A 57,671-nucleotide genomic window follows, 5' to 3' on the forward strand; every position below is an offset into this window, starting at 1 on the left:
AGGTAGGCGCAGGGGAATAGCAGGATGCCAGACCAGCCTACGAAGACGAAGCGATCGCGTTTGAGCCAGTCGTCGAGGACATCAAAGATGCCTCTTTCGGTCTGGGCGCGTCCGACTGCGATTGTCATTGCGGTAAAATCCTTTTGCTTGTTAAAAGACTAAGGTTTCTAATTAAAGTTAACATAACTATATATTAGAAGTTCAGAATTTTTCAACATAATTAGCAGCAGTTGATACACAATGCCGATCGGTCGATCGCGATCTCGTCAGCGAAGCGTGACGCTCGGTGGGCTAATTGAATTAAGATTTGGCTTTAAGGCTGTTTAATTTTATGACTGCAAAAACAATGACCTCGATCGATCCTGTCCTGCGCTACCCGGTTTTGGGCTCCCGCCGCTTCAGCAATTACTGGTGGGCGACGGTGGTCAGCATTGGAGGGACTGGTTTCCTGCTGTCGGGCATTTCCAGCTACTTGCACGTTAACCTGCTGCCTTTTGCTGACCCGACTCAGCTCATTTTCATCCCCCAAGGCATTGCGATGAGTTTCTACGGTGTCTGCGGCGTGCTGTTGGCGCTTTACCTGTGGCTGACTATTCTCTGGGATGTCGGTGGCGGTTACAACGAGTTCGATCGACAAACTGGTAACATTCGGATCTTTCGCTGGGGTTTTCCCGGCAAAAACCGCAAGCTTGATTTTACTTGCAAGACATCGGACGTGCAATCTGTGCGGGTGGACATTAAAGAAGGTCTCAGTCCCCGCCGCAGTATTTATCTTAAGCTCAAAGACCGCCGTCAGTTTCCCTTGACTAGAGTCGGACAGCCGATTGCTTTGTCGGAAGTGGAAAATCAAGCGGCCGAATTGGCTCGATTTTTGCAAGTTCCCCTAGAAGGACTATAGGGATTTTCGATTTGCGATTTTAGATTTTAGATTGGTAATGTCTCGTAGGGTGCGCCGGGTCGCGCACCTTACCTACCTGGTAAGTGAAAAATATCGCTCTGCGAGTAAGCCCGTTACCAATTTTTGAATCTATCAATTAACAATACTTCGGATAGTTTTTGATTTCCAACCGTACAATAAGAGTTTCAAGGCGATTAGGCAAGTTCGCTATCCAAGGAAAATCGCAGGTTTCAGACTACGAACTAAAAACAGTTCGGACTATTGAATTAAAATCTTTAGTTGCAAAGTCCGTAATTGACTCAAAGTGAAAATACAAATGCAAATGCAAATCAAAATTCAGCGGTGGTTGTTCTCACTTTTAATAATTGGTGCGTTGTTTGTCGGAGGATGCGGTAGTTCCCCTGTGGCCAACTCTACTCCGACACCGAATCCGGCGTCAGGTGAAAATATTTCTTTGTCTCCGTCTCCGTCTCCTGCTGTTGTAGCGGCGAGTTCGCAATTTAGCAATTTGCCACGCTTGCAAGGAAAAGCAACGGTGGTGATGACGGTTAAAGGTGCTCCAATTACGATCGAACTCGACGGCACAAATGCGCCAATTACTGCGGGCAATTTTGTCGATTTGGTTCAGAAAGGTGTCTACGACGGATTGGTTTTTCACCGAGTCGTCAGGGAACCTCAGCCTTTTGTAGTTCAGGGCGGCGACCCCCAGGGTAAAGACCCTAAATTCCCTACGGCGCGGCTGGGAACTGGCGGTTTTATTGACCCAAAAACTTCTGCAGAACGCAGGATTCCTCTAGAAATTAAAGCTAAAGGTGCTGCAAATCCGACTTATAGCAAAACGCTAGAAGAAGCTGGGGTTAAGGAGAAACCCGTGTTGATGCACAGTCGCGGGGCTGTGGCTATGGCTCGATCGCAGAATCCTGATTCGGCTTCTTCTCAGTTTTACTTTACTTTGACCGATGTACCGTTTTTGGACGGCAGCTATGCGGTTTTTGGCTACGTGAAGCAAGGGATGGATGTGATTGATAAGATTGAAGCGGGCGATCGCATTGATAAGGCTACTGTTACTCAGGGTTTGGAAAATTTTAAGCCTGTTCAGTAGTCAATAGTCAGTCGTAACTCGTCATATCAATTCCGGTTGCACGATCGAGATGATTGTTGACTGTTGACGGTTGACTCGATTTTATTATTCCGATGCAACCGGAAACGATATCAGTTGTTGCTCGTTGCTTAGTAGTTAATAATTAGTTCCAATCATAAATAACTAATAACTAATAACTAATGACTAAAAATTTGGGAAGCTGAGGGCATTTGTGGATGTTGTTGTTACGGGAATCGGGCTGGTTTCTGCTTTAGGCACTCTGGATTGTAGCTGGAAAAGATTGTTGTCTGGGGAATCAGGAATTAGGCAACATCAACCTTTTATAGAAATTGAAGGGCGACCTTTGGCTTTAATTAGCACAAAACCTATCGATTTAATAACTTTAATTCGGCAGGTTTTAGCAGATGCCTTGAAAGATGCTAATTTAACTTTGCCTTTGCCTGATTGCGGGATTGCGATCGGTTCTAGCCGAGGCTTCCAGGCAAATTTGGAACAGTTGGCAAGCGAAGGAAGTTCGGCAACGAGCAATGTACGGGATGTAACGGATGGAAGAAAGACGGAAGTTGGAAGAAGTCTGAGGGAATTCGGAAGAGGGAAGTCGCAAGAAGCAAGGGAATTCCCAATTACCCATTCCCACTTCCCAATTCCCAATTCCCAATTACCGATTACCAATTCTCAATTTGTGAATTTTTTGCCTCACATGGGGGCGATGGCAGCGGCGAGGGCAATTGGTTCGACGGGGCCGGTACTGGCACCGATGGCTGCTTGTGCGACGGGTATTTGGTCGATCGCCCGCGCTGTTGATTTAATCCGCACCGGTGAGTGTCAGCGGGCGATCGCAGGTGCTGTGGAAGCGCCTGTCACGCCGCTGACTCTGGCTGGATTTAGCAGGATGGGTGCTTTGGCAAACACTGGGTGCTATCCGTTTGACGAAAATCGGGAAGGGTTTGTGCTCGGTGAAGGCGGGGCTTTATTTGTATTAGAATCCGCCGAGTTGGCAAGGCGTCGCGGCGCTAAAATCTACGGTCTAATTTCCGGTTTTGGCTTGACAAATGATGCTTGCCATGCTACTGCCCCGGCTCTGGGGGGGAAAAGTGCGATCGCGGCGGTAAATCAATGTTTGAAACGCAGTAATTTAGCGGCGGTTGATATAGATTTTATTCACGCTCACGGTACTGCAACTGAGTTAAATGACCGACACGAAGCACTGTTAATTGAGAAGTTATTTCACCGAGGAGTTGCTGTTAGTTCGACTAAGGGAGCTACGGGTCATACTTTGGGAGCTTCGGGAGCTTTGGGCGCGGCTTTTTGTTTGATGAGTATTAAAGATCAGATGTTGCCGCCTTGCGTTGGAATGAAAAAACCGGGGTTTGAATTAGATTTTGTTCACTGTGCGCGATCGGCTATTGTCAGAAATGCGGTTTGTTTAAGTTTTGGCTTTGGCGGACAGAATGCTGCGATCGTTTTATCGGGTGAGTGTTAATTTTTGCAAACTCGGTCGATCGGCATTTAAATTACACGATCTCTCTACAGTTAAAATCTTCTGAGGCGGCCCGGAGAACCCGCCCGCACATCCAATATAAATCTAAAGAATAGTACAATATTTATGTATTTTAGTCAATTAACTGAGAATTTTGGTGAGATTACTGCTGCTCCTATGCTAGTCTGGCTCTGCATCCCGACCCAGATCCTTGCGTCCAAGCCTGGGATGTCAGAAAATAGAGGCAGATTAAAGCAGCATTGTATTTTATTAACGCACCGATCCCGATCGGCGAAAATAGAAGAAAGAAACTGTTTAAATTAAGTCTCAGGTATTTTAACATGGATCTGGCATTTCATCGATTTATGTCTTATTTTGAACCAGAGCAAGCTGCTCACCTTTGCCAAATAGCTGTTTTGGAGAGTTTTGCTGAGGAAACGCTGGTTTTTGAAGAAGGAGAAACTGCGGATTTTTTATATCTAGTTTTAGAAGGTAAAGTCCAGTTTAGCAAGCGCATTGAAAACAATAAATATCAAACTGTTGCTGTCGCTAAGCCCGACGATTATTTTGGCGAACTAGGAGTTTTAGACGGAGAACCTCGCAGTGCTAGAGCTGTGGCAGTTGCCGGCTCTACTTTGGCGAAAATAGGTCGTGAAGAACTCATAAAAACTCTCCAGTTTGCTAAAGGCAGTTCGGTACTGCAAATGTTTAGTTTCATTACTAAAAATTTACGGGATACCACGGATCAATATGTTAGCCAGTTGGTACACAAACAAAAAATGGTATTAGTAGGAGAAATGGTGAGCACAATTATTCACGATTTCAAAAGTCCTTTTACCGGAATTAAACTCTCCACAGAAATCCTCAAAGAAATGCACGAAGATGAGGAAACTCAGGAGTGGTGCGAACTTATTCAATTGCAGGTTCAGCGAATGTTGGGGATGGCTGAAGAAGTATTAGAATTTTCGCGCGGTAATTCTGTATTACATAAAAAACCAGTTAATCTAATTCAGACGTTGCAGCAGTTTGAAAAGTTGAACAGAGTTTATTGCGAAGCAGCAAAAGTAGATTTGGTAGTACGGGTGACAGAAGTCATAGTGGAAGCAGACGAAAATAAGATTTTGCGCGTTTTACAAAATTTAGTTGGGAATGCGGTTGAGGCTTTTGGCGGAAGAGGGGGTCGGGTGGAGATTGCGGTGACACAAAGTCAGGAGTGGGCAGAAATTAGCATTTACGATAACGGCCCGGGGATTCCGCCGACAATTAAAGAAAAGTTATTTGAACCGTTTGTGACTTATGGCAAGCGGACTGGTACTGGGTTGGGAACGGCGATTGTTAAGTCGATCGTTGAGGCTCACAAAGGGAAAATAACTTATGAGTCGGAGGACGAAAAAGGAACAACTTTTTACATCCGCTTGCCGAAAACCAGGGCTTGAGCAGAGCCACTTTAAGTAGGTAAGGAGATATATATTGAGGACTTTCTCACTAAGCCTTAGAGACTTGGTTGATGAGTAGATATCTTGTTATCAAACAATATTTTCTAATAAACCAGGTTTAAGAGTGTAAGTCCTAATACTGTGTAGCGACTTGCAGAATCAAGTAGAATTGAATTAATGAACTGCTAAAAATCTGATGCCAGTTACTATTCAAACCTTACCCACAGAAGTTATCAACTTAATTGCCGCCGGCGAAGTCATTGACTCGATCGCCGCAGCGGTACGAGAATTAGTTGAAAATTCTCTGGATGCTGGCGCAACTCGCATTGTTGTTTCTGTCTGGCCCGAACAGTGGCGGGTGCAAGTTGCAGATAATGGTACGGGAATGGATCTGGAAAATTTGCAGCAGGCGGCTTCGCCTCACAGTACGAGCAAAATTACCACTGAAGCAGACCTTTACAAAATTGCTACTTTGGGATTTCGCGGGGAAGCTTTGCACAGTTTGTCTCAGTTGGGCTGTTTGGAGGTTTTGAGCCGATCGAATGATTTGGGATTGGGGGAGTTTTCGGACAATCGAGAGTCGGCACAAACCCCCGCCAAATCATCCTTTAACAAGGGGGGAATTGAAAATGCTCGATCGGGCTGGCGGGTGGTTTACAACAACGCGGGCGTTGCTGTGGAGGTGGAAACAGCGGCGATCGCTCCGGGTACGGTGGTGACTGTTGATAATTTGTTTGGCAATTGGCCTGTGCGCCGCAGTTTTTTGTCACCGACACAGCAAATGCGATCGATTCAATTAACCCTTCAGCAAATTGCTATTTGTCACCCGCACGTTAATTGGCAGTTGCGTCAAGGAAATACGCCTTGTTTGCACGTAACTCCTGGTAGCACAGCGGAACACATTTTACCTCAATTTGTGCGCGGCGTGCGATCGAGCGATTTGCAGTATTTAAAGTTAGATTTGCCTGCCAGTCCTGCAAATAATAAAGCAGCAAATTTAGTGATAGAAACTCAACTTGTTGGAGCGACAGTTAAGCCTAATTACCAATTACCCGTTGCCAGTTCCCAATTCCAAATGCCTAATTCCCAGCGTTTGGAGTTAGTAATTGGTTTGCCCGATCGCTGTCACCGCAGGCGGCCGGATTGGGTGAAAGTTGGGGTAAATCGGCGAGTTGTGCGATCGCCCGAATTAGAGCAAACTATTCTCAGCGCCTTTGCCCGCACTTGTCCGCGCGATCGCTATCCAGTCTGTTTTGTTCACCTGCAAATCTCCCCCTCGGAAATCGATTGGAACCGCCACCCGGCTAAAGTAGAAATTTATCTGCACGATCCGAGTTTTTGGCAAGAACAAATTAGCGCGGCAATTGCTCGTGCTTTGCACCTGAATGATGAGGTTTTGCCTGCTGCCCCAATTCCCGAGCGAGTGGGACAATTGCTGAAGGCATCGGAACAAAAAAGTGCTTACAGTGTCGGGATTTCGGCTAGGCAGAATGATGGCGGCGGTGAAGAGGAAAAAGCTGATCAAATAGGATTGATGGAATTGAGGGCGATCGCTCAAGTTCACAATACTTACATTGTTGCGGAACATTCCAGCGGAATGTGGTTGATAGAACAGCACATCGCTCACGAGCGCGTTTTGTACGAGCAATTGTGCGCGGCTTGGCAGTTAAAATGTCTAGAAAAACCAGTGATTCTCAGTCAGTTATCGGCGCTGCAAATAGACAATTTATCCCGCTTGGGTTTGGAAGTAGAAACTTTTGGCGAACAGCTATGGGCCGCCCGCGAAGTTCCTGAATTGTTAGCAGATCGAGATGACTGTGCTGATGCGCTTTTTGAACTCAGTAAAGTCGCAGATTTGCAAGCGGCTCAAGTTGCGACTGCTTGCCGCACTGCTATGAAAAACGGTACTCCTTTAAATCTTTTGCAAATGCAGAATTTGTTGGATGAATGGCAGAAAACTCGCAATCCGCGCACTTGTCCTCACGGCCGCCCTATCTATTTTGCTTTGGAAGAATCGACTTTGGCTCGGATTTTTCGCCGCAGTTGGGTGATTGGCAAAAGTCACGGGATTTGAAAGTTATTTTGATATCGGATGACGTTCACTTCAGTCTGGCTCGATTCCAAAAAAATATATCGTGAAGCTTTATTAAAAATAGTAGCTGATTTAGGTAAAAAAACTTAGAATCTATTAAAATTTAAAGAATGCACTCTTTTAAATATCTTTTGGGCAACAGGCAAGATGCCTGTTCCACAAGAAAAAATAACTATTTTACCATAAAAAAGGTTAATTGTACTACAAAAAGCTGCAACAGGCAAGATGCCTGTTCCACAAGAAAAAATAACTGTTTTACCATAAAAAAGGTTAATTGTACTACAAAAAATGCCTGTTTACCCGAATAATCTTTGTTGTGGAACAGGCATCTTGCCTGTTCCTGATATTAGTCCAACAAGTAAATTAAAAATAAATCAATAATAAATATGGATTTTCCGATCGCCCGACAACTCTTTTATCGAGAAATAAATCAGCCTGATGGCTCGATCGACCTGGCGAAAGCTGCTCTTTATATGGCTTTGGAAGAATACCCAAATTTAGAGCCAGAGGAGTATCTCAACGCTCTCGACACGATCGCAGATGAAGTGCGCGATCGCCTGCCGGCACAGAATTATCCGCTGCGGATTATTCAAACTATTAACGGCTATTTATACGGGGAGTTGCAGTTTGCGGGCAATGATGTTGATTATTACGACCCCCGGAATAGCTTTTTGAATGAAGTGATCGATCGGCGTACTGGCATTCCGATATCTTTATCTTTGGTTTATTTGGAGGTTGCTAAGCGCATTGATTTTCCGATGGTGGGAATTGGGATGCCGGGACATTTTTTAATTAGACCGGATTTTGAAGATGCTGGTATTTTTGTTGATGCGTTTAACGGCGGCGAGATATTGTTTCCTGAAGATTGTCAAGCCAGACTTTCTCAAATTTACGGTCAACCGATGGAGTTGCAGCCGACTTTTCTAGCCCCGGTAAGTCGCCGGCATTTTTTGGGGCGAATGCTGGGAAATCTGAAGGCGATTTACTTGCAGCAGCGAGATGCTGTGAGGGTACTTTTGGCGATCGAACGGATTTTGCTGCTGTTTCCCGATGCGCTGGGGGAACGGCGCGATCGCGGAATTCTCTACTATCAAGTTGGCCGCTTGACCGAGGCGCGCCACGATTTGGAAATATACCTGAGAAAAGCTCCGAATGCTGCTGATGCTGCTACAATTCGCCAATTGCTCGATTGGCTCGATCGGGATCTTTGAACTTAAATTCCGTATATGTCGCACACTATAAGACGTGAAAGCGACACTCAATCAACTGCTGTCCGACGACCAAATCTCGCTTTTATAAGTTTTGCAAAGCTCTATCAAATTATCGCCCCTGTGCTACTAACATATAAGCGTTCGATTGACACCTATCTTTTGATAGGTTAAATTTGCTTGACATGACTGTAAAATCATAGGTCATTTACGGAAATCCCGACTCCACTTTCCCGACTGATACCCGCACAGACGATCGAAAAAGTATTTTGACGTAAAGAGGCACAAACTCATGAACTTTCAGTTTCAACAAGGTTATCTCAACGGAATGCAACCGCTGTCAGCCCATTTAGCCAAAAGAATGTCAAAGTCTTTATCATTAGGTTTGGCGCTTTTGCTGGGAACAAGTGCAGTATTCCTCAGCAGCGGCAAAGCCTTTGCATTAGACAATGTTACCGTAAAATACGGTGCTGTTGACGTAACTTTACCGATGAGCGACTTGCAAAGCTTTGCACAAACAGGCAAAGCATCATCTCAACTGCAAAGCGTACTGAGTCTTGCGAAACAAACTCCCGAGTCGGTGCGCGAAATATTAACCCGAGAAGTGCCTTTAGATTCCCAATTAGTAGGGCGGCTGGCAAGCACTTATTTTGGGGAAATTGTTTTCAAACAATTGGGCGAGGTTGCTTATACGCCGGCAACTCGGACTCAAAGCGCGCCGGCACTTCGCGATGCTTTAGTCGCAGCTTCCAAAGATGGCAAAATATCACTGATAGAAGTGATGCAAAATTACAGCCCTCCGGCCTTAGAAGTTGACGGGAATCAAGCTATGGCTATCTACGATCGAGTAATTAAAGACGTGCAAGATTTGCAAGCTTTGTATCAGAATTCCCCGGCTTTACAAAATACCGCAGGCCAAGCGGTGAATTCCGCCAGACAAATGATTTGTCAGCCCAGTCCCTCGGGAAGTGCGAAGTAAATAACTGAAGTTGCAGGGAATTGGGAATTGGGGATTGGAAATTGGGAACTGCTGCTTTTTTTCCCTATTAGCTCTCGTTTTCAGCTATTGCCAATTACCAATTACCAATTACCCATTACCCATTACCCATTACCCATTTTTTGAGATAATTGCTCGGCTACCCGTTTGAGCCGGCGGAGTTGGTCTTTCATATCTTTCTGCGTCCAAGGGGCTGCAAAGCGATTGAAACCAAATCTAATTAAAGGATTGGGAATTTGAAATTCAAAGCGGTTAATCAAGAGAGTTCCTTGAATTTGGGGCTGGCATTCCCAGCGATCGCATCCTTTGAAAAATCCGTCAAACCCCCAAACAATTAAACCGGGTTGTCGCTCCAACACAACACTCTCTAAAGTGGGTTGCAAAACCGGAATTTTTATGATAAATAAGCTCCGACTTCCTACAGCAGTATCCCATTCGCCCTGGGGCTGGCAGCGCAGCAGGGGATTGAGCCACTTGTGCATTAAAGTGCGATCGACTATACACTGCTCGACCAGAGTAGCAGCAGCGCGAATTTCAATGGATTGCTCGAAAACTTGACGAATTGACATGAGAACCTGCAACAAGGAGGGTATTACAAAACTTTGCTTACTTGATAGTCATTTATTTACTTGTACCGTCAATTTTTCCAGAAATTAAAAGATTGACACACTCATAAATACAGTGTATCATCTTGAATTAAAGTATATATACCAATTATGCAGCTAATCGAAAGGCACGTCATTAAACCAAATCATAGGTTTTATAGAGAAGCCGATCGACTGTCTTGGCTGTGCAAAAATCTTTACAACAGCGCTAACTACATCTACCGTCAAAACTTTTTCGCTACCCAACAAACAAACGCTCTGGCTGTCGATCGCGCGCTTAAAACAAATATTGATTACAAAGCACTGCACGCAAAGGTAGCACAAAGCACCCTCGGCTTAGTCCTCAAAGCATGGAGTAGGTATTATCTGGCGATGCGAAAGTATCAAGAAGACCCAACTACATTTAAAGCAGCACCGCAAATCCCTCATTATAAAGGTTCAAGAGAGCGAAAAATAGAGGACGGGCGCTATGTAGTTGTATTTAATTGTCAAGCTGTCAGCAAAAGAGCCTTAAAAAAAGGATATGTTCGCCCCTCTGGGACTAATATTTGGTTGCCCTCAAGAGTCACCTCGATTCGGGAAATCCGGATGGTTCCCAAAGTAGGTTGTTATGGGGTCGAGGTGCTCTATGAGAAGTTAGAACAGCCTTTACAAGTAAATCAGAGAGTAGCTGCCATAGATTTAGGATTAAACAATCTGGCAACATTAACCTACAATGTTCTTGGGTTAGTACCCACAATCTACGACGGACGGGGTGTTAAGTCAACCAATCAATACTGCAATCAAGTTTCAGCGGCATTGAAATCATTGCTGCCCGCAGTGCAAAACAACAGTAAAAAACTTGCCAAATGCTGGCACAAGCTTAACTGTAAAGTGGATTATTACTTCCACACGACGAGTTCCGCAATTATTAAAGAACTCGTCAATCATCAAATGGGCTTGCTGGTTATAGGCGGGAACCAGGATTTAAAAGAGGGGATTAATACTGGTTTGATTAAAAATCAAAATTTTGCCTGTATTCCCCAGCGCCGATTTCGCCAAATATTGCAGTACAAAGGACAACTTGCGGAAACTCAAGTTGGGTTAGTTGAGGAGAGTTACACATCCAAATGTTCGGGTTTGGATTTGGAACCAATTCAACAACATTCCGACTACATTGGCAGTAGGGTAAAAAGATGATTGTTCAGAACCAAAACTGGAGGATTCATAAATGCCGATGTGAAAGGTTCTTGGAATATTGGCCCAAAAGCAGTCGGAGATGGGTCGATCCCAAATTCGATAGAGGGTTTTGTAGTTAACCCAGTACGATTAAAAGTGTACAAACATTAAATTTAGGCGATGTCTAGATTTTTTGGAACTATTATTAAAGTTTCGTCTTCTCCTTGTCAAATCTGACGTTAACCTGAGAAAAAAATGAATGAAACTTGGCAAGAAATAACTCAACCGATATCGGGCCCCATAGCGGCTTTGTCCGATCGCATTTTGGCCCAGGCCCAGCCCGGGAATCCGCTGACAGATGCCGAACGCGGAATTAACAATTTCATTCAGGGCTCAAACATTGAAAATCTCATCTGGGCCGTCGGTATCCTGCTCATTGGCTTGATAGTATCAGCCCTCGTGTCTTCTGTAGTCGGGGGATTGCTCAAGAAGACTACGATCGACAACCGGCTGGCTGCTTGGATTACCGGTCGCCCGGAAGGAGCTGGAGCCCCCCAAGTGGAAAAATGGATTTCCGCAGCGGTGTTCTGGATCATTTTTGTCTTTTTCCTAATTGCCTTTTTCAACCGGCTGAATCTAACGGCTGTCTCGCAACCCCTCAATACTTTTCTGAATCAAATTACCGGTTTCTTGCCGAAGTTAGCCGGCGCGCTAATTTGGTTGGGGATTGCTTGGGTGTTGGCAACTGTAGCCAAAATGGCCGTATCGCGGGCGATGCGGAGTTTTAGCGTGGACGAGCGGTTGAATCAGGAGGTGGGCGCAGCGCCCACTGAGCGCCCTTTGCTGCTGAGCGATACTGTGGCGAATGCGCTGTACTGGTTCATTTTTCTGCTGTTTTTGCCGCTGATTCTCGACTCGCTGGAAATGCAGCAGGCTCTGCTGCCGGTTAATAATTTGCTCAACCAAATCCTGGCGGCTATTCCGAAAATTCTGGAAGCTGTGCTGATTGGGTTTGTGGGCTGGCTGCTGGCTATGGTGGTGCGGCGGATTGTCACAAATCTGTTGGCTGCTGCTGGGGCGGACAGTTTGGGCGCTCGATTTGGAATTTCGCGGACTTCAGGCGGACAATCGCTGTCTTGGATTGTCGGGACGATCGTCTATGTTTTGATTTTGATCCCAACGGCGATCGCAGCTCTCAACGCTTTGGACATTCAGGCGATTTCCCAGCCGGCAGTCGCGATGCTCAACGACATTTTGGGCGCGGTTCCTAAAATCTTCACGGCAGCGCTGATTCTGGCGGTTGCTTACATTTTGGGGCGCTGGGTAGCCGATTTGGTTACTAATATCCTGACGGGAATTGGCTTTAACAATGTCTTTTCTTGGTTGGGAGTGCAGCCACCGAAACAGCAACTGAGGCTACCGCGGAGTTCGATCGATCCGGAGGCAACAATACTTCAGGAACCCGAACTTCCAGCCCGCACGCCTTCTGAGTTTGTCGGCATTGTGGTGCAGGTGACGATCATTCTGTTTGCTGTGGTGGCGGCTACCGACGTGCTGCAGATTCCAGCGCTGACGGCGATTGTTAGCGGTATTGTGCTGGTTGCAGGCCGGGTGCTAGCCGGTTTGGTGGTATTTGCGATCGGCTTGTATTTGGCGAATCTGGCGTTTAGTTTGATTGCCAGTTCTGGAACTCGCCAAGCGCGGCTTTTGGGCCAAACGGCTCGGATCGCGATTATTGCTTTTGTTGCGGCCTTGGCGCTGCAACAAATGGGCATTGGCAGCGATATTGTGAATTTGGCTTTCGGGCTGCTGCTCGGGGCGATCGCAGTTGGCATTGCTCTAGCTTTTGGTTTGGGCGGGCGCGAGATTGCGGCCGACCAAATTCGCGAATGGTTAGCGTCGTTTAAACAAGATAAGACGCCGCGTTTGTAACTCTATAAAAAGGCGTTTGTACTTGACAAACGCCTTTTTTTTATGCTTAATTTCATTACCGTCAGGCATCTCATCCCCGAAGAAGTGTGATAGGGAGCGTAAGTCCTATGGAATAAATTTACAGCCTCGGATCGACAGGTTCGCTCTCCATCGCTAAAACTCCGAAAACGCACTCGTGAACTCGTCTCAGTGGAGCACCCGCAACAAATCTCTCCAATGCTTCTACACCGAGAGCAAACTCTCGCAACGCCAAAGAACGCTTGCCGGAAAGGCCGCGCGATCGCAATTTTTCTAAATGTTCCGGCAAAGAATATTCCAGACCGTAAATAATTCGCAAATACTCTTTACCGCGACATTTCACCGCAGGCTGTACGAGTCCTTTGCTATTTTTCACAATAAAATCCATTGGTTTAACAACCATTCCTTCGCCTCCCGCCGCCGTCAGTTTTTCCCACCATTGAATCCCTGCGAATCTGCTGTCAAAATCGCCAATTTCAACTATTTTGTATTCAGTAGCTAACAGAAATTCAGGGTCAGCTTTACAAATTTGTGAAATCTGTTCCATGTGCCAACAGTGATTTTTGTCAGTGTGAACAGTTCCCTCAGTTGCCAAGATGTGGAAAGGCGCTAATTTGAGGTCTAAGAGCGATTTCACTGGCCAGCAGTAGCGCTGATAAGCCTGAACATAGCGATCGGCTAGTTCGGCTCGCTCTTGATAGCTGGTTAGCAAAGAATTAATTTCAACTCCCCGCTGTTTTGCCTGTTCTAAGTTCTTAATCGCCTCCGCAAAGCCGTGACGAGATGCTGTTCCCACCGCGGCGTATTGCTCTTTCAATAAACCTTGAGCTTTGGCTGACCAAGGCATTAATTCGCAGTCCAAACACACCCAATCGGTTTGAAATTTCTCCCAAAAATTGCTCGCAGTGAGAGCGACATTTACCCGCGCTAAAAATTCTCTTTCTAAGGTAGAATTATCGAAAAAATGCCGTCCCGTGCGGGTGTAGCAAATGCCCACACTCTCGCTGAGAATGCCAAAGCGGCGTAAAGCTGCCGGTGCGTCGCGGCACACGATCGCAACTGCACGGGAACCCATGTGCTTTTCTTCGCACACAACTGTCGGTATGCCCTGCTGTTGGTAGTAGCTAAATGCTTCGGCTGGATGTTCTAAAAGTCCTGGTTCGTTGGAGGTAGCAGCGGGAGACATTGTGGGCGGCAAATAAATCAGCCATTTGGGATTGGCGGCAAACCGACTCATTACTTCTAGGGCGGCGATCGCATTTTCTTCTTTAATCGTAATGTTACTTTGCAGGCGAGTTGAAATAATGCGTTTTCCGAGTACGTCGCTAATGTCCAGTACGTCATCAAACTGCTGTTGGGCGGTGAGATTCACTGCCGCCAAACCGCTATTGATAACGGGTGAATTCAGGTCTCTACTGTTAAGTGGAGGTGGGCTGTCTTGAAATGCGATCGGTTTGGCAGGTTCGCAGTAAATTCTAGCAGCAGGAACGCTGACAAATTCTCTTTCGGGATACCGCAAAGCTGTGAGTTTGCCTCCGAAAACGCAGCCGGTGTCAATATCAACAGTATTGTTCAACCATTCTGTTTCTGGAACGGGGGTGTGTCCGTAAACAACCGCTGCCTGACCTCGATATTCGGCGGCCCAATTGTAGCGGACGGGCAAGGCGAATTCATCGATTTCGCCAGTTGTTTCTCCGTACAAGGCGAAATCTCGAATGCGGCGCGATGCGCGTCCCTGAAATTCAGCTTTCATCCCGGCGTGGGCGACGACTAATTTTCCGCCATCAAGCACGTAATGCCCGATCAAACTATCTAAAAATTGGCTAATTTCTCGTACTGCTGATTCGCGCAATTCATCGGGTAAAGCGGCAATTTCTGCTAAGGTTTGTTCGAGTCCGTGGTTGATTTTGACATTTTTGCCGTTGAGTTTTCGCAGCAGTTTGATGTCGTGATTTCCAGGCACACACAAAGCTGTTTCTGCGAGTACCATGTTTCGCACGAGTTTGAGGGTGTCGAGAATGCGCGGGCCCCGATCGACCAAATCGCCCAAAAACACGGCTTTACGGCCCTCCGGGTGCGCGTAGGTGGGAAAATTCCCCAAATCGGATTCGCTGGATTTTTCGATAATTTGATAGCCCAACTGTTGCAGCAATTGTTCCAATTCGTCGCAGCAGCCGTGAACGTCGCCGATGATGTCAAAAGGGCCGCTGTCACCTTTGCGATTGTTCCACAAAGGTTGTCTCTCGACTTCCACCGCGTCGATTTCCTCTGGGGAACGCAGGACGTAAATGTAGCGAAATCCTTCCCTATCTAGAGATTTGAGCGATCGCTTTAAATTCTGAACGTGGCGGCGGATTACATGATTTCCAAAATTCCGGTTTGCACGTTGTTGATTGCGATCGCCACACAATTTTTCTGGTAAATCTAGCACAATAGCAACCAAAAAGCAATGGTATTTTCGGGCTAATTCCACCAAAGATTTGCGGCTTTCCGGCTGAACGTTAGTGGCATCAATCACAGTTAGCTTACCTGCAGCCAGACGTTTAGCAGCGATTAAATGCAATACTTCAAAAGCATCAGCGGTGGCCGCTTGATTGTTTTCGTCGTCGGAAACCAGACCGCGGCAGTAATCCGAGGAAATGATTTCTGTAGGTAGGAAATGCTGCAGCGCAAAGGTGGATTTGCCGGAACCGGATGCACCAATTAGAACGACTAGAGATAGTTCGGGAAGCGTAATTTTCATTTAATATTATTATTCAGCAAACATCTCTACCAAAGTATCTAAAACTGCTTTTTGTTCGTCAGCGCTGATTTGACCGAGATATTCATCTAATCGATTTTTGTCAACAGTCCGAATTTGATCGAGGACGATTTGCCCATCTTTGCCTTGAAAATGACAATCTATGCGGCTGGGATATGGTCGCGGTTTCGTTGTCATTGGAGCAATGATGACAGTGGCAATGCGCTTGTTCATCTCATCTGGTGAAATCACCAAACAAGGTCTAGGTTTCTTAATTTCACTGCCAACAGTGGGATTAAGGTTAACTCGAAAAACATCAAAACGTTTGACTACCATTGCCACTCAAGCTCCTCCCACTCCGTAGTGGTGACATCATCAAGAAGGACATCATCATGTTGCTCTGCCATTTTTGCGAACGCTTCCTCCCAGCCGGCACGCGGTTTTGGGGCTCCAGAAATGACGAACCAGCCGGCACCCGGTTTCTGGGCTGCACGAATGACGATCCGATCGCCCTGAACTTCAATTTCTACTGCTCCGCTAATACCAATTTGCTCTAACCAAGATTGGGGAATGTGAATGCCCTGAGAATTGTCAATTTCAACGATCCGGGTTTGAATAGGTTTACTCATAGCTGAAGCCTGCATTTTTCCAAGTTTAACTATATTGTAAACACAAATAGACTGTCGGTATTATTTTCAATTGGCGAATATTGCCATTTGCGTAGGCGAACCTACTTCTAAATCTTCGGTTCCCACACAACGAAACTCTACCCCACAGCCAAACCGTTCGGCAACCCCTTTCGCCCAAGTTTGAAATTCGGCTCTTGTCCACTCAAAGCGGTGATCCCGGTGGCGAAATTTGCCCGCTGGCAAGTTTTCAAACCTAACGTTATATTCAATATTTGGAGTTGTGACGATCGCACTTTTGGGTCGGATAAATTCAAACAAAACCCGCTCAAAAGCAGCTAAGCGTTCTAAATCCAAATGTTCGATCACTTCAATTACCGCCGCCGCATCAAAACCAGTTAAGCGGCTGTCCCGATAAATTAGCGAACTTTGAATTAGTTGAATGCGAGATTGTTTTGCGGGAGACAATCGATCGATTTGCAAGCGTTCCCTGGCAATTTCCAATGCACGAAAGGACACATCGACGCCTGTAATTTGTTCGATCGAGCTTTCTTTCAAAAGCAATTTCAGCAGTTTTCCCTCACCGCAGCCCAAATCTACCACACGCTTAGCACCACTTTGCTTTAAAACCTCCGTCACAGCTTCCAAACGCTGTTGATTCAAGCTAATTCGCTGTTCTAAAACTTCCTCTTCTTGCTGATGAGAAACTTCGCTCTCCTCAGGGTCGATATTATCTTCTTCTGCTAACTGTGCCACAGCAATTCGCGTCAGACGGCGCTGGCGTTTCAGATAGCGGTTGGCAATTTGTTCGCGGGCGGGATGCGCGTTCAACCAACCTTCGCCGTGATGCAATAACTTCTCGATTTCATCATCGCCCACCCAATAATGTTTGTCGTCATCCAACACGGGAATTAGCACGTAAAGATGGCTTAACAAATCCGCCAAACGAACAGTATTTTGCAGTTCCACAGAAAAATAAGGACTCGCGCCCCACTCGGGAAATTGCTCGTCAAGAATCAGGGGTTTTGCTGCGACTTGATAGCCAAGCGGTTCAAACATTTGCCGCAGGAACTTCTCGCCACCGCGACAGGGCAAAACCGACAGATTAACTGTCAAAGGAATAGCTGTTTCTGCGAGTTCTGGGCGGTCTTTGCAGCGCCCGGATAGAGCTGTACTAAAGACTTTGGCGAGGGCGACAGACAGAAACGAAGAGGCAACGTAGGGGCGATCGTTCACGTATTGTTCGAGAGGGCGATCGCCCGATTTCGACTTGCCCCGCACCAAACCAACCGGATCGACATCTAACAGTAAAGCTGCCGTGCACCTTTCTGCATTTGCCTCTGGATAAAACACGCTGGCTTGCCCGAAAGTCATCGGAAAGGATTGATGGCGATCGGGATGTTTGTGCAGCAAATAACCTAAATCTGTAGCAGGTACGCGAGTTGTAGAAATGGTTAGTAACATAATATTAGGAATTTGGCATCGGGCATCGGGCATCGGGCATTGGTTATTGGTAGTTCCTCACACATAACAAATAACTACTCACGGTCGATAATTAATCCGTGTATCCGTGTCAAAATCCGTGTCGTGCCTTCCTTCTTCTCACTGAACTTTCTGTTTATCCACACTTCCCAAATCCAACTTAGCGCGCAACTCCTCCTTAATCCGATTTAAAATAGAATCCTCATCCAAAGAAGACAAAATCTTGCTCACCACAGCCTTTGGTCCATCATCTCCCCAAGAAGCACCATTAGCCAAATAAGCCTTAGTAACTTGACCGATTCCGTAGGAAGAAACCCCCGCGATCGCAGCTTGCGTCACCGCCACAGACAAATAAGGCCCTAAAGCCAAACCCCCCGTCGCCGGCGTCGCCAAACCCAACAATCCTTTCAACGAGCTCAAACCAAAATTAGCCAATAATTCACCCGCAGTAATTCCCCCCATACTAATCGCAATCTTTTGCAGCAATTCCACCGCGCCCGCTTCCGTCATCGCAATGCCGTAAACTTTAGATAAAGTTAATATCATCACCACATCAATTACCGCACCGCTAAGAATATCAACTACAGTAATTGGATTAAGTGCGATCGCCACAGCTTTCGTCATTACCCCGTTCCAGATAATGCGATTAGCCGCGTCATCTCGAATCTCCATTTTTCGCTGCACCAACTGCTCGTTAATATCCCCCGCACAGAGCATCGTATTCAGCGCGACCAAAGATTTGCCTTCCCGGTCTAAAATCTCCAAAATTTTTAATTTTAAATCTTGCACTTGTGGCAAACTGCGAGTCATTTGCACGCCCGTACTTCCGTCGGGACGGCGCACCGCCCTCGCCGTCAAAGGCGAAGCCGCCGCCATCACAATTTCATCGGGAGACAACAATTCTCTCACGCGATCGTCTCGAATTTTATGATAAATTGCCAGCCTGTCTGCATCCGGATACTGGTCAATTTTATTAAACACTAATAACATCGGTTTTCCGGCTTCGCGCAACTGCGAAAGTGCTGCGTATTCCACCTTTGTAATGTCGCCAGCAACTACAAACAAAATCAAATCTGCTTGTTGAGCAACGCGGCGGGCTAAAAGTTCGCGAGTTTCGCCGTCAACTTCATCTATTCCCGGAGTGTCGATTAATTCAACTTGCGACAAACGGTAAATCACTGGCGAAAGTCGTAGCGTAGCGGGGCGTAAGCCATCGGGCAAATTCTCATCAATTCCCTCTCCGACATCCCACTGGCCAATAGTCGTGGTGCGAGTCACCCCGTGAGTCGGGCCAGTTTCAAACACATTTTGACCTAGCAGCGCGTTCAAAACCGAAGATTTTCCCCTTCCCACCATTCCAAACACAGCTATTTGCACGCAAGCGCGCTCTAGCTTGTCGAGCATTTTCTCCAACCCGCCAATTTCCGGTTCTAGTCCAGTTCGCTCTTGAACTGTCAAGTCGAGATTTTCTACTATATCTCGCAGAGCATCTTTAGCGTGGCGCAGGTTGAGTTCTGCCTGAATGTCTGCGAAGCTTAAAATTGTGTCATCTAATTCGCGATCGACATTTGAAAAATCCGAGGCTTCAGTCATTGTTACCTGATGTTATAGCTTTGCTTCACTTAAAGTTTCAACCGATATGATGCCATTCTAGCTTTTTCCGTCTGCTTTGTACATTCTCTCGGATTTATCCAACTCTAACTCTCGGATTTACTCAAGCCTGACTCTCGGGTTTACCAAATTCTAACTCTCGGATTTACTCAAGCCTGACTCAGCCAAAAGTTCTCGCATTCACCCGCAAGCCCGCCGGGGATTTAAATCCCCGTCTTATAGCAAAAGTCGGTTAAAACCGACTGCCAACCTAAATTAGATTGTGATAAATTTCAGTCCTCTTTGAGAGGACTTTCGCTATGAGACAGGGTTTTTTAACCCCTGTCGGACTGTCCGACAGACCAATAAGCCGATTTACCCAATTTCAACTCATTTACAACAATGATTAACCCTCTCAAAATCGCCAGTTATCCATTTCTTTTACGTGTAATAATTTTCCTATTAATCTTGCTAGGAATTTGGCTGCCGCTAGCAGCACCAATTTATCTCTTAGTTAAAGATAGTAACCTAGCAACTATTCTGACAATGGGATTGTTGTTTACTGAGTTTCTGTTCCTAGTGCCGCGCTGGGGAAAACAGGTTTACGGACAAACCCAATTACTCAAAAGTTATGGTTTAATCAATACGCGAAAAAACGGTTTTGAGCTTTTAATTGGATTGGCGATCGGGCTTTTGCTCACTTTCAGCTTATTTGCGGTGCAAGGGCTGTTCGGCTTAGTCGCGTGGCAAAATTCTGATAATTTGCCGAGAATCATTGCAGAAGGGCTGTTAAGCGCCCTTGGAGTCGGTTTTGCCGAGGAGTTGGTATTCCGGGGTTGGTTGCTGGACGAGTTGCAGCGGGATTACAATAATAGAATATCTCTGTGGGTGAATAGCCTGGTGTTTGCCCTATCTCATTTTATCAAACCTGTCGCGGCAATGCTGGGGAGTTGGCCGCAGTTTCCGGGGTTGTTGTTGCTGGGTTTGATTCTGGTTTGGGGAAAAAGATCGCGCCAAAATCGCCTCGGTTTGTCGATCGGGCTTCATGCAGGTTTAATCTGGGGATATTACATCATTAACATCGGGCAGTTAGTGCGATATTCGGCATCGGTTCCCGACTGGGTGACAGGAGTTAACGGCAATCCGCTAGCTGGGGCGATCGGGCTGTTGTTTTTGAGTGTCTTTGCCTTGGGAATGCGAAAAATGTCTGAACATTCCAAAGGTTTGTAGTAAGGACGAAGAGTCCTTATTTCCCACAACTTTCAGGACTAAAGTCCTCACTACCACCCAACTTATTCAGAAATTTATAAACTTATGAAAATCAGCATCTTTGGCACTGCTATACTGTTAACTTCTACAGGTTTGCTAGCTCCGGCAAATGCACAAACTACCGCTCAACTCAAGCCAAATAATTCTTTAGTTCAAGTGCAGCCAGCGCGAGAACAAATTCTCAATGCTTGCGTGCAGAATCAGGTTGAAACCCTGCCAAATCCTTTTACCGATGTACCTTCCAATCACTGGGCTTACAAAGCTGTTTTGACAATGTATTATTGCGGGGCTTACCGAGAAGGGACGCCACCTGCTTTAATTAAAGAATCACTGGAATCGGGACCTCCTACTAGAGAAAGTTTGCCTTCCCGATTCCCTTTTCCCTTCCCATTCCTCAGATTTTAAAACTCAGCGGCAGGCAACGCCAGAACAAATTCTCCCTGCTTGCGTGGAGAATCAGCTTGAAACCCTGCCCACTGCTTTTATCGATGTACCTTCTGATCACTGGGCTTACAAAGCTGTTTTGACAATGTATCATTGCGGGGCTTACCGAGAAGCGACGCCACCTGATTTGCTCACAAACCGCCGATTTATAAAAGTGAATGCAAAGAAGGTGAATCATACAAAAAAGTGACTATTCCGATATCAGATGCTAACAACACTAATCCCTGCGGTTGCGGGCGATTCGAGCGTTTGCTTCACCACAATTTGCACATCGCACCCTAACGCATTTAAAAATCGAAACAACCTTTCTGTTGAAAAACCTGTCAGCTTTCCTCTCATCAACGCTGACACCTTTGGCTGGTCAATTCCTAATACTTCTGCTGCTTGAACTTGATTCAGTTTCCTTTGACTAACGATTTCAGTTATCTGGCGTACCAATTCAGCCTTCATCAGCATTTCATCAGAATTAGGCATACCCAAATCAGCAAATATATTGCCACTACTAACTTGAATATCGATCTCCTTACTCATGATTTCCCCCTTTTTTACTTGGTCTTAGTTATTTCTGAAAAAGTAGTGATAAGAAGCCGTCTATTTCCAGCTTATTTAGAAATATAAGCTACTCTTATCACTACTGATTCCAGTCTTACTTACTCTTGAACTCTTCGTAATGTTCTTGAGCTCGTTTTAGCCTCTCTTGGATTAACTTAATATCTTGTTGCGGTGTAGCAATTCCTTTTTTAGACTTTTTCTGGAAAGCGTGCAAAACATACACTGTATCTCCAAATTTTACCGTGTAAACAGCTCGATAGGTATCCCCATCATAGTCATCGGTAATTTCTAAAACTTTTGCACCTCCAAACCCTTTGAGAGGTTTAGCAGATTGGTGTTTTCCTCCTGTTTGTGCTAGATACAGAGCATAGCCCATCATGTCATGTACATCTTCAGGAAATTCTCTAAGATCGTTCAGAGAACTTCCAATCCATACAACAGGTTGGACAGATATTTGTGTCATTTTTATAGTATTTTATTAAGAATTTTATATAGTTTTGAGTGATATTTGTGTCAGTTTTACAGTATTTTATTCAGAATTTTCTCATGTTTCACGCTTCCTGTTGTTTATAGCTACACTTCTATTATGCTAGATTTAGCATAAAGTGTCAAGAGTTATTCCCAAATAAATATCGATTTTAAAATTCAGCCCGAACCGTAAACGAATAATCCCCACCAGGTTCAAGCTGATAATCCCATTTTTCCAGAAAGCGGTGCAGCGGTTCCTGAATCAATGCCCTACCCTGAGAAGGCTCAAGTATCAGTGTTTTTTCTGACGTGAAACGCCACTGAAACTGCCACTCAAAATTGCCGGCAGTCACTTCACCCTCAATCGTGCCTTTTTGCCAAGATTGGCCAGTAACCCGGACATATGCAGTTGTTTCAGGCAAACGTCTCGAACTCACCTTTTTGTTTCCGCGTTTGTTTCTGCAATTGTGCGACTATTGTAAAGGCTCATGGCTTTTTCTACTCCTTGGTGCAGACTTAGTTCCACAGCTTCTACAACCAGTTTAAGCACTTTCTCTACTAACTGACTTTCCTCTGAGGAAAATTTTCCTAACACGAAGGAAATCGTATCTTTCTCATTTTTAGCAGCATCGTTTTGAGGTTTGCCGATGCCAATCCGCAAGCGGGGAAATTTGTCTGTGCCCAAATGAGAAATTGTCGATTTCATGCCGTTGTGTCCGCCGGCCGAACCGGCAAGTCGCATTCTCAATTTCCCGATCGGCAAATCCATATCATCGTATACTATTAATACCGACTCCGCAGGTATTTTGTACCAATCCGTCGCCGCCCGAATCGCTTGACCCGACAGATTCATGTAAGTAAGCGGTTTCAGCAAGCGGATTTTCTGTCCCCGCGGCCGGTTTCCCTCGCCAAATATGCCTTGAAATTTGCGATTTTCCGACAAGGAAATCTGCCAAGATTTAGCCAAGGCATCGACAGCATTAAAGCCGATGTTGTGTCGGGTGCGATCGTATTTAGGTTCGGGATTGCCTAACCCAACTATTAGCTGGGGAATCACTAACTCCGCTGGTGTTTCCGACTTCTGAGTATTGTTCATTTAACTGTCTGTGCTATCTTCCTTGGGAGTAGCCGCCGCGAGTTTTTCAGTTTCCGGTTTGCTGCTAGTTGCTACTGCTTCTTCTAACTGCTTGGCTTCCCTCGTGAACTCCGATTCAAAATCCCGCGAAGCGTCTTGAAAGCCCCGAATTGCCTTCCCCATACTCCGGCCGATTTCAGGTAATTTTTTCGGGCCAAATACCAATAGGGCGATCGTAAAAATAACGGCCATTTCCGGCAAACCAATGCCAAAAATATTCATGGTTTTTCTCCTGCAATTTGTTTAGTTACTTCTTGTTTATTTATGGCAAAAGTAATCGGAAAGGGTAAGGAAAAACGGGAAAACTTAGCTTTTACCCTTTCTCCTCAACCCTCAGCTTTTACTTTTAGCCTTACTGTTTTGTGATCAATTTTTAGCGGCCTAGGCTCGACCAATCCATATCCACACTCTCCAGAATCAGCGAAGAGTTGTAGATTTGCAAAATAATCAACAAGAACACGAAAAACAGTCCAATGAAAACGCTCATCAACAGCGTGGTGCCCCAACCCGGAGCGACCTTGCCGTACTCTGAGTTAAGGGGTTTGAGTATATCTCCTAACCAAGTCCGTTGTGCCATAAGTCACCTACAATGAATCTCTACAGAAAAGTTTGACATATTTCTACCGCTAATTGCGATCGCAATTTCTCAGAAATGCGGCATGGGGGACTGGGAGAAGGGGGAGTGAGGGTTGGCTGCCATACCGTATTGCGCCTAAAATCACTAGACTTTCAGACGGATTGTTATTTTTTGTAATATTATAGAGTGGAGCACTCATAATCGATCAAAAATATGGAACCCGCAGCAGTTCTAGGCATTTCACTGGGCGTGTGTCTGGTGGCAATCACCGGATTCTCGATCTACACCGCTTTCGGTCCCCCTTCTAAGGAATTGAGAGATCCTTTTGAAGAACACGAAGACTAAAGAAGAAGGAAGTTCGGCAACCAGCAATGTACGGGATGTAACGGAGGTAAGGAAGAAGGAAGGTTTTTTCCCTCTCCCCATCTCCCTCTCCCCCTCTCCCTCGGACTCGGAGATATTTTTATAGCGGTAAAAAAGTGAGCCTGTGGGGCGATCGCCTGTCGCCTACTCGTCAATGGTATATTTTTCAGAAATACAGTAAATCTCTATTCCATTTAAGCTAAAAATTATTAAGTTTCAGGGCAAAGCATAATGGGCAATACCTTTGGGCATTTATTTCGGATCTCGACATTTGGGGAATCTCACGGCGGCGGTGTGGGAGTAGTAATTGACGGTTGCCCGCCCCTAGTGTCGATCGACGCATCGGAAATTCAAGCCGAACTCGATCGCCGCCGCCCCGGCCAAAGCAAAATTACCACGCCCCGCAAAGAAGCAGATACCTGCGAAATTCTGTCCGGGGTGTTTGAAGGCAAAACTTTGGGAACGCCGATCGCAATTTTAGTCCGCAATCAAGACACTCGCCCCCAAGATTACGGCGAAATGGCGACAACTTACCGCCCTTCTCACGCTGACGCTACCTACGATGCCAAGTACGGAATTCGTAACTGGCAAGGCGGAGGTCGATCGTCCGCGAGAGAGACAATAGGTAGAGTAGCAGCAGGGGCGATCGCTAAAAAAATTCTCAAACAAGCAGCAGGAGTCGAAATAGTCGGCTACGTCAAACGCATCAAAGACTTAGAATGTGTCGCCGACCCGGACACTGTTACCTTAGAACAAGTAGAAAGCAACATCGTCCGCTGTCCAGATGCCGAATGTGCCGAAAGAATGATTGAACTGATCGAAAAAGTTCGCGACAGTGGAGATTCGATCGGCGGTGTAGTCGAATGCGTCGCCCGCAATGTACCCAAAGGTCTGGGAATGCCGGTATTCGACAAACTCGAAGCCGATTTGGCCAAAGCCATCATGTCTTTGCCCGCCAGCAAAGGCTTTGAAATTGGTTCGGGCTTTGCCGGGACTCTGCTCAAGGGCAGCGAACACAATGATGAATACTATACTGATGACAAGGGTGTAATTCGTACAGTGACGAATCGCTCTGGCGGAATTCAGGGTGGCATTGCTAACGGTGAAAATATCATTTTGCGGGCGGCATTCAAGCCGACTGCGACAATTCGCCAGCAGCAGCGTACAGTGACCCGAGAGGGCGAAGAAACCCTGCTGGCTGCCAAAGGACGGCATGACCCTTGCGTTTTGCCAAGAGCTGTGCCAATGGTGGAAGCAATGGTAGCTTTAGTGTTGTGCGACCACCTGCTGCGCCATCACGGACAATGTGGAACCTTAAAGCCTGAATTTTAAAATGGAAATCAGCTTGTCCTCTGTAGCGGCAACTCCCGTTGATTGCCCTCAACCCTCCGAATCAATAAAAGATATAGATGATTTTGTCGTACAGTTTTGGGGCGTGCGGGGCAGTGTTCCGACACCTGGACAGGAAACTGTTCGCTACGGCGGCAACACTTCTTGTTTGGAAATGCGAGTCGCTGGCAAACGCTTGATTTTTGACGGCGGAACAGGCTTGCGGATGCTGGGAGACCAGTTGGTGCAAGAAATGCCCGTGCAAGCTTATATGTTTTTTACTCACTATCACTGGGATCACATTCAAGGGTTCCCGCTGTTCGCCCCAGCTTTCATCCGCGGCAATAGCTTTGATATTTACGGGGCGACTCCGCCGGATGGAGATTGCATGAAAAGGCACTTCGTCGAACGGGTGCTGCACTCGAATTCCCCGGTGCCGCTGATGGGTTTGCAGGCAGATTTGAATTTTTACGAACTCAATCACAACCAGACGATGATGCTGGACGATATTGAGATTAGGACGGGTTCTCTGAATCACCCGAATACTGCTATGGGCTATCGGGTGACTTGGCAGGGCCGATCTGTTGTTTACTGTTCGGATACCGAACATTTTCCCGATCGGCTAGATGAGAATGTCTACAATTTAGCCCTCGACGCTGACGTGCTGATTTACGACGCGATGTACACAGACGAGGAATATCACAACCCCAAGTCTCCGAAGGTGGGTTGGGGACACTCGACTTGGCAGGAAGCAGTGAGAATGGCTAAGGAGGCCCGGGTGAAACGAGTGGTGATTTTTCACCACGATCCGGCTCACACTGACGATTTTCTCGATCGCATCGCCGAAGACGTGCAAATCGCTTTTCCGAAGGCTGTCATGGCCCGCGAGGGTCTTATTTTGCCGATCGGCTTCTGAACATTCGCCTCTGAGGCTCGATCGAACCATCAACCGATCGAACCATAATTGTTATGTGAATATGTGGATCTGGGGGCGAGACCAGCTCCACAATTTTTTTTAATACGCAGCAAACTCTTAACTGCATGGTATAATTCTTGCTTGTTAAGTTTTTAGGTCGAGTATTTAAGGTTTTTTTTATTCTTCAACCGCGTCCGCAAGACGCCAAGACGTAAGATAATTGGAGAATTGCCAAGGGTGAAAAGGAGACTGTTTTGAATGTCAACAAACACGGGGAGGCGAGGCGATCGCACGCCTGAGTGCTAGTCTGATGCCAGTAGACTTCCAGAAGCCTTGTTACAGATTAATTATTAAGGACAAAAACTGAAGTTATAGCTCGGATCAAATAAAAGCGCAATCGGTTTTTTCGGATCGTGAATATTGACAACTCTCAAAAGCTAATAGCTTTTAGATAGAAACTGAGAAAATTTTCAGCAGTCAATTTGACTAACCAGAAAGAAACGGTGGTTCTTGGGTTTGGCAGGAGCTGCGGCAAGCGAATGTTATGACTTGACTATCAAAATGGGAAATTTACGTTTTAGATCTTCAGCACATCAATACAGATGGATTGCCTTAGGCAGTTTTGCTGTAATTATGGGTATTTCAGGCGCCCTGGCCTACCGCCTCGCCCCGCCCCCCGGATTCATGGCTCAAGGCACTCTCACTTCTAATAATCCGCCAGTCAAATTTTCGAGTACGGGCACGACAATTCTCAAGCAGGGAGAGCAACTCACCCCAGAGGTTCTGCTGGCAGATAATGTTGTCAAAGCAGTGGCAGATGCAGTTAAGCTTTCGCCCCAGCAAGTTCGACAAAATGCTAGTGTCAAGATTTCTAAGCCGGAACAACCCCTAGAGATTGTTGTTGGGTATCGCTCGCTCGATCAGGAGCAAGCAATCCAAACGGTGGATATGTTGATGAAGGGCATGGTGGAAAAAAGCCGCCTGATTAACAGATATCGTTGGCAATCAGTCAATCAGTCGCTCAACCAACGCTTGGCACAAGTTACTCAAGACCTAAAACAAGCTCAGCAAAAACTCGACCAATACGAAAGAGAACGCGCTCGGCTGTTGCAGCAAATGAAGCTTCAGCAAGACTTTTACAACAAAACTCAGCTTGCAATGGCGGATACGCAAGCTTCGGAAAAAGAAATGGTCAGCAGTTTGGCAGCCGCTACAGTGCCACAAATTGTGGCGACGCCCACGAGCGATCCGACAGTGCCTCTGATTTTGGGAATTGGCTTGCTGTTGGCGATTTTGGTCAGCCGCGGTTTGATTCCTTCGGTGGCCGATTGGAGGTACAAGGCAGCTTTTCAGCGAGAAGAGAGCGAAAGGCTCCAAAGTGCTTTGTACCGACTGATCAAAGAAGGCCGCGGCGAAATAACTCTGGTGCGGTTTGCAATGGAAACGCGGCTGTCGCCGGATGTCGCTCAGCGTTTTTTGAACGAACAAGCCGAAGTCTTTAATGCCAATTGCGAAATTAAAGACGACGGCAGCATCTTGTATCACTTCCACATTTAAAGGACTGCGGACGATCGCACTCCACAGAAGACTTTAGCCGATCGGGGCATCACTGCTCGATCGGCTTGTTTTTTTGTTAATAGGACTTATATCAAGTTCGGTCGATCGACCATCCCGGTCTAGGTCGGTGCGGGTTTACTGGCTCTGCAACTTATACTGGAGATTTTGGTGAAACCGCCGAGGCGAGATTAATTGCGGTGATTTTACCGGACATGAGATTACGCTCATCAACCTGATTTCTTAGCTTGTAGGGTGCGTAATCGCTCCAAATTCCTCGCTCGACAGAGGTGTTGACGACCCTAGAGCACCCGAAAATTCTGCCAGTTGCGTCCAAGACTGTCTAAAAAATATTTTATTTTTGTGTTGCCCTCGCTTAAATATATGTCTAATTATAAAGAATCAGTAAATTTACGGTTGTTTTTTACCTGCGTTACCGGATCGAGCGCTAATTTGTGGTTAAATATCTCTTAGGAGGTGTCTCACCTCCGTATAAATGCTTTAGTCTAGATCCATAACTTGTTGAGGGAAGTTATGTAGTTTCACATCAGAAACTTCAGGAGGCAAGAGCCTGAACTCAAACTCCCCTACAGAAAGCCTACGTTTTCATTTTGAACTTTTGTAATCACCTAGAGGCAAGACCATGACGTTTGGAATAATTTGTTCTTCTTTCGTAGCTTACTTTTTGCTAATGTCGATCGCTAATTACGGCGACACAGGAATGTAGATTAGGTAAGGCACTTATGCACCGAGACATAAGGCAGCAGCAAAAAAAAGCAGTTTGACAACTTAGATTAAGTCTCAGCCTGGGCTGTGTCTGTCGTGGCCGCTCTGGCAGGAAAATTAATGGATGAAGGAGTCGTTAAGTACCGCTGTGAGTGGGAAGAGGCAGACCCTGTAGCTGCCGGGAACATAGCAGATTTGATGGACTGGCGCGATCGCCTCCACTCTTTGGGATTAATTGGCGTCTACGAAAATGGCATCGGGTTTGGGAACGTCAGCGTCAGGCTCGGCAATTCTTGCCAATTCGTGATTTCTGGAACCCAGACTGCACACTTGAGATGTCTAGGCCCAGAATCATACTGTACTGTTACAGAATTTAACTTAGAACAAAATCTCCTCGGCTGCCGGGGCCCCGTACAAGCTTCGTCGGAGTCCCTGACTCACGCTGCCCTGTACCTTCACAGAGACGATGTGGGCGGGATAATTCACGTCCACAACCCTCAACTATGGCAGCAACTGCTGTTTAAGATTCCTACTACTAGAAAAGAAATACCTTACGGCACTCCCCAGATGGCCTTAGAAATGTTTAGACTTTTTGAGGAGGAGAATTTGGCAGAGCGCAAAATTCTGGCGATGGCCGGTCACGAGGACGGAATTATCTGTTTTGGCAGCACCTTGGACGAAGCTGGCAAAGTGCTTTCGGCTGTAATTGGTTAAACCTGAGATCTTGCCCTAATCTCAAAAAAGCGGAGAAATCTGGTTTATTGACAAAAAAACTCGGATTTTACCTGGGTTTGTGGCAAGACACTAAGTTGATGACGTGGGTGCTTGATGTGAGTTAGACTGGGCTTTACCGTTGATATCTAGCCGATCGAGCGATCGATCTAGCCTCACGGGTTTCCAACTTTTAAAGTGCCTCTTGCCTCTGCGGTAAGGGAAAGATATTTTAAAGAGAAACAAACTATATAGCAAAAGCTGAGAGTCATCGTGAATCAAACTAAACTTGTAAGCTCAAAAGAACTGCAATCAGAGGTATCTCGTCTCACCGAAGAGCTGCAAATGCGCGACCAATTGGTGCAGCAGTTGTCTCAAGAACTTTTCAGGCTGGTGAAGGGAAATTCGAGTTTTGTGCCGGCACCGGAAGTTTCCGATCGCCACCAAGCTCAAATGCAGGCGATGCGGGAACAACTGCAAGCTGTTGAAGAACAGGTGGGTTTTTATCAAGAACAAATTGCAGAGCGGGATGCTGAGGTTTACCAACTGCGACAGTCGGTGCAGGAATTGACGGATCGCTCTCGGATGCTGGAACAGGTGGTTCAGGAATTGCCGGGTGTTTACCGCCAGAAGTTTGCCGAGCGGATCGAGCCGATTAAGGAAAAGTTGGATCAACTGCAAAAGGAAAATCGCCAGTTGCACACTGAGTTGCAAAGCGTAACTTACCGTCTCGCTGTGCGGAGCCGCAAGGCTAAGGGCCTGGATCTGCCGAGCGTGGATGAAACGGACGATCGCGGCATTCAAATGCCCAGCTTTGGCAATGTCTAAGGTTTTGATTGTGGCGGGTGGTGAGCAAAGTCCGGCCGCAATTCTCAAGGCGGCGATCGCTCAATCTCATCCTTTAACTGAAGTCGATATCTGTGGGGTTTCTGAACTCAATTCGGGTGCGATCGCTCCGGGTGGGGCGATCGTTTGTCCTTTGACGCTGGATCTGCCGTCCCATCTGGTTTTTCCGGGTCGGGACGTGTATCGATTTTGCCGCAATATTTGGGCGGCGCGCGATCGAGTGGCCCAGGAGCTGCTTTTTCCCGTCGGCGAGGGCAATTTTTGGCTGCCTGTGGTGTTGACGGCAAAGGGGCCGCTGTATGCTGAGGCGATCGGTGCGGAATCTGGCAAGTTGTCTGGCGAGTTGAGTTACTGCTTGCCGGTGCATTTGTCGGATGTTTGGCGGCAGCAGTTGTACGAGTTGGCTTACCGCTTGCTGGATCTTTTAAATGCGCCGCCTGCGACTTATTTGATGCAGTTCGGGTTTGTAGGGGAAAGGATTTGTTTCGATCGACTTTGGCCTTTTCCGGCTGCACCTGCGATCGCTTCAGTCGGCGTTCAAGTGCCGGATTTATTTGTTTGTCATTGGCATTGCTTGACAAATCAACCTATTTATGATATAGAAATTAGCTCTGCGGTTGCTAGAAGTCTATGAGAAATTTGAGATTGGAGATTTAAACTCGGCAGATGATTTGAATCATGCAACTAGAGCGGGAGTTTCAGTGGAGATAACTTGCTCGAAACTGTCGAAGATTTCAAAGAGTTGGTCGAGTTGAGTAATTTCAAAAATTAGCTTGACTGTGGCTGAGAGGTTGCAGATGACGAGGCGGCATCCCCGGTGGCGGGCGGCGTTGAGTCCGCCGACTAAGGCACACAGCCCGGAACTGTCGATGAAATCTACGGCTGTCATGTCTATTACCCAGAGTTTATGGCGCTCGGGTACAATCTCGGCTAGCTGTTGCTGGAGGATGCTGCCTGCTTGGGAGTCGAGGCAGTTGTGAGGTTGAAGGACGATGTGTTGGTTGAAGTTGGCAAATTCCATAGCAGTTATCCTACGATCGTAAAGTATGAATAAGTGAGTTGATTTGCTGACTCTGTTGAAAGACTCAGGGGATTTCAGCGTATGTTTTAGGATTCGCGATCTGGCTAGGGAATCGGTGGCGATCGCCGTGGTGATAAATTTAGTAGTAAAACTGGCTAGCGATCGCGCGGAACGCAACCGCAAGAATTCTCTATTAGTCTAGTATGCCTAGAAGGCTACTTTTTAGGTGGACTAGCGATCGCGACAAGAGTGTGTTCCTCATCACAGCGAAAGATTGCACTATTGACTGAATCGAGCCAATATATAAATGTATTGAGCTTTGCAAAAGTTTACGAAGGCAGTATCGAATGTCTTTTGAGTTTTTATCGTTAGAGACTATTCAGCAGTTTGCGCGCGATTACGGCTACTGGGCAGTATTTCTGGGAATTTTGCTGGAAAATCTGGGAGTTCCTCTTCCAGGCGAGACAATTACGATTGCTGGCGGGTTTTTAGCTGGCAGTGGAGAACTGAATTACTGGTTTGTGCTCGGCAGTGCGATCGCTGGTGCTACATTGGGAGGAAATTTTGGATATGCGATCGGCAGGTACGGCGGCTGGCCGCTGCTGCTGAAGCTGGGACAATTTTTCCGCTTTCGAGAAGAACAACTGTTTGACTTAAAAGAACAGTTTAGCAAAAATGCAGCTAAAGCCGTATTTTTAGGTCGTTTCATCGCACTGCTGCGAATTTTTGCTAGCCCCCTAGCGGGTATTGCAGAAATGCCTTTTTGGAAATTTTCGCTGTTCAACATTTTGGGTGCTGCCAGTTGGGCATCTGTAATGGTAAGTTTATCCTACTTCTTGGGACAAGTTGTGTCTTTAGAGAAATTGGTAGCTTGGGCGACTCAATTTGCGGTATTTGCTTTGCTGTTAGCAGTTGCTTGGATTGCAATTCCTATTTGGTTGGAGTCGCGGAGTTTGGATAAGACTAAGTAAGATTGGTGGTTAGACTTTTTGCAAGACTTCTGGATTTTCTGTTTTTAACCGCAGATGAACGCAAATGAACGCAGATATTATCTATTTTTGCAAAAAGTCTAATGGCAGCCTATTAATAAGTCAGGACTTCAGTCCTCAAAATCATCAAGTTGGTAGCGCGAACTTCAGTCCTCAAAATCATCAAGTTGATAGTGAGAACTTCAGCCCTGAATAGGAAAAATATTAGTCAATAAAGACTAAAGTCCTTACTACCAAAAAATTTTATTTGTAATTAACATAACATCATATAAAGTGGAAGTATTATCTCCAACAACTGAGGCGTTTTACAGAGGAGATAAATTTGCAGATTATCGATCGCTCTCAAGTATACAAGAATATGTATTAATCGGTCAACAACGGATGAATGTAGATTGCTACCGTCGGGATGTGGAAGGACGTTGGGTGTTTTCTTCCTGCGGCGAGGAGGAATGTCTTGAGTTGGATAGTATCAATTTTCAGTGTCCAATCTCTGCTTTGTATGAGGATGTTCCTGGATTGAGTTAAATCGCACTTCACAAACCTGTTCACCCATTCGTAAAAGAGTGCTGTTAACAAATGAGAGGAGAGGAAGTGCGATCGTAATTATTTGGCGTGTTTGCTGAAAGGCGATTGCTTACTAAAACCCAAACACTTTAGTAATCAATGGCAGTAGATTATTACAGAATTCTAGGAATTGTGTGGCTTGTGGTACACTTTTCATAATGCGTCCGAGCATTCTATTTGCTGTTTTGGCTTTATTCTTCATTTCTGGATCATTAGGATTTTGAGCAGCATCAGCTAACTCTTTTACTTGTTCTAAAGCATCCTGTTTGTCATCATCAATCAAGTTTGGATCGGCTTCAATTGCTGCTTGGAGTTGGGTCAGTAACTCTTTGATTCCGGGTTTATCGGCTTCAGAGGATGAAGGTAACTCGTTGATAATGTTTGATACATTTCCCGTAGAATTTCCTCCTATGAAGTTGCCTCCAACACTGCCTCCAACATAATTTTTCGATTGTTCTTCCATGATTTTTTCCTAGTTTAATTGACGATCGATATTGAATGTAATTCAAATGTGGTTCAATAGAACAGCACCTTTATATCTTATTTATTACATCTCCCATAGCATTACGTCCTATGAAATTACCTCCCACACTTCCTTCTATTTTGATAGATCGATCGGTTGAATAGACTACATAGTGACCTTCTTCGTGGCTTTCCATGAAATTGTATAAAACTGAAACTACTCCTTTTAACCCTTGAATATCCCTGGTAATAAATATTGGTAACGGAGAACCAGAATTTAAGTATAATTTAAGACCATATTTTGGAGGCCAGAATTTATTAAAAGCCAATGAGACAATTCCGAATGCGAGGAACAACATTGCTCCGGTTTTCTCGTCACTATTCAGAGAAGAATTCATGGTTCCCCAAATTCCAAAGATAAACGAAAACCAAATCCATGATAATGGCACTCTTAGTGTCTGAACAGGGCATACGCCAAAGCCTGTGACGTTACGAAACTGATAGACATCAGAATCAAATTGAACTGTATTTTTGGTAATTTCTATTGTAGCCTTCCCGATCTGTCTGTCAATATTTTGTGATGTGTTATTTCCACCCATTATTTTTTGCAACAATTTAAGCATTAACCTGCTTCCTCCATAAATGAAATCCTTGGGACTACCACTTAATGCTATTGCCATTGACAATACTCCGGACAGTTTTCCAATATGATGAGATCGCCAGCCCGCTAGCTGAGTGCGCTCCTCTTCAGGGGCTGCCCTAACGACGTATTTACGTCATCCTAGCTGTATTGAGATCGGTAATCAATCTTGTTATTCCCGATCGCCCGCAACGAAATTTCGAGGTTTTGAGGTTCTTCTTCACCACCTTGACTTGGGCTAGAGGGCGATCGCATAAAATCCCACACAAGTGAAAAAAGTGAGTACGACCTGAATTCAAAATAAACAGAAAAATACGAAAAACTCCAGTGAATTTACAGCGAAATCTGACGATCGAAGTTAACCTCAGCGGTGCCAATCTCAGCGGAGCAAACTTAAGTGGAGCTAGATTATTCGCAAATTTAAATGAAGTTAATTATGGTCAAGCTGATTTGGATAAAACAATAAATGCTGATAGTGAAACTGAATTATCTGGCTCAGAAAACGAAATTAACTGGAATGGTTTTCGCCTTCACTCCGACGCACAATTTAAAATTGCCGAAATACTCGATCGCACTTCCACTCTCTTCATCCCCAACCCCCAACTCCGACTCACAACACTGGAAGGTAGACAGAATTTAGAAGCTGACTTTCTGATATTTCATCAAGGTAAATTAGGGATGCTGAAAATTGACAGCGAATCATCGGATCAAAACGCAACTGAAGATGAAGTGTGCGGACTTTCGGTAGATTCCGGCATTTGTCTTGTCAAGCATTATGACGTTACCCGATGCAGCGAACAACCCGATTTAGTTGTGCAGGAGTTTTTGGAAATACTGAGTCAGGCGTAGGCATTATACCAAATCCTGCCATAATATTGCTTCTCTTATTTAGTCCCCATCGGCGCTGCACAGTCCGCCGGGGGTTTAAACCCCCGCCTCACAGCTAAAGTCGTCTAAAGACGACTGAAAAATTTAGATCGGAGCGGGTTAATTAGAGAACTAATGAATTATTCAGTCCTCTTTTAGAGGACTTTAGCTATTAGCCAGGGGTTTAAACCCCTGGCGGACTTATGCACCCTACTAATTTCTAACCTCGATTCTTCTCCGACCAAATGCGAGTTGGCAGTCCCCAAACGTAGACAAATCCTTCGGCAGCTTTGTGGTCGAATTCATCTTCAGCGCCGTAGGTTGCTAAATCGAAACTGTACAGGGAATTTTCGGATTTGCGACCGACAATTGTGGCATTTCCTTTAAACAGTTTGAGCCGCACGGTTCCAGTTACTCGCTTTTGCGTGTCCTGAATAAATGCGTCTAAAGCTGTTTTTAAAGGGTTGTACCAAAGGCCGTTGTAAATCATTTGGCTGTAAGTTTCTTCGATGCCTCGCTTGTATCGCGTGACATCGGCTGTCAGGGTCAAACTTTCTAAGTCCCGGTGCGCGTGCATCAAAACTAAAATCGCTGGTGTTTCGTAAATTTCCCGCGATTTAATCCCGACGAGGCGGTTTTCAATCATGTCGATGCGCCCAACTCCGTGATTTCCAACTATTTCGTTGAGTTGGGAAATTAAGGCAACTGGTGATAAATCTTTGCCGTTCAAACTGACAGGATTTCCGAACTCGAAACCGATTTCAATATATTCGGGTGTGTCGGGAGTTTGTTCGATCGCCTTTGTCATCAAATAAACTTCTTCCGGCGGTTCCGCCCAAGGATCTTCGAGGATTCCGGCTTCAATTGCCATTCCCAACAAGTTGCGATCGATGCTGTAAGGAGAAGATTTTTTCACGGGCGACGGAATGCCGCATTTCTCGCCGTATGCGATCGTTTCCTCGCGGCTCATTTTCCACTCCCGCGCCGGTGCTAAGATTTTAATCTTGGGGTTGAGCGCGCCGATCGACACATCGAACCGCACCTGATCGTTTCCTTTACCCGTGCAACCGTGGGCGATCGCATCTGCACCGTATTTTTGGGCAGCTTCTACTAACAATTTAGCAATTAGCGGGCGAGCCAGCGCCGTAGAAAGAGGATACCGATTTTCGTAAAGTGCGTTAGCTTGAATCGCTGGAAACGCATAATTTTTGACAAATTCCTCCGTAGCATCAATAACTAAAGATTCCGAAGCACCGGATGCTAAAGCTTTTTTGCGGATCGGTTCTAATTCGTCTCCCTGTCCCAAATCCGCAGCCAGAGTAATTACCTCTTCCACACCCCACTCGTTTTTGAGGTAAGGAATGCAGACGGAGGTATCGACTCCGCCGGAATATGCTAGCACAACTTTTTTAGCGCGACTCATTGCTATTTACATCCTGAATTTAACTGACATCTTGCACTATTGTCACCAAGCTTTTTAGGGCGGGCAAGATGCCCACCCCACAATAAAATTTAATTTTTGTGGAACAGGCATCTTGCCTGTTCTGGAGAATGGTGTAAGATGCTCATCCACAAAAAAATGTCATTTGTGTGGAACAGGCATCTTGCCTGTTCTGGAGAATGGTGCAAGATGTGATATTTAACCAACTTTGTATTATGCACCTAATTGAGATCGATTCTTGTCAGAAATAGTACAGATTTATATATTCTTTTTTTGCTAAACTTTGCTATTTTGCGGGGCTGTTGTTGCGGAAAATCTGTTACCGTGGGATACGGTAACTGTGGCGATGGGGAAAAGTCGTGTTTTTTAGTGTTGTGATTCCGACGTACAATCGTAAACCGATTTTGGCAAAATGTCTACTGGCCTTGGAAAATCAGCAGTTCGGTGAGATTGTCAGAGAGTATGAAGTAATTGTAGTAGACGACGGCTCGACTGACGGGACGCTGGAGTGGTTGGCGGCAGATGCCGACTTGTTGCCTCATGTGCGTGCGATCGCCCAATGTCACCAAGGCCCCGCCGCTGCCAGGAATTTGGGCGTTGAAAATGCTAAGGGCGATACGATTATTTTTATTGACAGCGATTTGGTCGTTACGGAGCATTTTTTGCAAGCACACGCAGATGCTTTGCTACAGGGTTACAAAGATACTGAGGCGGTTTTTACTTACGGAAGCGTGATTAATACTTGTAATTTCGATAATCCTACTTCAGAACCTTACAAAATAACGGATTTTTCGGCTGCTTATTTTGCTACGGGAAATGTGGCGATCGCCCGCCATTGGCTGCTCGCTGCTGGACTGTTTGACACTCGCTTTCAACTCTACGGATGGGAAGATTTAGAATTAGGTGTCAGGTTAAAAAATTTAGGTTTGAAACTAATTAAATGTCCGGCTGCGGTCGGCTATCACTGGCATCCACCTTTTAGTTTAGACCAAATTCCGGGCATGATTGACCGAGAAATTCAGCGCGGGAGAATGGGAGTTTTGTTTTATAAAAAACACCCAAATTGGGAAGTGCGGATGATGATTCAAATGACTGTTCTGCACCAAATACTTTGGGGAGTTTTATCTTTCGGCGGGATACTGAACGAGCGGACGATGACACCTTTTTTGCAGTGGTTGATTGACAAAGGCAAGCCGCAATTAGCTTTAGAAATAGCTCGCATTTTTCTGAATTGGTATAATGTGAAAGCCGTGTATGCCGCTTGCGGTGAATTGCAGGCTGATACAAAAATGCCATAGATCAGCCCGCTCGCGCCAACAAAAGATCAGATATTGTAGGAGCTTGTCAGGGTGAGTTTATTTGCCGTTTAGAGTAAGTAGATCTACTGAAAAAACAGAACGCCGAGCAACCCGGTAAATGTAAGCCAAACCGGGTTCTAAACACTATAAAAGTTTTACGTTTAATGAAACTTGGCTGCTGAGTCGGTGATTTCAGGAATATCGGCTGTTTTCTGCATCGGATGCGACAATTTACTATGAAAAAAAACAACTACCAATTAAGAATTTCTGATACAGTTAATACACATATAATGGGTGCGCTATCTTGGCGATGAGAGGGTTACGCTGCCATAGCTTGAAAGGAGGCTGACTGTCTAATTTATCCTGCCATAGCTGATAAAAGTATCGCATACAGTCGCTCATGGAGCGCCTGGCATCAAAAACAGGATGCGGAGCTGATTGGAACTTGTATTGTTCACATCCCGGCAATAAATTAACCTCTACCTAATACTATTGCTGCGACAAGCTAATAGTTATACTACCAACGGTTGGGGTTTTAAGTAGTTTTGAGGATATTAAAAAATAATACTTAGAGGGGGGTATGTTGTGAATGAATCTGACAAAAAACACGCTAAAATACAAACACTGGTATCTGAAAGCGATGCTTTAAAACAAAATATTTTAATGGTGGACGACAGCCCAGAAAGCTTACGCCTTTTATCTCAGTTTTTGTCTAAGCGGGGATATAAAGTGCGGCCGACACGGGATGGCAAACTGACTTTCAACTTAGCTTTATCGAGTGCACCGGATTTAATTTTGCTGGACATCGTGATGCCCGGTATGGATGGATATCAAGTCTGCGAACAGCTAAAAGCTTGTCCCGAAACTAAAGATATTCCTGTGATTTTTATCAGCTCTTTAAATGAAGTATTTGATAAAGTTAAAGCTTTTTCGCTGGGGGCGGTAGACTACATTACTAAACCGTTTCAAATAGAAGAAGTGGTGGCTCGCGTCGAAAATCAACTGCTGCTCAGTCGGCTTTCTAAGCAAATTGTAGCACAAACGGCGCGGCTGGAAGCAGAAATAGAAGAACGCAAGCGGATCGAAGCAGAACTCCGAGACAGCCAACGCTGGCTGTCGGCAGTAATTCAAACAAATCCTAATCTTTTGTACGTTTACGATGTGATAGAACAGCGAAATCTCTATTTTAACCGCGAAATATATAGCGATATCGGCTACACCATTGAAGAAATACAGCAGATGGCAGGAGCATTTATTCCCAACTTAATACACGCTGACGATTTGCCGGCATTTTCAGAACATATCAGCAGAATGGAGACAGCAAAAGACGGTGAAAACTTTGAGTTGGAGTGCAGAATCCAGCACAAAAACGGTGAATATCGCTGGTTTTTGAGCAGGGATACCGTGTTTGCCCGAACAGCGGACGGCAAACCTTGGAAAATTCTGGGAACTGCTACTGAAATTAGCGATCGCAAACGAGCAGAACTCGAACTTAAAACAGCTTTAACTGCTTTAGAGCGCCAAATAAAGCAAAGATTTTTACTAGAAACAATTACTCTGGAAATACGCTACAGCTTAAATCAGGAACAAGTTTTTCAAACAGCGACTGCTCAAATTGGGAGAATTTTTAATGCTGATTGCTGCTTGATTCACACCTACACCGAACACCCGAATCCTCATATTTCTTGTGTCGGTCAGTATACAAAATCAGGATCGGAATCGCTTTTCGATGTAGAAATTCCTGTGGATGGCAATCCTCACGCTCAGTTTGTATTGTCGCAAGATAATGCTGTAGTTTCTGACGATGTTTTTGCCGAACCGCTGCTAAAAGATGTCAGAGATTTGTGCTGCCAAATAGGTTTGAAGTCGATGGTATCCGTTCGCACTTCCTACCAGGGAAAAGCCAACGGAATGATGTGTTTGCACCAGTACGATCGCCCCCGCCACTGGACGGAAGATGAGATCGGATTATTGAAAGCTGTGGCGGCACAAATGGGAATTGCGATCGCTCAAGCCAATCTTCTCGAACAAGATAAGCAGCAGCGACTTAAACTTCAACAGAGCGAAGCTAGTCTAGCAGCAGCCCAGAAAATTGCCCATATCGGCAGTTGGGAATTTGACGTAATCTTGAATAAATTTACCTGGTCATCAGAAGTTTTTCGCCTTTTTAATCTCGATCCAGCTATCCCTGAACCGACATACTTCCAACTTTTGGAAATGTATCATCCCGACGACAGAGAGCTTTTCGACCAAACTATAAAATTGGCTGTCTCAGAAGGAATTCCCTACAAAATTGAATTGCGGATTTTGCCTTGCAGCGGTCATATCCGATATGTGGAGATCAGGGGGGAAACTATTTATAGCGAAAGTGGAGAAGTAATCCAACTGTTGGGAACAGTAATGGATATTACTGAACGCAAACAAGCAGAAGCAGCTTTACGGATTAGCGAAGAACGTTTTTATCTGGCATTTGAAGGCTGTGCTATGGGATTGTGGGATTGGAACGTGCAGACTGGAGAAGTATATTTTAGTTCGCGGTGGAAGACGATGTTGGGGTATGAAGTGGAGGAGATAGAAGATAGTTTTCAATCCTGGGAAAGACTCTTGCATCCAGAGGATTTGCCACAGGCTCAAGCAGCTATCCAAGCTCACTTTCAAGGACAAACTTCAATCTACGAAGTGGAATTTCGGATGCTGACAAAATCCGGCGAGTGGAAGTGGATTTTGGCTCAAGCGAAGGTGATGGAGCGCGATGATTCGGGAAATCCTCTGCGGATGACCGGAACGCACATCGATATGAGCGATCGCAAACAAGCAGAAGCAGCTTTGCAATTTAGCGAACTAAGAGAACGGGAAAAAGCGCAACAGTTAGAACAAACTCTGGAATACTTAAAAAATGCTCAATCCCAGCTCATTCAAGCCGAAAAAATGTCAAGTATCGGGCAAATGGTAGCGGGAGTTGCCCACGAAATTAATAACCCCGTCAACTTTATCTACGGCAATATTATTCCCGCCGCACAGTACGCTAGCGATTTACTAAACTTGATCGAACTCTACCAGCAACACTATCCCGAACCAGTTCCCGAAATTGCCCAAGAATTGGCAGAAGTAGAGGTGGATTTTATCGCTGACGATTTTCCGAAAATCATGGCTTCAATGCAAGAAGGGGCTAACAGAATTAAGCAGATAGTGCTGTCTTTGAGAAATTTTTCGAGACTTGACGAAAAAGAGCGCAAAGTAATCGACATTCATGAAGGGATAGAGAGCACTTTGGTGATTTTGCAGCACCGATTGCAGTCACAGCCAAAACGTCCGGAAATTCAACTTATTAAAAATTACGGCAAACTGCCAAAAGTCGAGTGTTATCCGGCTCAATTAAACCAGGTATTTATGAATTTGCTGTTGAATGCGATCGACGCTGTGGAAGAGTCATCAGCAAACTGTACTTGCAAAGTTAACCAGATTCGCATTGTTACTGAAGTCAGCAGCAGAAATCAAGTCTGCGTCAGGATTGCTGACAGCGGGCCCGGTATCTGTCCCGAGGTTCAGTCAAGGATGTTTGACCCGTTTTTTACTACCAAACCGATCGGCCGCGGCACAGGTTTGGGATTGTCGATTAGTTACCAAATTGTTAAAGACACCCACGGCGGTAAGCTGGAGTGTCATTCAGAAGTTGGTCGGGGAACAGAATTTGCGATCGAACTGCCGATTTCGCAAAAGTTAAAACTTAAAAGTTAGGAGAAGCTGTCATATCATGTCCGGTAAATAAACCATAATTCTTGTGGGGGCGGGTTCACCAACAATCTATAATATCAGCCAGAGACGAGCGTAAACGCCCCTGCACCGTCAGATTAGGGACAATTCCACGGACATGATATTAATCGTCTACCAGAACCTATTGTAGGGTACGTCATAATCTGACATTTTCTGCTGTATTTCCTGCGAAAAATCTGTGATTTAGTTTAACCTTATCCTAACCGTGATATAATAACAAGTTACCCTTTTGAACCCCAGACGTTCCGCTGCTAAAATTAGTAGTGGATATTACAGTTGCTATTATACAAACTCTGTCAACATACGTCTGCTGTAGCGTCTACCACATTTTAACTGAATTATGACTGACTCAATTCGCTTCCTCATGTGTGCTCCCGACCACTACGATGTGGATTACGTAATTAATCCGTGGATGGAGGGAAATGTCCACAAATCATCGCGCGATCGCGCCGTCGAACAGTGGCAAAAACTCTACCACGTCCTCAAAGACAACGCCGTGGTAGACCTCGTACCGCCCCAGAAAGGCTGGCCGGATATGGTTTTCACCGCCAACGCAGGCTTGCTTTTAGGCAATACTTTCGTCCTCAGCCGTTTCTATCACAAAGAACGCCAAGGCGAAGAACCCTATTTCAAAGCATGGTTTGAAAGCAAAGGTTTCACCGTGCACGAACTGCCGAAAGACTTGCCGTTTGAGGGTGCAGGCGATGCTTTGCTCGATCGCGAAGGCCGCTGGTTGTGGGCGGGATACGGCTTTCGTTCCGAGCTCGACTCGCACCCGTTACTAGCAAAATGGCTCAATATAGAAGTGCTTTCGCTGCGTTTAGTTGACGAACGTTTCTATCACCTAGACACCTGTTTTTGTCCCCTGACAGGCGGCTATTTGCTCTACTATCCAGCAGCATTTGATTCCTACTCAAACCGCTTAATTGAAATGCGAGTTGCGCCGGAAAAACGGATTGCCATTGAAGAACCAGATGCTGCCAACTTTGCCTGCAATGCCGTCAATATTGACAAAATTGTGGTCATGAACAAGGTCAGCGAAAGCTTAAAAACGCGCATCACTAATGCTGGCTTCAAAGTAATTGAAACACCCTTGAGCGAATTTCTGAAAGCTGGCGGTGCGGCTAAGTGCTTGACCCTGCGGGTCACAGAACCGGTGCAAGAAGATCGATCGGCAAACGTGATGGTAGAAAGCCGCACAATTCGCATGGAAGGCCACCTGCTCGATGCCGGTTTAATCAGTCGCGCTTTAGACTTAATTATCGAAAACGGCGGCAGTTTCCAAGTGCTCAACTTCAATTTAGGAGAGCAGCGGCAAAGCACATCTTCTGCAGACGTTAAAGTTTCGGCTCCTTCCCACGATGTGATGGAAGAAATCATGGGACTGCTGATTGACTTGGGTGCAGTTCCCCCCCCGCAAGAGATTTGCGATGCTATTTTAGAGCCTGTAGTGCAAGATGGCGTTGCCCCGGACGACTTTTATGTGAGTACGATTTATCCCACGGAAGTGCGGGTAAACGGTCATTGGGTGAAAGCGCAAAATCAGCGGATGGACGGTGCTGTTGCTATTACTGAAACTGCTGATGGCCCAGTGGCTAAATGCAAATTATTGCGCGATTTAAAAGTAGGAGAAAAAGTAGTTGTTGATGTGGTCGGCATCCGCACCATCCGCAAAACAGAATCGCGGGAACAGCGCAATTCTCAGGAATTTAGCTTTATGTCCGGCAGCGTTTCTAGCGAGCGCCGCGTAGAATTGGTGGTGGAACAAGTAGCCTGGGAATTGCGCCAAATTCGCGATCGGGGAGGTAAAGTTGTAGTTACCGCAGGGCCTGTTGTTATCCACACGGGCGGCGGCGAACATTTAGCGCACTTAATTCGTGAAGGTTACGTACAAGCGTTGTTGGGCGGAAATGCGATCGCAGTTCACGACATGGAACAATCGAGCATGGGAACTTCTTTAGGAGTTGACATGAAACGCGGCGTAGCTGTGCGCGGCGGACACCGCCATCACTTGAAAATAATTAACAGCGTGCGCCGTTACGGGAGTATTGCAAAAGCTGTGGAAGCCGGGCTGGTTACTAACGGTGTCATGTACGAGTGCGTGAAGCATAATATCCCGTTTTCCCTAGCAGGTTCGATCCGCGATGACGGGCCGCTTCCCGACACGCAAATGGATTTAGTTAAAGCTCAAGAAGAATATACTGAGCTGTTACGAGGTGCGGATATGGTGTTAATGCTGTCGTCTATGCTGCACTCAATTGGTGTGGGAAATATGACGCCGGCGGGTGTGAAGATGGTCTGTGTGGACATTAATCCGGCGGTGGTGACTAAATTGAGCGATCGGGGTTCGATCGAATCTACAGGAGTTGTTACCGATGTGGGATTGTTCCTGAGTTTGTTGGTGAATCAATTGGATAAATTGACCAGCCGCCATCATGTAACTCAATCTGTTTAGATGTAGCGCGTAGGGTGTGTTTTCTTGACCCGGAAATCTCCCCTAGGGCGTGTTTTCTTGACCCGGAGATCCCCCCTAACCCCCCTTAATAAGGGGGGGACTGGAAGCACTCAAAGTCAACCCCTACTCCCCTTTTTAAGGGGGATTTAGGGGGATCGAGACTAGGCTACAACCCTGATTTAGAGTACGAAATTCCTATAAATGTTGAGGCAAACAACAATGGTACAGGAATTAATAGACCTGAGAAATTGTATTTTGGAAGGCAGAAATGAAGATGCTCTAGCAATTGTCGATGAATTAGAGGGCATCAGCAAACAAGCAACTCTGCGGAATATAGGATCTTTTTTATTAATTCTAGTCATCCACCTAATTAAAAACCAAGTTGAACAGCGTTTGACAAATTCTTGGGCTGCTGCTATTGCTAATTCTGTCCGAGGTATTAAAAAGCTCAATCTCAAAGATAATAAAACATCTTACTACATCAATGCTGCGGAGTGGGAGCCTTTTATAGAAGATGAACTAGAAGCCGCAATTCGTGAGGCTAGCAGGGAAGTGTTGGAAGGAAAGTTAAGCCGCGCTCAACTCAATCAAAGAGCGGACAGAGAGCAAATTATGGCGATCGCAACTGGGCTACTGTCCCTGACCTACACTTATTGTAGAGGTGAATTCGAGGATGCGATCGATGAATATTTGTCGCAGTTGCCGGGGGGTGCAGATTGGAATGTAGAGAGTTAAAAATAGAAAAAGGCATTGCTGTAGAATACTGAGGGTAATAAACCATTAAACGATGTGTGCGATCGCACCCTCTAGAAAACTATTCGTAAATCAGAGCGTGGCTGGGGCGAGTTTACTGGTTCTTTCGCGCTTTTTTACACATTTCCGTGAACCCGCCCCAACATCGGCTGCAACTTTGTGCAATAAAAAACCTCAGACCCGCAAGCCTGAGGACCGGAGTTCCTGAAAATCGTCACTTCTTACTATTGTCGCCAACCAACAGCACAACATACAAGAGGGGTACAACCCACCACGGCAGCTTTATGCCAGACAGACAGAGAAATTTTGAGTTGTGAATTTTGAGTTAAAGAGTTTTGAATTCAACACTTCACTTGGTAAAACAATTCCTCTCCCCCTTGACCAATCTGGGTTGATAATTATGCCTTAGGAGGGTGTCTGTCCTCGATCGCGATATAAGGAGCACCGTGAGTCCCCGTATATATTTGAGTCGGGCGGTAAATGCGGTTTGCCTCTAGCTGTTCCTTCCAGTGGGCCAGCCAACCGGCAACGCGGGCGATCGCAAAAACCGGCGTAAACAAGTCGATAGGAATTCCCATTTTTCGGTAAACCAGACCAGAATAGAAATCTACATTTGCATAAATTCCTTTGTGACCCAAGTTCTCCTCAACCACTTCTTCCAACTTGATAGCAATGTCGTAATAATCATCGTGGCCGAAGTTCTCAAACAACTGTTCCGCTAACCTCTGAAGAATAGTTGCTCTCGGATCTTTCACCTTGTAAACTCGGTGACCGAATCCCATAATTTTGTCCTTGTTGGCAACGCACTTCTCGACAAAAGGCCGCACGTTTTCTACCGAACCAATTTCCTGCAACATATCAATCACTTCTTCATTAGCTCCCCCGTGCAGCGGCCCCGCCAAAGTGCCAACTGCTGAAGCAATCACCCCGTAAGGGTCTGTCAGCGTCGAAGCTGTTACCATTGCCGAAAATGTAGAGGCATTAATTGTATGTTCGGCGTGGAGAGTCAGACAAGTGTCAAAAATGCTAGCTAACAGCGGATCGGGTTCTTGCTCGTTGAGCATATAAAGAAAGTTAGCCGAGTAGTTCAAGTCATCCCTCGGCCGCACCGGGTCATTTCCCCGTCGCATTTGCTGGAACGCGGCCACCATTGTCGGAATTTTGGCTAGCAGCCGCACTACAGCTTCTCGAATGTATGCCTGGTTGGGGAGAGCTCGGCGCGAGTAGAACAAGCCCAGGGCCGCCGCTGAAGCTTGCAGGGCGTCCATTGGATGTCCTCTTTCGGGAAAGCATTTCATCATGTCCCGGATGCGATATTTGATCCGGCGGTGATAGCGAATTTCATGCTCGAAAGCTGCTAGTTCTTCCTTTGTCGGAAGTACCCCCCAGATTAATAAATATGAAGTTTCAACAAAGGAACTTTTCAGTGCCAGTTCCTCGATGCTAATCCCGCGATATTCCAGCAACCCTTTTTGTCCATCGACGTAGCTAATGCTGGACAAGGTGGCGGGAACACCTTCTAAACCTGGTTTGAATTCGCCGACGACCATTGCGATACCGTTTTGTGTGAGTTCAATCTACTAAAAGTACATTACCAGAAACCAAGATAGTGTCACAGTATTGACAAATAATCATTTAATTGGGGTTCAGAAACCGGGTTTTTCAACTGAGATCCCGATCGCACCCATGAGTATTTTCGCCCCTCAAACCCAGTTTCTGCGTCCTTTGAATCCGGGTTTAAGAGTGCTGGCGCGTCCTGTTAATGTCGCGGTTCGCTGTTTCTAGGGAAGCAAAAACTTGGGTGGAGTCAGCCAGAACATTTGGCTGCGGCCTACCGGGGAGCCTGTTTCGGGGAGGATTAAGCCGATGATACCTGCTTTTTTGAGAATCAGGGCGTCTTGCGATCGACCCCAAAGCAAAGTTTCTGCCCAGTTCCCCAAGTCTGGTTGGTGGCCCACCAGGGCCAAGTTGCTGCTGCCTGTTTCCTGCCACTGCTTGTACCACTTCAGCCAGTTCCCGATGTCTCCTGAAGGTGCGAGGGCGCGGGATTCTTCTATTTTGGAACTCAAACCGACTGTTTGCAGGATTTGGGCGGTTTGCTGCGCCCGCAGTAGGGGACTGGTGAGAATCAGGTCAAACTGAATTTCGAGTTCGTACAGCCGCTGGGCGATTTTCCGGGTTTTGCTCGCACCCTCTTTAGTCAGCGGGCGTTCTGAGTCTGTATCGTATTCTTCGGGTGCGGCCGCGATACCGTGACGGATCAGATATAAGTGCAATGTCGCTGTCCTTTTGATAGCTGTGCGATGGCTGCGCCCCGGCTTACGCCTACGAACTTATGGGTGAAGTTTGGCGCGATCGACATCTTTTGCCTATTCTACAACTGTATTGAAATCTGCCGCCCTCATCTGGTTGGCGCTAGAGGCGTAGCGATCGCGCCCTTGTCGTTTCGCATCGTACAATGCTCGATCGGATGCGGCTATCAGTTCATCCGGCGATTGTCCCCTGCGGGGAACCATGCTAGCAATTCCCATGCTAACGGTCACGATCGAGCTCACATCAGATTGCTGATGAGGGATTGCCAAATCTCGGATTGCCTGTCGCATCGACTCAGCAACCGCGATCGCCCCTGCAGCATCCGTATTCGGCAGGATAGCAGCAAATTCTTCGCCCCCGTAGCGCACAAACAAATCGGCGGAACGTTTAACTGCGGCTGCTGCGGCTTTGGCGACTTTCACCAAACAAGTATCCCCAGCAAGATGTCCGTAGCAATCGTTATATCGCTTGAAATAATCTACATCCAACATAATCAACGAAAGCTGTTGTTTTGCCTGCATCAGTCGGTGCCATTCCGACTGCAATCGCTCATCAAAGCAGCGACGGTTTGCTACTTGTGTTAACCCATCTGTCGCTGCCATTAATCTGTCTCCCTGAGCCTGATTTCTGACTATCTCATCTGCCTGCTTCCGTTCTGTAATATCAGCAAAAGTCGTCACTACTGCATACGGGTGACACTCATTCCTCTGGAACAGCGGTTGCGAATTAATCGAAATCCAAGTCAGTGTTCCATCAGCCTTGTGAATGCCCATCACCACATTTGATAGCGGTTTTTCCGTTTTTAGGGTGATCATTGCCGGATGCTGTTCGCCGGGGAAGGGAGAGCCATCTTCCCGAACAGTTCGCCAGTCTAAATCTACGGATGTACGCCCCATCATTTGTTCGGGAGTCAGCCCGATAATCCTTTCGGCACTGGCATTACAGGCAATAATTTCTCCGTCTGCTAGCTGAAGTACGACGCCTTCTGTCATGGTCGCAATCACAGAACGATACCGTTCCTCACTTTCCCGTAATTGACTCAGGAGAATGTTTTTGGCATCAAACTCTGAAGCCAGATGCACGCTACCAGCCAAAAACCCAGCCATCAGTTGTAAAGTCTGGATGTCTGACTCTGTAAAGCTAGAGGGTGTCGCTGAAACAACTTTTAAGACACCAACCCGTTCTTGTTGATAAAACAACGGAACAGCCACCATTGACCGGATGCCAATGCGCTGACAGGCAGCCAGATCCACCCGTGGATCGGTTTCTGTATCGTCGCAAAGCAGGATGGAGCCGGTCGTAATACATTGTCCCGATAAACTTGTCGCTACTTTGACCCGCAATCCAACATAGGCGCTGGCGATACCGCTGGCAGCCCGATACACCAATTCATCCCCTTCAACCATTTCAATCACCGATCCGTCGGCGCGGGTCAAATCTTGAGTCCTGTCTGCAATCACCGCCATGACTGCATCAAGATTGGGATTGCGGATGGCGATTTCCTGTTGGGTAGCAATCACCATGCCCAGACGCTGGAACTCTTGCTGTAATGATGTTTCTGCTTGCTTGCGATCGCTGATATCCTTCATAAAGCAGTGATGTCCGATGAACTGCTGTCGATCGTCGTGAATTGAGATCATCACCACTTGTTTGTAAAAGCTAGAGCCGTCTCTGCGAATCCCTCTGGCTTCAACCTCTACTTTGCCGTCTTGCTGCATTTGTTGATAAGCCGCAATTAACTTTTCTAAATCATCGGGATGTACAGTTTTGTTCCAGAACATTCCGATCATTTCTTCTGGTTGATATCCAACTGTATTTGCATAGGATTGATTGACAAATATATATCGTCCTTGAGTATCCAGTTGAGAAATACCAGAAACTGCATTTTCTAAGGCAATCATCAATTCTCTTCGGTCAAACTCCGCCTGTTTTCGCTCACTAATATCGGTGTGAGAGCCTGACATCCGAATGACATTGCCTCCTTTATCCCAAAGGGCTTGACCGCGATCGAGAATCCACTTATAGCTGCCGTCTTTGCACAGAACCCGATGCTCTGAGGTGTAAAACGGTGTTTTCTTGGCAAAATGGTCAAGAATTAGTTGCGTTACCAAATCGAGGTCATCGGGGTGTAAGCGTTTTGACCATTCATCCAGATGGTTAGAAATTTCGTGTTCTTCAAATCCCAACATCTCTTTCCATCGACTGGAAAAGAAAACTTCGTTGGTTTTCACATTCCAGTCCCAGATGCCGTCGTTATTGCCTCGTAGTGCTAGTTGCCAGCGTTCTTCGCTCTCACGCTGTGCTTCAGTTTTTTCGATCAGCTTGCGAGCAGATAGACGCAGTTCCATCTCATCCATAACGATCGCGGCTAGATCGCGTAAGGTGGCTTTTTCTTCTGCTGAAAGGTGACGGGGATGCTTATCAATTATGCAAAGGGTTCCCAAGTTATACCCATCATGGGTTTTTAGCGGTGCTGCTGCATAGAATCTCAAACCAAATGCTCCCAACACTAGGGGATTTACGATCGTCCGCGGATCTTCAAGAGCATTCTTAATTTCGTACACATCATCTTGCCAAATCGCGGAGGCACAGAGTCCGGGTTCCCGATCTATTTGCTGGACATCAAACCCGTAACGAGATTTGAACCAAATCCGATCGCGATCCACCAAGGTGACAACGGCGATGGGCACTCGAAAAAAACGCGCCGCAATTGCCGTGATGCGATCGAAGGCTCCATCCGGTGGAGTATCCAAAATCTGGTAGCGCCGTAAACATTCTAATCGCTCAGATTCATTTGCTAGATGATTAATTTTAGAATATTGTTGTTGACTCTCTGGCAGACTGATGTCTAATGACTTTTTCTCTATAATATCCGTTTCTGTTGGTTGAAGTTCAACGGTTCCGGGTTTTAGCTTTATTTCTGATTTGTGAAGTTGTTGATGCCGTTCCCGTTCCTCGACGATCGCGCTGCCGAGTTGCAGTGCCATTTGTTGCAATAATTTCACTTCGGAGGATTGCCATTTCCGCGGGCTTCTACACTGATGGGCAATCAGCAATCCCCACAAATTATTCTGGCACAAGATTGGCACGATTAAATTTGCCCGAACCTGGAGGCGATCGAGAAATTCCACATAACAAGCTGGAACATCACCAGCGTGAATATCTGAAATGGCACTCGTTTCTCCTTGGCTGTAACGCTCTATCCAGGTTGCTTCAAACCAAGGATCGTCAATCACTTGTCCCTGGATTCGCGGCCACAGGGGATCGACGGCTTCAGCTAATACTACACCATTTCCCTGTGGTAGGAAGCCATAAATAATCACGCGATCGGTTTGCAGCAACACCCGGGTTTCTTCTACCGCACATTGCAAAAACATCTCCCAATTCGTGAAATTGTTGATTTGAAGTGCTATTTTGAAAAAAATTTCTGTAAATTTCTCTGACGAGCAAGAGAAAGCCTGTGGTTTAGACATCTCCATGTTCCTTATGTTCCTTTCGTTTTATCAACCCTTTTTGTACCAGTCTAACCTGCTTGGGATCGGTACAGTAATTTATTATTTGCAGCCACTGAATAGGAACATGACTTTGTGGCTTTTAGGTAGGGTGTTTTTGCTGTATTTAAGATTTTCATATAGTCTTGAGCCGTTAGCTGAGGTGTTCTGATTCGGTAAGTAAGACTACCTAAAAAAACAAAATACCTCGCTCCCCGACTTCTTTAAGCCTCCAAGGAGCTAACCTCACTTCATTAAAAGCTATATAACTCCTGTCAAATATTCAATTTATTTGCGAAGAATTAGTCAATCTAATTATGATAAACCGGATTGTCGGTCGGACTAATTAAATTCAGCAATTTTTGCTTAATTTGAGCATCAAATACTTCCCATTTCAGCCTTGCATAATCGCTATTCTCATTCCCGCCGGAAAGAAATCCCACGGGAATTTCAAAACCTCCCGCTTGACTTCTACCACCTCCAAAAAAGCGTCCTTGAGCATCTTGACCGAAAGCTTCTTTAATAAATTCGTCGGGGTCGAGAGTGAGTTTAGTAGTTCGCAGCGACCCAATTACTAATTCAATTTCCTCATCTTTGTCGTGAACAATTGCGTAAACAACGGCTGTATGTACGTTCTCCTCTGTTACTAAAAAATCCGCCGCTTGGGGAATAGAATCCCGATCGTCATAGCGGAGGTAGCCGATGCCGGCGATCGAAAAATTGTTCTGGACGGTGCGGTGTTTGAGCGATCGCTCGATCGCGTCCATCACCCACTTAGAACGAGACGACTGCAACACCGCATTCAGCAACTGCGGGTCGTAAAACCGGCTCAAATAAGCCGCAGCTAAAAAGTCCTCCTCCTGAGCTTGTCTGAGGGCGTTCGTATCCGATCGCAAACCGTGCATCAAAGCTGTAGCGCACTTGATGTGCAGGCTGACGCTGCCGTCGAGAGCTAGCAGTCCTGCCTGTAAATACTCGGCAAAAATCGTGGCTGTAGCGCGGATTTGGGGGCGCAAATCGGTAAATTCTGCGTTCATTTCCCCCTGCAAATTGTGGTGGTCGATGACGGCGGCGATCGGAACTCCGGCAGCTAAAATATACTCGGTTAAGTTACAAGTAGTCCCTTGGTTGTCGATGAAAGCGCAGCCCCGAAACACCGACAAATCCTTAGTTTTTACTGTTTCCAGCGTCCACCGCTGCAACGGCAACCCTGTCAATTTAACTAAGGCAATATTTTCTTGGTGGCTGAGGGCACCGGCGTAGATAATCTCGCATTGGATATCGTACTGTTCGGCAATTAATTTGTAAGTCCAAGCGCTTGAAAGTGCGTCGGGGTCTGGAAAATCTTGCAGTAATATTAACTGGCGAGTGCCTTTGTGGCGATCGAACATTTGGCGCAATTGTTCGACTTTGCGATCGTGCAATTCCTCGCGGAGACGGCCGCGATTCTCTTGGGAAGCAACTTCGGCTTTGCTGCGCCGTTTCCCCGGCGCACTCACTTCGGGTACAACCTCGCTGCTAGGCTCAAGTTCACCTTCGCGGTTGCCAGATGTTTCATCGGAATTAGCAGGGGAATGGTCTTTCATCGTTGAAAATTAACAATTTAACTCTTTCAGGATTTGCGCGACATTCGGTCTTAAACCCGGTTTCTTTGTAGATGCCTTGTTGTCAAAGCCCATACTTTTTACTAGAAACCTGATTTAAGAACGCAAATTATCTGTTTAATTTTTTAATTCATGCAGAGAGTGTGCGTTGTCAGGAACGAAGCAATCTCAGAACTCATAACTCCCGCAAAAAACCCCCGCGCTTGCGCTGACAGGGGTTTTAAAGACCTATTACATATTTTTGCCATTCTTTGTGCATACCGCTCTTAACGTGTTTAGTGACTTCAAAATAAAGACCGCTGTGAGGTTTCCTAGGCGGATAGCGCAGCGGCATTCCCGCTTCTTTCGGCGTGCGGCTGCCTTTATTGACATTGCAGCGCACGCAGGCGGTGACGAGGTTTTCCCAACTGTCTCCTCCTCCGCGCGATCGGGGAATTACATGATCGAGGGTTAAATCGTCCCCCGCATAACTACAGTATTGACAAGAGTGAGCGTCCCGGTGCAAGATGTTCCGGCGGGTCAGCGGAATATCCTTATAGGGAACTCGGACGTAATGCCGCAGTCGGATCACAGTTGGTAGCGGGAAGTTTGGCGCAATAAATTTCCCGTTGTGTTCTACCTGTTCTGCTTTTCCTTTCAGCAACAAAACTACCGCCCTTCGCCAATTGGTGATGTTAAGGGGTTCGTAGGAGGCGTTCAGCACCAGAACATTGCCCATTGTTGATTATTAAAGAGAATATTTTTACCGATGTTAACACAGGTTCTACTTTAGGTGGGACGGCCTCAGGAAGAGCGAGGCTCAGCAAAAAACGGTGAAAAACCGCACCTTTACCCTATTCCTTTGGGCCTGCGCCCCCTGTGGCTGCACCTATTTTCTGCCCTCCGTGTTGATCGGCGAGTATTTTTCCCTGAGTTTTGGCTTAGATGAGGCCAGTGTGTGCGATGGCAAAAATTTGCAGAATTAATTTTATTTTTTTCCCTAAATGCCTAATCTTCCCGGCAACAAACAGTCTAACTTTTTAAACTATTAGTAACCTTAAATGAACAAGCTTATTACTGCTCATGAAATTTCGGCTCTTAAAGTCAGCTTTTAGCGCGTCAATTATTGCCCTTGTTGCTCCGATTTTAGGAAACAGTCCCGCCTTTGCCCAAACGCCTTCATTCTTCTGCGGCGCTGCTGGCGGCCGCCCAGCTACAATTGCTGTCCAACAAGGCAAAAATATTCCCGTTATTCTGTGGCTAGCTGATAACTATTTCAATGAATCAGGAGAAGACGCGATTACTCGCTGCACCCGAGTCTCCGGAATTCTCAACAACTCGCAACCGCAAGGCAACTGGGAGAATATTATCACATCAGGTGCATCTCCCAGCGGTCAAGTAATTATTTGTGCAGCTAATTCTCAAGACGGTTCCTGTAGATTATTATATCAAGTACCCAAAGGGCAAAATCCCGAACAAGCCCGACAAGAACTCTTAAGAAAAGTCAAAAATCCTAATGTAAGTGTTTCGCCGGTTAAGGTAAATTGATAGTCATAAGTTATTAGCTAGGGGTAGGGACACGGCATTGCCGTGTCATACTTGCAGATTATTGAGAGGACACGGCATTGCCGTGTCCCTACTTGCAGAGAGTTGAAACTCTTCTAAAATACTTCGGTTGAGTGGTGAAAAAATTGCAGCTTTGCTTCAGCAATTCTTCTAACCCTTCAACCTGCCTCAGCCAGACAGTACCGTTGCTTCCAGCTACAGCAATTTGCTTTCCGTCTCGCCTCCAACTGACACTAACCACATTCTCCTCAAACTCAAATTGAGCAACCTGCCGCCCTGCTAAATTCCACAGCCGCACTGTCTTGTCAATTCCGACTGTAGCAAGCCGTTCTCCGTCGGGACTAAAACTAATTGATTTCGCATCTAAATGCAATGTTTGAAATTCATTAACTAATTCTTTCCGTGACAGATTCCACAGCCCGACTTTGCCATTCAATGTTACTGTAGCAAAGCGATGCTGGTGTTGATCCGGACTGAAACCGATCCCAATTGCCTGAAGGGGAAGGGTTTTTTTCAGTTGTCCCGACAAATTCCAAATTCGCACTGTAGAGTTGCCATCTAACGTTGTTATAAAATTGCCACTTGGGCTAAAAGTTACGGTTCTCACTAAGCCGTTGTGACCGGGGAGTTTCACGCTAGATGATATTGATTTGGACAGTTTTGACAAATTCAAAATTGCAGCATTGCTGTCTATTCCTGCGACCGCCAATAACTTTCCTTCGGGACTAAAACTAATGCTGGTAACTGAGCCTTGAATCTCTTTGAATGTAGAAATGTTTTTTCCTGATAAATTCCATAGTTTAACTGTGCTGTCTCTTCCTGCCGTCGCCAAAAAATTACCGTTGGGGCTAAAGTTTACCATATTAACTGACTGCTGCAAAGCTTTCCATTCAATAACTTTTTGGCCAACTAAGTTCCAAATCCGAACTCTATCGTCTATGCCTGCGGTGACTAAAATTTTTCTGTTTGGACTAAAATTGACGCTGGTAACTGCACCAGTATGAGCTTGCCAATTCATCTTTCTTTGTGAAAGTGATGAGTGGTTTATCGGCTGTTTTTCGCTAATTCGATCTAGAATTACTTGTAAGGCTAACAGCGGTATAGTTGCGGGATATTGTTCTAGGCGTGGTTTGTTTTTAACCAAAATTTTTAATTTTTCTCCAGAGGCGATCGCCCTCAGTAAAGCTTCTGATAAAGCTTCGGTGTTTGCGGTTTTTTGAGATACCGCTAACAATAAAGCATCGCTGCCATTTTGTTCGATTTCAATACTTGCTTGTGCTAGTTTAAACCGCTGGTAAGCAAGAGTTGAAAAGCCGATCGCCGCCAGTAACGATGCTGCCAGTACCGCAGAACCGATGCCGATCCACTGTTTGGCTTTTTGTTTGGCAGAGTCAGCTTCACTCAAAGCTTTTTCGGCATCGCACACAGCTTTTTTTGTTTCTAGTGTAGCTGAACGCAGCAGTTGATTTTGGTCGCTCAAAATAACTTTCTGGCTGGCAGTCAAAAATTGAAAATCTTCGTTTCTCAAACTTTTTCCTGCCGCCCAAACTAATGCTGACTGCAAATCAGCCCCTCGCAACAGTTGGGAATCATCTTCACAGCTAGAATTTAGCCAGACTTTGATCGCTTCGGAGTAAGGCGAGAGTTTTTCTAATTTTTCTTCAATTAACTCTTTGTTAAATACAGCTTGATAAATAGGATTAGAAATTGTTAATTTTTCCCGGCGCTTAACGATTAATCCGCCTAATCGCAATTCCATTTGTTCGGCACTACCATCGGGGACAATTTCAGCTTGTTCTAAAATTTGCTGATACAATCCGAGTCTCCTCACAATGCGGTGATTTTCTTTGAAAAGCCGATCGCGAATTGTGGACAAATGTTCTGGGACATCCTGAGATTCCCAATTCTCCACGATTTTCAAGCGCACTACTTTCTCCACCCACTCTTTAGAAGTGTTAATTTTATCTTTCTCCCCCCCTTGGCAAGGGGGGGCTGGGGGGGGTAAATTCGGGATTAATTGTGGATTTTCCAGCAGAAGTTTGCACAGCTTTTGAGTCAAAAAAGGCTGCCCGCCCGTCCAATACAAAACCTCTCTCAAAACTTCATGAGGGCTGTCTGTCAGCTCTGCCAATCCCGTTGCTAGCGGTTGAGCTTCTGTTTCGTCAAAACCAGTTAATTCGATCGCCTTGCCAATATTAAAAGGGGTATTGCTGCTGGCATTTTGCTCGCGGCACAAATCCGTCGGCGATGCTACGCCTAAAAGAGCCCAAGTTAGGCGATCGAACTCTGAATTGTTGGCGCGCTTGTTGTAGCACGATCGAATTAAGGCTAAAAAATCGTCGGCGGGAAAATCTAGGGCGAGAATACTGTCGATTTCGTCAATAAAAATGACAATATTGCTGGAAATGTTGGGTAACAGTACGGTTTCGATGAATTCGCTCAATCTTTGAACCGGGGTTAAAAAATTGCGATCGCGCCACCAAGTCCGCACGTTGACAATATCCGACAGGTTAAAGTTATTTTCGAGAATGCGTAGCAAACCAGCATACCACTGTTCAGGAGTGACGCCGCGGTTGCCAATTTCCGAAATGTCGATCGCAGCACAAGCAATTCCTTCATTTCTGAGCCGCTGAATTGTCCGCACCTGCAAGCTAGATTTGCCCATTTGGCGCGAATTCAAAACATAGCAAAATTCCCCGGCTTTCAATCCGTTATAAAGGTCGTCGTCGGCTTGCCGCTTCACATAATTGGGAGCGTTATTGGTGAGACTGCCGCCGACTTGATAGTAACTGGGCTTTGTGGTAAAATTCATATAAGTTATTCGGCGGTTGAAACCGCTACTACACAAACAAAATCCGCCTTCGCGGACTGAAGAAGTGAGGCGGTATTAAAGCATAATTCTGTATGATAAATTGTAACACAATACAGCATGAAAACTGATTGGACAGGATATAACGACGACAAAGACAAGTTAAGAGCTGAAATTTGGTCTTTGCTGAATCAGCAAGCCGCATCTATTGGCGATCCGTTCGGTCATATTCCCAACTTTGTCGGTGCACAGGTGGCTGCTGAAAGATTGGCAAATTTACCAATATGGCAACAAGCAAAAACGATTAAGTGCAATCCAGATTCGGCGCAAATTCCGGTGCGGATGCGAGCTTTGCAAGATGGAAAACGCCTGTATATGGCAGTACCGCGATTGACAGACGATCGCTGTTTTGTAGAGTTAACTGCTGAGGATTTGCAGCGGCAAAATATATCAATTGCCGAAAGTGCGATCGCCCGCAAAGCACTCGCTTGCGGAAAATTGGTAAGTTTTGCAGAGATGGAGCTGATTGATTTAGTAATAGTCGGCTGTGTAGCGGCAGGCCCCAACGGTGGAAGAACCGGTAAAGGTGCAGGATTTGCGGATTTGGAATTGGCTATGTTGAAGGAATTCGGGTTAGTACAAATCGATACGCCAATTGTCACAACAGTCCATCCTTTGCAAATAGTCGCAGATTCGCGTTTACCAATGCAAGCTCACGATTGGGCACTGAATTGGATTGTTACTGCCCAGGAGGTAATTGAAACTAATACAAGTTATCCGCGTCCAATGGGCTTAAACAGGGATAGTATACGGCCGGAACAGTTGGAACAAATTCCAATTTTGCGAAAGTTGACGCAGCAAGATTAGATAAATACTTTGTTTTTTTACATAAAAAGTTAGGAAATTCAAGTGCGTCAGCTTTAAAGCTTTGAAAAAGCGCCATAAAACTTCGTCTGACTCACGCGACAAGTTACTGTATGGTGTAGTTGATTATTTTCTTATTTTACTATTTATTTAACGAACCGAGAAGGCGCGTTCGGCGAAGCCGTTCCCGTAGGGTAGGACGCGAAGCAAACAAGAAGAAAAAGAAGGTAATTTTATATAGCTATGTTCGATGATTTGTGGTTCCTGTCCTGATATATCTACTTTGTGGTGAACACGCGCCATGCAATGAAAGCTGTAAAGGCTAGATAACCAAATACGGTTATCCAATCTAGCCAATTATCGGAAGTTATCAAAAAAATATCGTTCATGGGTATCATTCACCTGATTATTACTTACCGCAGTTACTGACTAAATTTTACACGATCGCGCTTAAGTGCGATCGAAAATATTGTCGATACAGTTCGCACCTCGGCACGCACTCGTTCCCCTGCAATCTCACCAACCCC

Annotated in this window: 50 protein-coding genes and 1 pseudogene (1 of these 51 running past the window's edge); 27 read left to right on the forward strand and 24 right to left on the reverse strand. The window is 45.9% G+C overall.

Annotation, left to right across the window (positions count from 1 at the left end):
• Positions 1-128, reverse strand: a pseudogene (locus QUB30_RS17650) (photosystem II D2 protein (photosystem q(a) protein)); the annotation flags it as partial.
• Positions 129-331: 203 nt separating this feature from the next.
• Here QUB30_RS17650 and QUB30_RS17655 point away from each other — a divergent pair.
• From QUB30_RS17655 to QUB30_RS17685, 7 genes are all read left to right on the forward strand, one after another.
• Positions 332-898, forward strand: coding sequence for a photosystem I assembly protein Ycf4 (locus QUB30_RS17655; protein ID WP_333335710.1), 567 nt, complete (start codon positions 332-334; stop codon positions 896-898).
• Positions 899-1,214: 316 nt separating this feature from the next.
• Positions 1,215-2,000, forward strand: a complete 786-nt coding sequence (locus tag QUB30_RS17660) for a peptidylprolyl isomerase (RefSeq protein WP_445300514.1) — start codon at positions 1,215-1,217, stop codon at positions 1,998-2,000.
• 211 nt (positions 2,001-2,211) lie between these two features.
• On the forward strand, positions 2,212-3,483 hold the full coding sequence (locus tag QUB30_RS17665) for a beta-ketoacyl synthase N-terminal-like domain-containing protein (RefSeq protein WP_333335717.1): 1,272 nt from the start codon (positions 2,212-2,214) through the stop codon (positions 3,481-3,483).
• 338 nt (positions 3,484-3,821) lie between these two features.
• The gene (locus QUB30_RS17670) at positions 3,822-4,916 is read left to right on the forward strand and encodes an ATP-binding protein (RefSeq protein WP_333335721.1); all 1,095 of its coding nucleotides are present in this window, start codon (positions 3,822-3,824) and stop codon (positions 4,914-4,916) included.
• 196 nt (positions 4,917-5,112) lie between these two features.
• Complete coding sequence (gene mutL / locus QUB30_RS17675; protein ID WP_333335724.1) at positions 5,113-6,990, forward strand: DNA mismatch repair endonuclease MutL; 1,878 nt, start codon at positions 5,113-5,115, stop codon at positions 6,988-6,990.
• A 404-nt stretch (positions 6,991-7,394) separates the two neighbouring features.
• On the forward strand, positions 7,395-8,219 hold the full coding sequence (locus tag QUB30_RS17680) for a transglutaminase-like domain-containing protein (RefSeq protein WP_333335727.1): 825 nt from the start codon (positions 7,395-7,397) through the stop codon (positions 8,217-8,219).
• A 289-nt stretch (positions 8,220-8,508) separates the two neighbouring features.
• Entirely contained in the window at positions 8,509-9,195 is a 687-nt protein-coding gene (locus QUB30_RS17685; RefSeq protein WP_333335730.1) for an alpha/beta hydrolase, read from the forward strand.
• 122 nt (positions 9,196-9,317) lie between these two features.
• On the opposite strand, the gene QUB30_RS17690 is transcribed toward QUB30_RS17685, so the two are convergent.
• Positions 9,318-9,782, reverse strand: a complete 465-nt coding sequence (locus tag QUB30_RS17690) for an SRPBCC family protein (RefSeq protein WP_333335732.1) — start codon at positions 9,780-9,782, stop codon at positions 9,318-9,320.
• A gap of 147 nt (positions 9,783-9,929) precedes the next feature.
• On the opposite strand from QUB30_RS17690, the gene QUB30_RS17695 reads away from it, so the two are divergent.
• Complete coding sequence (locus QUB30_RS17695; protein WP_333335735.1) at positions 9,930-10,997, forward strand: transposase; 1,068 nt, start codon at positions 9,930-9,932, stop codon at positions 10,995-10,997.
• 234 nt (positions 10,998-11,231) lie between these two features.
• On the forward strand, positions 11,232-12,908 hold the full coding sequence (locus tag QUB30_RS17700; RefSeq protein WP_333335738.1) for a mechanosensitive ion channel: 1,677 nt from the start codon (positions 11,232-11,234) through the stop codon (positions 12,906-12,908).
• Positions 12,909-13,026: 118 nt separating this feature from the next.
• On the opposite strand, the gene QUB30_RS17705 is transcribed toward QUB30_RS17700, so the two are convergent.
• The 5 genes from QUB30_RS17705 to QUB30_RS17725 form a co-directional block, all read right to left on the reverse strand.
• On the reverse strand, positions 13,027-15,669 hold the full coding sequence (locus tag QUB30_RS17705; protein WP_333335741.1) for a polynucleotide kinase-phosphatase: 2,643 nt from the start codon (positions 15,667-15,669) through the stop codon (positions 13,027-13,029).
• A gap of 9 nt (positions 15,670-15,678) precedes the next feature.
• Positions 15,679-16,002: a type II toxin-antitoxin system PemK/MazF family toxin gene (locus QUB30_RS17710; protein WP_333335745.1), complete on the reverse strand. Its 324-nt coding sequence runs from the start codon at positions 16,000-16,002 to the stop codon at positions 15,679-15,681.
• On the reverse strand, positions 15,996-16,295 hold the full coding sequence (locus QUB30_RS17715; protein WP_333335748.1) for an AbrB/MazE/SpoVT family DNA-binding domain-containing protein: 300 nt from the start codon (positions 16,293-16,295) through the stop codon (positions 15,996-15,998). Before QUB30_RS17715 ends, QUB30_RS17710 begins: the two co-directional genes overlap by 7 nt.
• A gap of 66 nt (positions 16,296-16,361) precedes the next feature.
• Positions 16,362-17,756 carry a 3' terminal RNA ribose 2'-O-methyltransferase Hen1 gene (locus QUB30_RS17720; protein WP_333335750.1) on the reverse strand — a complete coding sequence of 465 codons (1,395 nt, stop codon included), beginning with the start codon at positions 17,754-17,756 and terminating at the stop codon, positions 16,362-16,364.
• Between the two features lie 138 nt (positions 17,757-17,894).
• Complete coding sequence (locus QUB30_RS17725) at positions 17,895-19,367, reverse strand: GTP-binding protein (protein ID WP_333335753.1); 1,473 nt, start codon at positions 19,365-19,367, stop codon at positions 17,895-17,897.
• A gap of 399 nt (positions 19,368-19,766) precedes the next feature.
• Here QUB30_RS17725 and QUB30_RS17730 point away from each other — a divergent pair, with 399 nt between their 5' ends.
• On the forward strand, positions 19,767-20,594 hold the full coding sequence (locus QUB30_RS17730; protein ID WP_333335757.1) for a CPBP family intramembrane glutamic endopeptidase: 828 nt from the start codon (positions 19,767-19,769) through the stop codon (positions 20,592-20,594).
• 84 nt (positions 20,595-20,678) lie between these two features.
• Positions 20,679-21,038 carry an S-layer protein gene (locus QUB30_RS17735; protein WP_333335760.1) on the forward strand — a complete coding sequence of 120 codons (360 nt, stop codon included), beginning with the start codon at positions 20,679-20,681 and terminating at the stop codon, positions 21,036-21,038.
• Positions 21,039-21,278: 240 nt separating this feature from the next.
• Here QUB30_RS17735 and QUB30_RS17740 read toward each other — a convergent pair whose 3' ends face one another.
• From QUB30_RS17740 to psbH, 6 genes are all read right to left on the reverse strand, one after another.
• A complete protein-coding gene (locus QUB30_RS17740; protein WP_333335763.1) occupies positions 21,279-21,608 on the reverse strand; it encodes a helix-turn-helix transcriptional regulator in 330 nt (109 codons plus the stop codon).
• A gap of 115 nt (positions 21,609-21,723) precedes the next feature.
• Positions 21,724-22,092 carry a type II toxin-antitoxin system RelE/ParE family toxin gene (locus QUB30_RS17745; protein WP_333335766.1) on the reverse strand — a complete coding sequence of 123 codons (369 nt, stop codon included), beginning with the start codon at positions 22,090-22,092 and terminating at the stop codon, positions 21,724-21,726.
• Positions 22,093-22,267: 175 nt separating this feature from the next.
• The gene (locus QUB30_RS17750; RefSeq protein ID WP_332958583.1) at positions 22,268-22,534 is read right to left on the reverse strand and encodes a DUF3146 family protein; all 267 of its coding nucleotides are present in this window, start codon (positions 22,532-22,534) and stop codon (positions 22,268-22,270) included.
• Complete coding sequence (gene pth, locus QUB30_RS17755; RefSeq protein ID WP_015176009.1) at positions 22,531-23,193, reverse strand: aminoacyl-tRNA hydrolase; 663 nt, start codon at positions 23,191-23,193, stop codon at positions 22,531-22,533. Before pth ends, QUB30_RS17750 begins: the two co-directional genes overlap by 4 nt.
• Positions 23,194-23,454 (reverse strand): TatA/E family twin arginine-targeting protein translocase, encoded by a 261-nt coding sequence (locus QUB30_RS17760; RefSeq protein ID WP_172189683.1) that lies wholly within the window; start codon positions 23,452-23,454, stop codon positions 23,194-23,196.
• Between the two features lie 151 nt (positions 23,455-23,605).
• A complete protein-coding gene (psbH, locus tag QUB30_RS17765; RefSeq protein ID WP_015176007.1) occupies positions 23,606-23,809 on the reverse strand; it encodes a photosystem II reaction center phosphoprotein PsbH in 204 nt (67 codons plus the stop codon).
• A gap of 213 nt (positions 23,810-24,022) precedes the next feature.
• Here psbH and psbN point away from each other — a divergent pair, with 213 nt between their 5' ends.
• From psbN to QUB30_RS17800, 7 genes are all read left to right on the forward strand, one after another.
• Positions 24,023-24,154, forward strand: a complete 132-nt coding sequence (gene psbN, locus QUB30_RS17770; protein ID WP_006633693.1) for a photosystem II reaction center protein PsbN — start codon at positions 24,023-24,025, stop codon at positions 24,152-24,154.
• Positions 24,155-24,403: 249 nt separating this feature from the next.
• Positions 24,404-25,504, forward strand: a complete 1,101-nt coding sequence (gene aroC / locus QUB30_RS17775; protein ID WP_190659307.1) for a chorismate synthase — start codon at positions 24,404-24,406, stop codon at positions 25,502-25,504.
• A 1-nt stretch (position 25,505) separates the two neighbouring features.
• Positions 25,506-26,417, forward strand: a complete 912-nt coding sequence (locus QUB30_RS17780) for an MBL fold metallo-hydrolase (protein WP_333335770.1) — start codon at positions 25,506-25,508, stop codon at positions 26,415-26,417.
• A gap of 633 nt (positions 26,418-27,050) precedes the next feature.
• Entirely contained in the window at positions 27,051-27,974 is a 924-nt protein-coding gene (locus QUB30_RS17785; RefSeq protein ID WP_333335774.1) for a hypothetical protein, read from the forward strand.
• A gap of 843 nt (positions 27,975-28,817) precedes the next feature.
• Complete coding sequence (locus QUB30_RS17790; protein ID WP_333335777.1) at positions 28,818-29,411, forward strand: class II aldolase/adducin family protein; 594 nt, start codon at positions 28,818-28,820, stop codon at positions 29,409-29,411.
• A gap of 270 nt (positions 29,412-29,681) precedes the next feature.
• Complete coding sequence (locus QUB30_RS17795; RefSeq protein WP_333032327.1) at positions 29,682-30,236, forward strand: Npun_F5560 family protein; 555 nt, start codon at positions 29,682-29,684, stop codon at positions 30,234-30,236.
• Positions 30,187-30,888 (forward strand): hypothetical protein, encoded by a 702-nt coding sequence (locus QUB30_RS17800; protein WP_333335779.1) that lies wholly within the window; start codon positions 30,187-30,189, stop codon positions 30,886-30,888. Before QUB30_RS17795 ends, QUB30_RS17800 begins: the two co-directional genes overlap by 50 nt.
• Positions 30,889-30,930: 42 nt before the next feature.
• Here QUB30_RS17800 and QUB30_RS17805 read toward each other — a convergent pair whose 3' ends face one another.
• Positions 30,931-31,458, reverse strand: a complete 528-nt coding sequence (locus QUB30_RS17805; protein ID WP_333335782.1) for an STAS domain-containing protein — start codon at positions 31,456-31,458, stop codon at positions 30,931-30,933.
• A 164-nt stretch (positions 31,459-31,622) separates the two neighbouring features.
• On the opposite strand from QUB30_RS17805, the gene QUB30_RS17810 reads away from it, so the two are divergent.
• Complete coding sequence (locus QUB30_RS17810) at positions 31,623-32,246, forward strand: DedA family protein (RefSeq protein WP_333335787.1); 624 nt, start codon at positions 31,623-31,625, stop codon at positions 32,244-32,246.
• A 291-nt stretch (positions 32,247-32,537) separates the two neighbouring features.
• On the forward strand, positions 32,538-32,789 hold the full coding sequence (locus QUB30_RS17815) for a Uma2 family endonuclease (protein ID WP_333335790.1): 252 nt from the start codon (positions 32,538-32,540) through the stop codon (positions 32,787-32,789).
• Between the two features lie 112 nt (positions 32,790-32,901).
• Here the strand turns inward: QUB30_RS17815 and QUB30_RS17820 are convergent, their stop codons facing one another.
• Positions 32,902-33,291, reverse strand: a complete 390-nt coding sequence (locus QUB30_RS17820; protein WP_333335793.1) for a hypothetical protein — start codon at positions 33,289-33,291, stop codon at positions 32,902-32,904.
• A 70-nt stretch (positions 33,292-33,361) separates the two neighbouring features.
• Positions 33,362-33,970: a hypothetical protein gene (locus QUB30_RS17825; protein ID WP_333335795.1), complete on the reverse strand. Its 609-nt coding sequence runs from the start codon at positions 33,968-33,970 to the stop codon at positions 33,362-33,364.
• A 287-nt stretch (positions 33,971-34,257) separates the two neighbouring features.
• On the opposite strand from QUB30_RS17825, the gene QUB30_RS17830 reads away from it, so the two are divergent.
• The gene (locus QUB30_RS17830; RefSeq protein ID WP_333335798.1) at positions 34,258-34,779 is read left to right on the forward strand and encodes a pentapeptide repeat-containing protein; all 522 of its coding nucleotides are present in this window, start codon (positions 34,258-34,260) and stop codon (positions 34,777-34,779) included.
• A 238-nt stretch (positions 34,780-35,017) separates the two neighbouring features.
• On the opposite strand, the gene QUB30_RS17835 is transcribed toward QUB30_RS17830, so the two are convergent.
• On the reverse strand, positions 35,018-36,220 hold the full coding sequence (locus QUB30_RS17835; protein ID WP_333335801.1) for an argininosuccinate synthase: 1,203 nt from the start codon (positions 36,218-36,220) through the stop codon (positions 35,018-35,020).
• A 377-nt stretch (positions 36,221-36,597) separates the two neighbouring features.
• On the opposite strand from QUB30_RS17835, the gene QUB30_RS17840 reads away from it, so the two are divergent.
• The 4 genes from QUB30_RS17840 to QUB30_RS17855 all read left to right on the forward strand — a co-directional run bounded on the left by QUB30_RS17840 (position 36,598) and on the right by QUB30_RS17855 (position 44,500).
• The gene (locus tag QUB30_RS17840) at positions 36,598-37,536 is read left to right on the forward strand and encodes a glycosyltransferase (protein ID WP_333335804.1); all 939 of its coding nucleotides are present in this window, start codon (positions 36,598-36,600) and stop codon (positions 37,534-37,536) included.
• Between the two features lie 585 nt (positions 37,537-38,121).
• Positions 38,122-41,274 carry a PAS domain-containing protein gene (locus tag QUB30_RS17845; RefSeq protein WP_333335806.1) on the forward strand — a complete coding sequence of 1,051 codons (3,153 nt, stop codon included), beginning with the start codon at positions 38,122-38,124 and terminating at the stop codon, positions 41,272-41,274.
• Between the two features lie 376 nt (positions 41,275-41,650).
• A complete protein-coding gene (gene argZ / locus QUB30_RS17850; RefSeq protein WP_333335809.1) occupies positions 41,651-43,765 on the forward strand; it encodes a bifunctional arginine dihydrolase/ornithine cyclodeaminase in 2,115 nt (704 codons plus the stop codon).
• Between the two features lie 219 nt (positions 43,766-43,984).
• On the forward strand, positions 43,985-44,500 hold the full coding sequence (locus QUB30_RS17855) for a DUF29 family protein (RefSeq protein ID WP_333335955.1): 516 nt from the start codon (positions 43,985-43,987) through the stop codon (positions 44,498-44,500).
• Between the two features lie 416 nt (positions 44,501-44,916).
• Here the strand turns inward: QUB30_RS17855 and QUB30_RS17860 are convergent, their stop codons facing one another.
• The 5 genes from QUB30_RS17860 to QUB30_RS17880 all read right to left on the reverse strand — a co-directional run bounded on the left by QUB30_RS17860 (position 44,917) and on the right by QUB30_RS17880 (position 52,644).
• Complete coding sequence (locus QUB30_RS17860; protein ID WP_333335812.1) at positions 44,917-46,068, reverse strand: citrate synthase; 1,152 nt, start codon at positions 46,066-46,068, stop codon at positions 44,917-44,919.
• Between the two features lie 231 nt (positions 46,069-46,299).
• Positions 46,300-46,794, reverse strand: coding sequence for a phosphohistidine phosphatase SixA (sixA, locus tag QUB30_RS17865; protein WP_333335815.1), 495 nt, complete (start codon positions 46,792-46,794; stop codon positions 46,300-46,302).
• Between the two features lie 93 nt (positions 46,795-46,887).
• Positions 46,888-50,304 (reverse strand): diguanylate cyclase domain-containing protein, encoded by a 3,417-nt coding sequence (locus QUB30_RS17870; protein ID WP_333335818.1) that lies wholly within the window; start codon positions 50,302-50,304, stop codon positions 46,888-46,890.
• Positions 50,305-50,633: 329 nt separating this feature from the next.
• Entirely contained in the window at positions 50,634-51,908 is a 1,275-nt protein-coding gene (locus QUB30_RS17875) for a bifunctional oligoribonuclease/PAP phosphatase NrnA (RefSeq protein ID WP_333335821.1), read from the reverse strand.
• A 238-nt stretch (positions 51,909-52,146) separates the two neighbouring features.
• Positions 52,147-52,644, reverse strand: a complete 498-nt coding sequence (locus tag QUB30_RS17880) for an HNH endonuclease (RefSeq protein WP_333096229.1) — start codon at positions 52,642-52,644, stop codon at positions 52,147-52,149.
• Positions 52,645-52,988: 344 nt separating this feature from the next.
• Here QUB30_RS17880 and QUB30_RS17885 point away from each other — a divergent pair, with 344 nt between their 5' ends.
• Positions 52,989-53,453 carry a COP23 domain-containing protein gene (locus QUB30_RS17885; protein WP_333335824.1) on the forward strand — a complete coding sequence of 155 codons (465 nt, stop codon included), beginning with the start codon at positions 52,989-52,991 and terminating at the stop codon, positions 53,451-53,453.
• An 88-nt stretch (positions 53,454-53,541) separates the two neighbouring features.
• Here the strand turns inward: QUB30_RS17885 and QUB30_RS17890 are convergent, their stop codons facing one another.
• On the reverse strand, positions 53,542-56,283 hold the full coding sequence (locus tag QUB30_RS17890) for an AAA-like domain-containing protein (RefSeq protein ID WP_333335827.1): 2,742 nt from the start codon (positions 56,281-56,283) through the stop codon (positions 53,542-53,544).
• Between the two features lie 117 nt (positions 56,284-56,400).
• On the opposite strand from QUB30_RS17890, the gene QUB30_RS17895 reads away from it, so the two are divergent.
• Entirely contained in the window at positions 56,401-57,147 is a 747-nt protein-coding gene (locus QUB30_RS17895; RefSeq protein WP_333335831.1) for a 5-formyltetrahydrofolate cyclo-ligase, read from the forward strand.
• A 433-nt stretch (positions 57,148-57,580) separates the two neighbouring features.
• Here the strand turns inward: QUB30_RS17895 and QUB30_RS17900 are convergent, their stop codons facing one another.
• Positions 57,581-57,671, reverse strand: the 3' portion of a protein-coding gene (locus QUB30_RS17900) for an AAA-like domain-containing protein (RefSeq protein ID WP_333335834.1). It continues 1,778 nt past the right edge of the window; only the last 91 of its 1,869 coding nucleotides appear in the window; the start codon falls outside the window, past its right edge; it ends in the stop codon at positions 57,581-57,583.

Source organism: Microcoleus sp. BROC3 (assembly GCF_036702515.1).
Classification (GTDB): domain Bacteria; phylum Cyanobacteriota; class Cyanobacteriia; order Cyanobacteriales; family Microcoleaceae; genus Microcoleus.

Bases quoted from the DNA above. Each gene is read 5' to 3' on its own strand.
- QUB30_RS17655 (WP_333335710.1), top strand. From the start codon at position 332: ATGACTGCAAAAACAATGACCTCGATCGATCCTGTCCTGCGCTACCCG.
- QUB30_RS17660 (WP_445300514.1), top strand. From the start codon at position 1,215: ATGCAAATGCAAATCAAAATTCAGCGGTGGTTGTTCTCACTTTTAATA.
- QUB30_RS17670 (WP_333335721.1), top strand. From the start codon at position 3,822: ATGGATCTGGCATTTCATCGATTTATGTCTTATTTTGAACCAGAGCAA.
- mutL (WP_333335724.1), top strand. From the start codon at position 5,113: ATGCCAGTTACTATTCAAACCTTACCCACAGAAGTTATCAACTTAATT.
- QUB30_RS17680 (WP_333335727.1), top strand. From the start codon at position 7,395: ATGGATTTTCCGATCGCCCGACAACTCTTTTATCGAGAAATAAATCAG.
- QUB30_RS17685 (WP_333335730.1), top strand. From the start codon at position 8,509: ATGAACTTTCAGTTTCAACAAGGTTATCTCAACGGAATGCAACCGCTG.
- QUB30_RS17690 (WP_333335732.1), bottom strand. From the start codon at position 9,782: ATGTCAATTCGTCAAGTTTTCGAGCAATCCATTGAAATTCGCGCTGCT.
- QUB30_RS17695 (WP_333335735.1), top strand. From the start codon at position 9,930: ATGCAGCTAATCGAAAGGCACGTCATTAAACCAAATCATAGGTTTTAT.
- QUB30_RS17700 (WP_333335738.1), top strand. From the start codon at position 11,232: ATGAATGAAACTTGGCAAGAAATAACTCAACCGATATCGGGCCCCATA.
- QUB30_RS17705 (WP_333335741.1), bottom strand. From the start codon at position 15,669: ATGAAAATTACGCTTCCCGAACTATCTCTAGTCGTTCTAATTGGTGCA.
- QUB30_RS17710 (WP_333335745.1), bottom strand. From the start codon at position 16,002: ATGGTAGTCAAACGTTTTGATGTTTTTCGAGTTAACCTTAATCCCACT.
- QUB30_RS17715 (WP_333335748.1), bottom strand. From the start codon at position 16,295: ATGAGTAAACCTATTCAAACCCGGATCGTTGAAATTGACAATTCTCAG.
- QUB30_RS17720 (WP_333335750.1), bottom strand. From the start codon at position 17,756: ATGTTACTAACCATTTCTACAACTCGCGTACCTGCTACAGATTTAGGT.
- QUB30_RS17725 (WP_333335753.1), bottom strand. From the start codon at position 19,367: ATGACTGAAGCCTCGGATTTTTCAAATGTCGATCGCGAATTAGATGAC.
- QUB30_RS17730 (WP_333335757.1), top strand. From the start codon at position 19,767: ATGATTAACCCTCTCAAAATCGCCAGTTATCCATTTCTTTTACGTGTA.
- QUB30_RS17735 (WP_333335760.1), top strand. From the start codon at position 20,679: ATGAAAATCAGCATCTTTGGCACTGCTATACTGTTAACTTCTACAGGT.
- QUB30_RS17740 (WP_333335763.1), bottom strand. From the start codon at position 21,608: ATGAGTAAGGAGATCGATATTCAAGTTAGTAGTGGCAATATATTTGCT.
- QUB30_RS17745 (WP_333335766.1), bottom strand. From the start codon at position 22,092: ATGACACAAATATCTGTCCAACCTGTTGTATGGATTGGAAGTTCTCTG.
- pth (WP_015176009.1), bottom strand. From the start codon at position 23,193: ATGAACAATACTCAGAAGTCGGAAACACCAGCGGAGTTAGTGATTCCC.
- QUB30_RS17760 (WP_172189683.1), bottom strand. From the start codon at position 23,454: ATGAATATTTTTGGCATTGGTTTGCCGGAAATGGCCGTTATTTTTACG.
- psbH (WP_015176007.1), bottom strand. From the start codon at position 23,809: ATGGCACAACGGACTTGGTTAGGAGATATACTCAAACCCCTTAACTCA.
- psbN (WP_006633693.1), top strand. From the start codon at position 24,023: ATGGAACCCGCAGCAGTTCTAGGCATTTCACTGGGCGTGTGTCTGGTG.
- aroC (WP_190659307.1), top strand. From the start codon at position 24,404: ATGGGCAATACCTTTGGGCATTTATTTCGGATCTCGACATTTGGGGAA.
- QUB30_RS17780 (WP_333335770.1), top strand. From the start codon at position 25,506: ATGGAAATCAGCTTGTCCTCTGTAGCGGCAACTCCCGTTGATTGCCCT.
- QUB30_RS17785 (WP_333335774.1), top strand. From the start codon at position 27,051: ATGGGTATTTCAGGCGCCCTGGCCTACCGCCTCGCCCCGCCCCCCGGA.
- QUB30_RS17790 (WP_333335777.1), top strand. From the start codon at position 28,818: ATGGATGAAGGAGTCGTTAAGTACCGCTGTGAGTGGGAAGAGGCAGAC.
- QUB30_RS17800 (WP_333335779.1), top strand. From the start codon at position 30,187: ATGAAACGGACGATCGCGGCATTCAAATGCCCAGCTTTGGCAATGTCT.
- QUB30_RS17810 (WP_333335787.1), top strand. From the start codon at position 31,623: ATGTCTTTTGAGTTTTTATCGTTAGAGACTATTCAGCAGTTTGCGCGC.
- QUB30_RS17820 (WP_333335793.1), bottom strand. From the start codon at position 33,291: ATGGAAGAACAATCGAAAAATTATGTTGGAGGCAGTGTTGGAGGCAAC.
- QUB30_RS17825 (WP_333335795.1), bottom strand. From the start codon at position 33,970: ATGGCAATAGCATTAAGTGGTAGTCCCAAGGATTTCATTTATGGAGGA.
- QUB30_RS17835 (WP_333335801.1), bottom strand. From the start codon at position 36,220: ATGAGTCGCGCTAAAAAAGTTGTGCTAGCATATTCCGGCGGAGTCGAT.
- argZ (WP_333335809.1), top strand. From the start codon at position 41,651: ATGACTGACTCAATTCGCTTCCTCATGTGTGCTCCCGACCACTACGAT.
- QUB30_RS17855 (WP_333335955.1), top strand. From the start codon at position 43,985: ATGGTACAGGAATTAATAGACCTGAGAAATTGTATTTTGGAAGGCAGA.
- QUB30_RS17860 (WP_333335812.1), bottom strand. From the start codon at position 46,068: ATGGTCGTCGGCGAATTCAAACCAGGTTTAGAAGGTGTTCCCGCCACC.
- QUB30_RS17870 (WP_333335818.1), bottom strand. From the start codon at position 50,304: ATGTCTAAACCACAGGCTTTCTCTTGCTCGTCAGAGAAATTTACAGAA.
- QUB30_RS17875 (WP_333335821.1), bottom strand. From the start codon at position 51,908: ATGAAAGACCATTCCCCTGCTAATTCCGATGAAACATCTGGCAACCGC.
- QUB30_RS17880 (WP_333096229.1), bottom strand. From the start codon at position 52,644: ATGGGCAATGTTCTGGTGCTGAACGCCTCCTACGAACCCCTTAACATC.
- QUB30_RS17885 (WP_333335824.1), top strand. From the start codon at position 52,989: ATGAAATTTCGGCTCTTAAAGTCAGCTTTTAGCGCGTCAATTATTGCC.
- QUB30_RS17890 (WP_333335827.1), bottom strand. From the start codon at position 56,283: ATGAATTTTACCACAAAGCCCAGTTACTATCAAGTCGGCGGCAGTCTC.
- QUB30_RS17895 (WP_333335831.1), top strand. From the start codon at position 56,401: ATGAAAACTGATTGGACAGGATATAACGACGACAAAGACAAGTTAAGA.